Source organism: Candidatus Dactylopiibacterium carminicum (genome assembly GCF_014736495.1).
GTDB classification, from domain to species: Bacteria; Pseudomonadota; Gammaproteobacteria; order Burkholderiales; family Rhodocyclaceae; genus Uliginosibacterium; species Uliginosibacterium carminicum.
The window spans coordinates 1-48,539 of the sequence record NZ_MDUX01000026.1; the positions used below are offsets into that span (position 1 = coordinate 1).

The 48,539-nt window shown below is 64.2% G+C and carries 43 protein-coding genes and 1 tRNA gene; 22 read left to right on the forward strand and 22 right to left on the reverse strand.

Features of this window, described 5'->3' with window-relative positions:
• Nucleotides 1-107: 107 nt before the first annotated feature.
• Nucleotides 108-1,640, forward strand: coding sequence for a pilus (MSHA type) biogenesis protein MshL (gene mshL, locus BGI27_RS09310; protein ID WP_095524597.1), 1,533 nt, complete (start codon nucleotides 108-110; stop codon nucleotides 1,638-1,640).
• A gap of 91 nt (nucleotides 1,641-1,731) precedes the next feature.
• Here the strand turns inward: mshL and BGI27_RS09315 are convergent, their stop codons facing one another.
• Nucleotides 1,732-2,208 (reverse strand): FKBP-type peptidyl-prolyl cis-trans isomerase, encoded by a 477-nt coding sequence (locus BGI27_RS09315; RefSeq protein ID WP_095524598.1) that lies wholly within the window; start codon nucleotides 2,206-2,208, stop codon nucleotides 1,732-1,734.
• Nucleotides 2,209-2,452: 244 nt separating this feature from the next.
• Here BGI27_RS09315 and BGI27_RS09320 point away from each other — a divergent pair, with 244 nt between their 5' ends.
• Nucleotides 2,453-3,865, forward strand: coding sequence for an APC family permease (locus BGI27_RS09320; protein ID WP_095524599.1), 1,413 nt, complete (start codon nucleotides 2,453-2,455; stop codon nucleotides 3,863-3,865).
• Between the two features lie 49 nt (nucleotides 3,866-3,914).
• Nucleotides 3,915-4,520: an SAM-dependent methyltransferase gene (locus BGI27_RS09325; RefSeq protein ID WP_095524600.1), complete on the forward strand. Its 606-nt coding sequence runs from the start codon at nucleotides 3,915-3,917 to the stop codon at nucleotides 4,518-4,520.
• A 47-nt stretch (nucleotides 4,521-4,567) separates the two neighbouring features.
• Here the strand turns inward: BGI27_RS09325 and BGI27_RS09330 are convergent, their stop codons facing one another.
• The 4 genes from BGI27_RS09330 to BGI27_RS09345 all read right to left on the reverse strand — a co-directional run bounded on the left by BGI27_RS09330 (nucleotide 4,568) and on the right by BGI27_RS09345 (nucleotide 9,354).
• Nucleotides 4,568-6,436 carry a diguanylate cyclase domain-containing protein gene (locus BGI27_RS09330; RefSeq protein ID WP_095524601.1) on the reverse strand — a complete coding sequence of 623 codons (1,869 nt, stop codon included), beginning with the start codon at nucleotides 6,434-6,436 and terminating at the stop codon, nucleotides 4,568-4,570.
• 9 nt (nucleotides 6,437-6,445) lie between these two features.
• On the reverse strand, nucleotides 6,446-7,243 hold the full coding sequence (locus BGI27_RS09335) for an ABC transporter substrate-binding protein (RefSeq protein WP_095524602.1): 798 nt from the start codon (nucleotides 7,241-7,243) through the stop codon (nucleotides 6,446-6,448).
• A 110-nt stretch (nucleotides 7,244-7,353) separates the two neighbouring features.
• A complete protein-coding gene (locus tag BGI27_RS09340) occupies nucleotides 7,354-7,980 on the reverse strand; it encodes a response regulator (protein ID WP_095524603.1) in 627 nt (208 codons plus the stop codon).
• A 12-nt stretch (nucleotides 7,981-7,992) separates the two neighbouring features.
• On the reverse strand, nucleotides 7,993-9,354 hold the full coding sequence (locus tag BGI27_RS09345) for a cache domain-containing protein (RefSeq protein ID WP_095524604.1): 1,362 nt from the start codon (nucleotides 9,352-9,354) through the stop codon (nucleotides 7,993-7,995).
• A 286-nt stretch (nucleotides 9,355-9,640) separates the two neighbouring features.
• On the opposite strand from BGI27_RS09345, the gene BGI27_RS09350 reads away from it, so the two are divergent.
• From BGI27_RS09350 to BGI27_RS09360, 3 genes are all read left to right on the forward strand, one after another.
• The gene (locus tag BGI27_RS09350) at nucleotides 9,641-11,710 is read left to right on the forward strand and encodes a carbon starvation CstA family protein (RefSeq protein WP_095524605.1); all 2,070 of its coding nucleotides are present in this window, start codon (nucleotides 9,641-9,643) and stop codon (nucleotides 11,708-11,710) included.
• Between the two features lie 34 nt (nucleotides 11,711-11,744).
• Nucleotides 11,745-11,966, forward strand: coding sequence for a YbdD/YjiX family protein (locus BGI27_RS09355; protein ID WP_478210099.1), 222 nt, complete (start codon nucleotides 11,745-11,747; stop codon nucleotides 11,964-11,966).
• 107 nt (nucleotides 11,967-12,073) lie between these two features.
• Entirely contained in the window at nucleotides 12,074-13,075 is a 1,002-nt protein-coding gene (locus tag BGI27_RS09360) for a CobW family GTP-binding protein (RefSeq protein ID WP_095524606.1), read from the forward strand.
• Nucleotides 13,076-13,084: 9 nt separating this feature from the next.
• On the opposite strand, the gene holA is transcribed toward BGI27_RS09360, so the two are convergent.
• The 5 genes from holA to BGI27_RS18035 form a co-directional block, all read right to left on the reverse strand.
• Nucleotides 13,085-14,098 carry a DNA polymerase III subunit delta gene (gene holA, locus BGI27_RS09365; protein WP_095524607.1) on the reverse strand — a complete coding sequence of 338 codons (1,014 nt, stop codon included), beginning with the start codon at nucleotides 14,096-14,098 and terminating at the stop codon, nucleotides 13,085-13,087.
• A 30-nt stretch (nucleotides 14,099-14,128) separates the two neighbouring features.
• Nucleotides 14,129-14,203 (reverse strand) — tRNA-Arg (locus BGI27_RS09370).
• A 101-nt stretch (nucleotides 14,204-14,304) separates the two neighbouring features.
• Nucleotides 14,305-15,081, reverse strand: coding sequence for a hypothetical protein (locus tag BGI27_RS09375; RefSeq protein ID WP_095524608.1), 777 nt, complete (start codon nucleotides 15,079-15,081; stop codon nucleotides 14,305-14,307).
• Nucleotides 15,082-15,092: 11 nt separating this feature from the next.
• Complete coding sequence (locus tag BGI27_RS09380) at nucleotides 15,093-15,731, reverse strand: histidine phosphatase family protein (protein WP_223871715.1); 639 nt, start codon at nucleotides 15,729-15,731, stop codon at nucleotides 15,093-15,095.
• A gap of 625 nt (nucleotides 15,732-16,356) precedes the next feature.
• A complete protein-coding gene (locus tag BGI27_RS18035) occupies nucleotides 16,357-16,650 on the reverse strand; it encodes a hypothetical protein (protein WP_223871716.1) in 294 nt (97 codons plus the stop codon).
• On the opposite strand from BGI27_RS18035, the gene BGI27_RS09385 reads away from it, so the two are divergent.
• A complete protein-coding gene (locus tag BGI27_RS09385; protein WP_223871717.1) occupies nucleotides 16,631-17,320 on the forward strand; it encodes a pectate lyase in 690 nt (229 codons plus the stop codon). The genes BGI27_RS18035 and BGI27_RS09385 overlap by 20 nt on opposite strands.
• Before the next feature lie 160 nt (nucleotides 17,321-17,480).
• Here the strand turns inward: BGI27_RS09385 and BGI27_RS09390 are convergent, their stop codons facing one another.
• The 3 genes from BGI27_RS09390 to BGI27_RS09400 all read right to left on the reverse strand — a co-directional run bounded on the left by BGI27_RS09390 (nucleotide 17,481) and on the right by BGI27_RS09400 (nucleotide 20,953).
• Nucleotides 17,481-18,056 carry a hypothetical protein gene (locus BGI27_RS09390; protein WP_095524611.1) on the reverse strand — a complete coding sequence of 192 codons (576 nt, stop codon included), beginning with the start codon at nucleotides 18,054-18,056 and terminating at the stop codon, nucleotides 17,481-17,483.
• Between the two features lie 171 nt (nucleotides 18,057-18,227).
• Nucleotides 18,228-19,343 (reverse strand): methyltransferase, encoded by a 1,116-nt coding sequence (locus BGI27_RS09395; RefSeq protein ID WP_095524612.1) that lies wholly within the window; start codon nucleotides 19,341-19,343, stop codon nucleotides 18,228-18,230.
• Nucleotides 19,340-20,953 carry an NAD(P)/FAD-dependent oxidoreductase gene (locus tag BGI27_RS09400; RefSeq protein WP_095524613.1) on the reverse strand — a complete coding sequence of 538 codons (1,614 nt, stop codon included), beginning with the start codon at nucleotides 20,951-20,953 and terminating at the stop codon, nucleotides 19,340-19,342. The genes BGI27_RS09395 and BGI27_RS09400 overlap by 4 nt, the downstream gene beginning before the upstream one ends.
• Before the next feature lie 228 nt (nucleotides 20,954-21,181).
• On the opposite strand from BGI27_RS09400, the gene BGI27_RS18040 reads away from it, so the two are divergent.
• The 3 genes from BGI27_RS18040 to BGI27_RS09410 all read left to right on the forward strand — a co-directional run bounded on the left by BGI27_RS18040 (nucleotide 21,182) and on the right by BGI27_RS09410 (nucleotide 22,958).
• Nucleotides 21,182-21,634, forward strand: coding sequence for a hypothetical protein (locus tag BGI27_RS18040; RefSeq protein ID WP_223871718.1), 453 nt, complete (start codon nucleotides 21,182-21,184; stop codon nucleotides 21,632-21,634).
• 10 nt (nucleotides 21,635-21,644) lie between these two features.
• Nucleotides 21,645-21,899: an FxDxF family PEP-CTERM protein gene (locus BGI27_RS18045; RefSeq protein ID WP_223871719.1), complete on the forward strand. Its 255-nt coding sequence runs from the start codon at nucleotides 21,645-21,647 to the stop codon at nucleotides 21,897-21,899.
• Nucleotides 21,900-22,202: 303 nt separating this feature from the next.
• Complete coding sequence (locus BGI27_RS09410) at nucleotides 22,203-22,958, forward strand: sulfite exporter TauE/SafE family protein (protein ID WP_095524616.1); 756 nt, start codon at nucleotides 22,203-22,205, stop codon at nucleotides 22,956-22,958.
• A gap of 35 nt (nucleotides 22,959-22,993) precedes the next feature.
• Here the strand turns inward: BGI27_RS09410 and BGI27_RS09415 are convergent, their stop codons facing one another.
• The 6 genes from BGI27_RS09415 to tsaE form a co-directional block, all read right to left on the reverse strand.
• Nucleotides 22,994-23,971 carry a hypothetical protein gene (locus tag BGI27_RS09415; RefSeq protein ID WP_095524617.1) on the reverse strand — a complete coding sequence of 326 codons (978 nt, stop codon included), beginning with the start codon at nucleotides 23,969-23,971 and terminating at the stop codon, nucleotides 22,994-22,996.
• A gap of 24 nt (nucleotides 23,972-23,995) precedes the next feature.
• Nucleotides 23,996-24,565: a LemA family protein gene (locus BGI27_RS09420; RefSeq protein WP_095524618.1), complete on the reverse strand. Its 570-nt coding sequence runs from the start codon at nucleotides 24,563-24,565 to the stop codon at nucleotides 23,996-23,998.
• Between the two features lie 83 nt (nucleotides 24,566-24,648).
• On the reverse strand, nucleotides 24,649-25,350 hold the full coding sequence (locus BGI27_RS09425; protein WP_095524619.1) for a fumarylacetoacetate hydrolase family protein: 702 nt from the start codon (nucleotides 25,348-25,350) through the stop codon (nucleotides 24,649-24,651).
• Between the two features lie 81 nt (nucleotides 25,351-25,431).
• Nucleotides 25,432-26,931: a M48 family metallopeptidase gene (locus tag BGI27_RS09430; protein WP_095524620.1), complete on the reverse strand. Its 1,500-nt coding sequence runs from the start codon at nucleotides 26,929-26,931 to the stop codon at nucleotides 25,432-25,434.
• 328 nt (nucleotides 26,932-27,259) lie between these two features.
• Nucleotides 27,260-28,600, reverse strand: coding sequence for an N-acetylmuramoyl-L-alanine amidase (locus BGI27_RS09435; protein WP_095524621.1), 1,341 nt, complete (start codon nucleotides 28,598-28,600; stop codon nucleotides 27,260-27,262).
• Nucleotides 28,573-29,052 (reverse strand): tRNA (adenosine(37)-N6)-threonylcarbamoyltransferase complex ATPase subunit type 1 TsaE, encoded by a 480-nt coding sequence (gene tsaE, locus BGI27_RS09440; RefSeq protein WP_095524622.1) that lies wholly within the window; start codon nucleotides 29,050-29,052, stop codon nucleotides 28,573-28,575. Before tsaE ends, BGI27_RS09435 begins: the two co-directional genes overlap by 28 nt.
• Between tsaE and queG the strand changes: the two genes are divergently transcribed.
• Nucleotides 29,041-30,132: a tRNA epoxyqueuosine(34) reductase QueG gene (gene queG, locus BGI27_RS09445; protein ID WP_095524623.1), complete on the forward strand. Its 1,092-nt coding sequence runs from the start codon at nucleotides 29,041-29,043 to the stop codon at nucleotides 30,130-30,132. The two genes, tsaE and queG, sit on opposite strands and share 12 nt — an antisense overlap.
• Here queG and BGI27_RS09450 read toward each other — a convergent pair.
• Nucleotides 30,119-30,814 carry a helix-turn-helix transcriptional regulator gene (locus BGI27_RS09450; protein WP_095524624.1) on the reverse strand — a complete coding sequence of 232 codons (696 nt, stop codon included), beginning with the start codon at nucleotides 30,812-30,814 and terminating at the stop codon, nucleotides 30,119-30,121. The two genes, queG and BGI27_RS09450, sit on opposite strands and share 14 nt — an antisense overlap.
• A 360-nt stretch (nucleotides 30,815-31,174) precedes the next feature.
• Nucleotides 31,175-31,543: a VOC family protein gene (locus BGI27_RS09455; protein WP_095524625.1), complete on the reverse strand. Its 369-nt coding sequence runs from the start codon at nucleotides 31,541-31,543 to the stop codon at nucleotides 31,175-31,177.
• A 214-nt stretch (nucleotides 31,544-31,757) separates the two neighbouring features.
• Here BGI27_RS09455 and BGI27_RS09460 point away from each other — a divergent pair, with 214 nt between their 5' ends.
• The 8 genes from BGI27_RS09460 to pstB all read left to right on the forward strand — a co-directional run bounded on the left by BGI27_RS09460 (nucleotide 31,758) and on the right by pstB (nucleotide 43,371).
• Nucleotides 31,758-33,455: a PglL family O-oligosaccharyltransferase gene (locus BGI27_RS09460; RefSeq protein WP_095524626.1), complete on the forward strand. Its 1,698-nt coding sequence runs from the start codon at nucleotides 31,758-31,760 to the stop codon at nucleotides 33,453-33,455.
• A gap of 1 nt (nucleotide 33,456) precedes the next feature.
• Entirely contained in the window at nucleotides 33,457-34,557 is a 1,101-nt protein-coding gene (locus BGI27_RS09465; protein WP_170942992.1) for a glycosyltransferase, read from the forward strand.
• Nucleotides 34,554-37,160, forward strand: coding sequence for a glycosyltransferase (locus BGI27_RS09470; protein ID WP_095524628.1), 2,607 nt, complete (start codon nucleotides 34,554-34,556; stop codon nucleotides 37,158-37,160). The genes BGI27_RS09465 and BGI27_RS09470 overlap by 4 nt, the downstream gene beginning before the upstream one ends.
• On the forward strand, nucleotides 37,153-39,369 hold the full coding sequence (locus BGI27_RS09475) for a glycosyltransferase (protein ID WP_095524629.1): 2,217 nt from the start codon (nucleotides 37,153-37,155) through the stop codon (nucleotides 39,367-39,369). Before BGI27_RS09470 ends, BGI27_RS09475 begins: the two co-directional genes overlap by 8 nt.
• Nucleotides 39,370-39,557: 188 nt before the next feature.
• Entirely contained in the window at nucleotides 39,558-40,598 is a 1,041-nt protein-coding gene (pstS, locus tag BGI27_RS09480; protein WP_095524630.1) for a phosphate ABC transporter substrate-binding protein PstS, read from the forward strand.
• Nucleotides 40,599-40,629: 31 nt separating this feature from the next.
• Nucleotides 40,630-41,625, forward strand: coding sequence for a phosphate ABC transporter permease subunit PstC (pstC, locus tag BGI27_RS09485; protein WP_223871720.1), 996 nt, complete (start codon nucleotides 40,630-40,632; stop codon nucleotides 41,623-41,625).
• 12 nt (nucleotides 41,626-41,637) lie between these two features.
• Nucleotides 41,638-42,474: a phosphate ABC transporter permease PstA gene (gene pstA, locus BGI27_RS09490; protein WP_095524632.1), complete on the forward strand. Its 837-nt coding sequence runs from the start codon at nucleotides 41,638-41,640 to the stop codon at nucleotides 42,472-42,474.
• 129 nt (nucleotides 42,475-42,603) lie between these two features.
• Nucleotides 42,604-43,371: a phosphate ABC transporter ATP-binding protein PstB gene (pstB, locus tag BGI27_RS09495; protein ID WP_095524633.1), complete on the forward strand. Its 768-nt coding sequence runs from the start codon at nucleotides 42,604-42,606 to the stop codon at nucleotides 43,369-43,371.
• A gap of 215 nt (nucleotides 43,372-43,586) precedes the next feature.
• On the opposite strand, the gene BGI27_RS09500 is transcribed toward pstB, so the two are convergent.
• Entirely contained in the window at nucleotides 43,587-44,831 is a 1,245-nt protein-coding gene (locus tag BGI27_RS09500; RefSeq protein WP_095524634.1) for a nitronate monooxygenase, read from the reverse strand.
• Nucleotides 44,832-45,327: 496 nt separating this feature from the next.
• Between BGI27_RS09500 and purB the strand changes: the two genes are divergently transcribed.
• The 3 genes from purB to BGI27_RS09515 all read left to right on the forward strand — a co-directional run bounded on the left by purB (nucleotide 45,328) and on the right by BGI27_RS09515 (nucleotide 48,491).
• Nucleotides 45,328-46,701, forward strand: a complete 1,374-nt coding sequence (gene purB, locus BGI27_RS09505) for an adenylosuccinate lyase (RefSeq protein ID WP_095524635.1) — start codon at nucleotides 45,328-45,330, stop codon at nucleotides 46,699-46,701.
• 32 nt (nucleotides 46,702-46,733) lie between these two features.
• On the forward strand, nucleotides 46,734-47,558 hold the full coding sequence (gene murI / locus BGI27_RS09510; protein WP_095524636.1) for a glutamate racemase: 825 nt from the start codon (nucleotides 46,734-46,736) through the stop codon (nucleotides 47,556-47,558).
• Nucleotides 47,559-47,630: 72 nt separating this feature from the next.
• A complete protein-coding gene (locus BGI27_RS09515) occupies nucleotides 47,631-48,491 on the forward strand; it encodes an HDOD domain-containing protein (protein ID WP_170942991.1) in 861 nt (286 codons plus the stop codon).
• The last annotated feature ends 48 nt before the right edge of the window (nucleotides 48,492-48,539 follow it).

The following is a 48,539-nucleotide window of genomic DNA, read 5'->3' on the forward strand; positions in this document are numbered from 1 at the left end:
GAAAAACAGTATTTCATGAAGCTCGGGGCTGTCTAGGAAACCCGGGGCGATTCAGTCAGCCGGAGCCTGTGGCCAGTGTCCCGGCTCCGGCGCCTCTGGATGCGCCGATGTATCCATCTTTGCGCATCGATGAGCCGACGCCCATTCATCGCTTCGATCTGATTGTGAGCGATGCGCCAGCGCGGGAGGTCTATCTCGGTATGGTGGCGGATACGCCGTATTCCATCCTGTTGCCCAACGATCTGGATGGCAACATCACCGTGAGTCTCAAGCTGGTCAGCGTACCCGAGGCACTTGAAGCGCTACGGACGCTGTATGGCTATGAGTATCGTGTCGATGGCCGGCGCATCTTCATTCAGTCACGCAAGTTGCAGACACGCATCCTCAAGCTCGACTATCTCAATGCGGTGCGCAAGGGGGCTTCGGATATCCGGGTGATCTCCGGCTCCGTTAGTGACGTGAGTTCGGGCAGCAGCGGAACTTCCGGTACGACGAACAGCACCAGTACCAATCCGACCAGCTTTGTCACAAGCAAGATATCCACTACGGCGAACAACGATTTCTGGAGCGAATTGCGCGAAACGCTGGCGGCCCTGGTGGGCGAAGGTGAAGGGCGCGGCGTGATGCTCAATCCGCAGAGCGGCATCCTGGTGGTACGTGCCTTTCCTGCCGAACTCGCCCAGGTCGAGGAGTTCCTGCGTGTGTCTCAGCTAGCACTGACACGACAAGTGGTGATCGAGGCCAAGATCGTGGAGGTAGCCCTGAGCGACCAGTTCCAGGCGGGCATCAACTGGGGCGCCTTCGGCAGTGCGAGCAGTCCCGATGGGCGGCTGCGGTTTTCCGGTGGTCAGCTCACGCCAGGGAGCACCATCGTACGTGGCGGAATCTCTACCACCAGCCCGATCTCGGGCACGGCACAAGTCAATCTGGCCAATTCGGCCGATGCTGTGGGCAGCATGTTCGGTCTGGTGCTCAGCTCGGCAAACTTCACGGCCGTGCTCAATCTGCTCGAAGAGCAAGGGCAGGTGCATGTACTTTCCAGCCCGCGGGTGGCCACGCTCAACAATCAGAAGGCTGTGCTCAAAGTGGGGAGTGACGATTTCTTCGTCACCGGGGTCGATACCAACTCAAACACCAACGCCAATGGTTCGTCGGTCATCTCGCCCAAGCTCACGCTGCAGCCTTTCTTTTCAGGCATCTCGCTAGACGTGACACCGCAGATCGACGATCGTGGTGGTATCACCCTGCACATCCATCCGATGGTGAGCAAGGTCAGTAGCGTGACCCAGGAAATCGATCTGGGCGAGCTGGGGAATTTCAGATTGCCGCTCGCGTCCAGCGAGGTCAGTGAAATGGACAGCGTCGTGCGGGCACTGAATGGCCAGATGATCGTGCTGGGTGGCCTGATCCGTCAGGGGTCCAACGTGGCTGACTCTCAGGTGCCCGGCCTAGGTGACGTGCCCGTGCTGGGCAACCTCTTCAAGCAGAAAAGCCGCGATGCCGAGCGGCGCGAACTGGTCATCCTGTTGCGCCCCAGCGTCATCCAGTCGAATGCCGACTGGCGTTCCGAGATCGACCGGGCCAGCGATCGCGTCGGCGAAATCCTCGACGGACGCTGGCGCGGCGGTACGGAACGCTGATCCTTTGGATCTGGTTACGTCATTTCCTTGTCATTCGCGGTTCCCGCCGATTCCCGAGGCACATGTGTGCCCCGGGAACCCACTGAAGCATTCAGTGGTGATGGCCGTGCTCGCCATGCACATGCTGGTGGGTGATCTCTTCCTCGCTGGCTTCACGCACTGCGAGTACCTGCAATGTGAAACGCAGTGCCTGGCCGGCCAGCGGGTGGTTGCCGTCAAGCAGGACTACCGGTCCCTTGATCTTGGTGACGAAGAAGTGGCGGGGTTCTCCCTGTGTATCCAGCCGCTCGATCTGGCCGCCAACCTTGATGCCCGGCGGGAATTCGGCCTTGGGCATGGTCTGTAGCAGGCTCTCGTCGCGTTCGCCAAAAGCGTCCGCCGCACTTAGTGCGAGCGTGGTCTGGAAGCCGGGTTCCTGACCTTCAAGTGCCGCTTCCAGCACGGGGAACAGGTTGTCGTAACCACCATGTAGGTAGGCCACAGGACGCTTGCCATCGTCGATGAGGCGGCCATTGGCGTCGCTGACTCTCAGGCTCAGGGTGACGGCGGTGTTCTTGCTGATCTTCATGCGGATCTGCCGGGGAAAGTTGAAGAGCGCCCATTCTGACCGACTCAGGCGGCGTGAGGAATCCCCACGATCCGTGCTGCCAAGGGAGCGCGGTCCGCATCGGAGACCGGAACCCCCGGAAGGGCAGGGAACTTTTCCCGGACGCGGCGGCTCTGCCTGCGAGCGTGTCTTGCCCATTGGGGCTGTTTGAGCGGAGTTCCGCCAGCAGCCGTTTCCCGAGAGCATTTCTTCGTAGAGTACCTTCATGCCAGCTTTGCCTGACAGCAGTACCCCGGATCAGCATGCCGCGCATCCGCATGCAGTACTCGATCTTCACGTCGTGATCGCCATCATCGTCGGCATCGTGGTCGGTGCCGGCATCTTCAAGACACCAGGCATGGTGGCCGGATTGACTGGTGACAGCAGCTGGATGTTCTTTGCCTGGCTGTTCGGCGGGATCATCTCCCTGGTCGGAGCCCTGTGTTACGCCGAACTGGCCAGCGCCTATCCCAATGCCGGCGGCGATTACCATTTCCTCACCCGGGCGTTTGGCCGCTCGCTCGGCCTGTTGTTCGCCTGGGCACGCTTCACGGTGATCACCACCGGCTCGATCGCTTTGCTGGCCTTCGTGTTCGGCGATTACCTGGCGGCGATGCTTCCAGTCGATGCGCTGGGGCCGACGCTCACCAGCGCCCTGTATGCAGCGCTGGCCGTGCTTGTGCTGAGCGGTGTGCATCTGGCCGGCATCCGGTCGGTGGCACGGGCACAGGTCTGGCTGACCGTGGTGCAGATCGTGGGCCTGTTGCTGGTAGTGCTGGCGGCATTTTCCATCGCGACTCCGGTCAGCGTGCCGGAGGTTGTCGCCGAAAGTCCGGCCAGTGGGCCTTCCGCCTCGGCTTTCGGGCTGGCCATGGTCTTCGTACTGCTGACCTACGGCGGTTGGAATGAAGCGGCTTACGTCAGTGCAGAGATCAAGCAGCCGAAACGCAATATCGTGCGCGCGCTGATGTATTCCATCCTGCTGATCACGGCGCTTTACCTGCTGGTGAACTGGGCCTATTGGCGCGTGCTGGGCACGGCCGGCATGGCACAGAGCCAGGCAATCGCCGCCGACCTACTGGCGATGGCATTCGGGCCTGTCGGCGGCACGCTGATTTCGTTGCTGGTCATGGTGACGGCATTGACCACGGTGAATGCGACGATGATCGTGGGCGCCAGGACGGGCTATGCCGTGGGGCGCGACTGGCCTCAACTGGCAGGCCTTGGCCAATGGAGCCCCGATCGCCAGGTGCCGGCCAACGCCCTGTGGGTACAGTGTGTGGCCGCCTTGCTGCTGATCGCGGTCGGTGCCGTGACCGGCGGTGGTTTCCGCGCCATGGTGGAGTTCACCTCGCCGGTGTTCTGGTTGTTTTTCTTGCTCTCTGGCGTGGCATTGCTGGTGCTGCGCCAGCGCGATCCGGCGACCGAGCGTCCGTTCCGCGTTCCTCTGTATCCGGTGCTGCCGCTGCTGTTCTGTGCGGTCTGTGCCTACATGCTGTGGTCCAGCCTTTCGTTCGTCTACAGCCAATCCTTGGGCGGCTTCAATGCGGCCTGGATCGGCGTGGTCGTACTGCTCGTCGGTCTGTTGCTGGTGCTTTGCATGCGCCCATCCCTGCAGGCCTCGTATTCGCGCAGTTGAATGTCGTTTTCCTGTTTCCTCCCACCCCGACTCTTGCAGGAGAAAAGCCATGACTGACCGTTTGATCGTACCGGGCCAGCCCCACCTGAGCCGCCGTGGTTTCCTGACCGGAGCGCTCGCCGGAGCCTCCTTGCTCGGGTTGGGTGCACGCCCGGCACTGGCGCAGTTCGGGCCTGACAACCGGCTGGATGTGCCCTACGTGCCTACTCCGCAGGAAGTGGTCGACGAGATGCTGCGGATGGCCCAGGTGCGTACCGGAGATGTCGTGTATGACCTGGGCTGTGGCGATGGCCGCGTGGTGATCACGGTGGCGGCCAAGCTGGGGGCGACCGGCGTCGGGATCGATCTGGATCCCCAGCGGATCAGCGAGGCGAACGCCAATGCACGTTCGGCGAAGGTGACGGACAGGGTGAAGTTTGTCGAAGCGGACTTGTTCACTTCCGACTTTTCGGCTGCCACGGTGGTGACGCTCTATCTGCTGGATTCCGTGAACCGGCGTTTGCGCCCGCAGCTGTGGCGCCAGTTGAGCGTCGGCACACGCGTGGTATCTCATGACTTCAGCATGGGAGAGGAGTGGCCGCCAGAGGATGTCCGCCAGGTCGGGCGCAGCACGCTTTATCGCTGGACCATCACCGAGGCACACAAACGCACCTGAGTCAGAGGGCCGGCAGCCCCTTCCTGGCGGTTTCCGGTCCAGCGGGTTCAGAAGTGCGACGCATGCGCACGCCAGGTGTTCTTGCCGGCCTGTTTGGCCTGGTACATCGCCCGGTCAGCCAGCTGCAACAGGCATTCGGGTTCGGTGGCGTCCAGCGGGAAGAAGACTACGCCCAGGCTGGCTGAAACCTCGAGCACGGCACATCCATCGGCGACGGGGCTGGCTGCGGCGGTCAGCAGTCGTTGAAGTACCGGCTCGCTATCGCTGGGGTGGCGCAGGTCGACCAGTAGCGCCACGAATTCGTCGCCTCCCACCCGTGCCAGGGTGTCGCTGTCGCGCAGGGCGGCGCGCATGCGTTGCGCGAGCTCCACCAGCAGCGTGTCGCCCGAGTCGTGGCCGAAGCGGTCATTGATCTGCTTGAAGCCATCCAGATCGATGTAGACCAGTGCCAGACAGAGCTCTCGCCGCAGGCTCTGGCTGATGGCATGGGTCAGGCGATCCTGCAGCAGACTGCGGTTGGGCAGGCGGGTCAGCGTGTCGTAGTGGGCGATGTACTCCAGATGTTGCTGCTGTTCCTTCATCTGCGTGATGTCGGAGAACAGGGCTACGTAGTTTCGCGTCTGGCCCGCATGATCGCGTACTGTGCTGATGGTCAACAGGGCTGCGAACTGGCTGCCATCCCTGCGGCGGCTCCAAAGCTCTCCCAGCCAGGAGCCCTGACGCAGCAGATCGCGCCACATGTTTGTGTAGAAGCTTGCCGGTTGTTTCCTGGAGCTGAGCAGGCGCGGTGTGCGACCGATGACGTCATCGTGCGCATAGCCCGTGATGCGGCTGAAGGCTTCGTTGACTTCGACGATATGCCCCTTGGCGTCAGTGATGATGATGCCTTCGCGAGAGTGCGTGAATACCGTGGCTGCCAGGCGCTCACGGTCGCGTTGCTGGGCTTCGCTACGCTCCGTCTCGCGCCGGCGCAGGTGCAGATAGAGCCAGCTCATCAGGAACATCAGCCCGATCAGGGCCGGCAGCACGAGGGTGAGCAGGCGCCGGCTCTCCCGCGTCCAGCGGCTCAGGACGTATTCCCGTTCCAGATGCAGTTCGACGATCACCGGAAACAGGCGCGAGGCCCGGAATGCGCTGATGCTCGGTTGGGTGCCGTAGAGCGTTTCTTCGAAGGTGCCCGCCTCGACATCGTTGATCGACGCAAGATAGATGGCGTCGGCACGCAGAGCCCCCGGACGGAAGCGCTCGTCGGTGGAGAACAGCTGGATGCCGTCATAACGCAGCACATCGACAGAGCCTCGCTCCAGGGCCAGACGATTGCTGTAATGGTTGATGAAATAATCCGGATTGAGGGCTACGAGCAGCAGCACGGTGCGGCCATCGTCCAGCCGGACGTTGCGCAGCATCGGCAGGAAGCCTGTCTGCCTGCCATCGCCGGCCTGCGTCGGCAGGATGGGGGAACCATCGGAGAAGTCCCGGCCTCGCCAGGGGCGGCCGATGGCGACGTAGTCGCTGTCTGGCGTGCCTGGTGGCAGGAAATCCAGCAGGTTGACGTAGCGCCCCAGATTGGCCGGATTGGCGCTGGCCACGATGCCGCCGTTCTTGTCGACCACCGACAGCGAGCGCAGCGCCGGTGCATTGCGCAGCATGGCGACCAGCTCCCGGTTGGTCGGGGGCTGGGCGGTATTGATGAGCGAGAGGCTGAGCAGGTTCAGGTATTGGGTGAGGTGATCTTCCACCGCGCGCGCCTGCAGACCGGCGATGTCATGCTGTTGCTCGAGCTCCTCGGCATACATGCGATACAGGTTGAAGACCGTGCTGGCGGCGATACTGGCAGCGAAAACCGTGGCAAGGACCAGGAAACCGAGGTGACTGCCGATGTGCCGCACGACGTTACCCAGGCGGGGCGTATGCATGGTGGTTTCCTAGTCGAACACGGCGACGGGCGTCAATTGGTGTTGTGCGGCGGCCGTGCGCAGACGGCCATCCTGCTGGATGTCGGAGACGAAACGGTCGACACGTGCATGCCAGCGTTCGTCTCCTGATCTGACGGCGTAGCCGTAATCGGTCAGATGGAAGGGGGCAGGGGGCGCCACGAGGCGAGCCCAGTCGGCGTTGCGCAGCATGTGCTGGCTGTAGGGGTAGTCGGTCATGAAGACGTCCGCACGCCCGGAGAGCACTTCCTGTTCCCGTGCGAAGGGGGTTTCGAGCACTACCAGGCGCGCATGGCGGATTCGTTCCCGCATGACGGTTTCGTGATAAGTGCCGCGTGATACGGCAACCACCACGCCTGGCTGATCGATGTCCTTCCACGCCTGGATGCGGCGGTTGGCCACGGTGGTGATGGCGTAGATGTCGCTGCGCAGATAAGGGCGGGTGAAATGGATCTGCGCCGCGCGGGCCGGCGTGATGCCGATGGCGAACATGGCGATGTCGCAGCACTCGGTGCGAAGATCTTCGATCAGCGTCACGAAGTTGCTGTCGACGAAACGGATGCCAATCCCGGGGCCCAGATCCTGGGCAAATGCGCGGGCCAGATCGATATCCATGCCGCTGAGCTGCTGGGTGCGGGGATTCCGGTAGGTAATGCCGTGGTAATCCGGCCAGATACAGATGCGGAGTGTTCGCGTGGCCAGCACGCGGGAGAGCGTATCGGAGGCTTGTGCATGGGTGGGTGGCTGCCAGAGCAGGGTGAGAAACAGGCAGGCCATCAGGAAACGCATGAGCTACTCCCGGAGTCGCTGGCACAGGCAATGGATGCCGTGCACAACGGAGCTGCGTTGAGGAACATTAGCCTACGGTGTGAGCCTTGCCCGGAAGGCCCAGCGCTGGGTCAGAGCTGCTGCCAGCGGCGCTCCACGGCAAACTTGACGAGCGAGGAGCTGCCCTCGAGTTCGCACTTGCGTTTGATGTTCAATCGGTGGGTTTCGACAGTCCGTACGGAGAGCTGCAGACGATGCGCGATTTCCTTGCTGGCAAGGCCGTCTGCGAGCAGCGAGAGGATTTCCCGTTCGCGCTGGGTGAGCAGCGGCGGTGTGGTGGCCGCTGCCGCCAGGGCTGCGCTCACACCGCTGGAGTAGTAGCAGCGGCCGGCCATCACGGCCTGCACGGCGGCCACGATCTCCTGCGCGGGACTGTCCTTTAGTACATAGCCGCAGGCGCCCGCGCGGCAGGCCTCGATCACGTATTGTGGCTGATCGTGCATGGTCAGCATGATGATGCGCAGTTGGGGGTGCATGTCGTGCAATTGGCGGGCGAGGTCGATGCCGCTGGCCGCCTTGAGTGCGATGTCCAGCAGCACCACGTCGGGTAATTGCCGCTGCAGGCCGGCGAGGGCCTCCTCCGCGCTATTGGCCTCGGCGATCACTTCGAAGCCCGGCACGGTCTGCAGGCGGGAGCGCAGGCCATCGCGCACCAGCGGATGGTCGTCAATCAGCATCAGGCGGACTCGGGTTTCCATGATGGGCTCCTCTCAGGGTTTCAGTGCGCTGGCGGGCAGCACCACGTCGATGCTGGTGCCTTGCAGGCCGCTGTTGATCAGGCAGATGCCGCCCAGTGTCTCGATGCGTTCGCGCATGCTGGCCAGCCCGAGGCCGCCGCGCGGCTGGGCAGCCACGGTGTCGAGATCGAAACCGCGGCCGTTGTCGGAAATGCTCAGGCGCAGCGCCCGCGGGCGGGCCATCAGGCTCACGCTGACCTCGCTGGCCCCGGCGTGGCGTTCGATGTTTGTGAGCGCTTCCTGTACCACGCGAAACAGTGCCGTGGCGACAGGCGCGGGCAGGTCCGGCCGGTCCTCGGCCTTGAAGCTCACCTTCAGACCGGTGCGGATGCCGAATTCGTCGAGCGTCTGGGCCAGTGCGGCTTTCAGGCCAAGATCATCCAGTGCCGTCGGGCGCAGATCATGAGAGATGCGGCGCACTTCGCGCAGCACCTCGTTGAGCCGGGCCACGCCCTTGTCGGTCATGCTGGCCAGCGGATCGGAAGCCTGGAGGGCACATTGCTGGATGTGCTCGCGTACCGACTCGAAGATGTATTTCACCCCCACCAGCAACTGGCTGACGCCATCGTGCAGCTCACGTGCCACGCGGGCACGCTCGGTTTCCTGCGAGAGCACCACCTGGTGCGCCAGCGCACGCAGGCGTGCCTCGGCATGGCGCTGGGTGGAAAGATTCAGGGCGAGGCCACAGATGGCCACGATCAGCATGGCGGCGCCGGCGATCACGGCGATGATGTGCATGGTCGCGTCGATGGCATTGCTTGCAGCGGCATCGATGTGCAGGCGTGCTTCTTCCAGATCGTCCAGATAGATGCCGGTGCCCAGCATCCAGCCCCACTCCGGTACCAGCTCCACGTAGCCCAGCTTGCGCTCGATGCGTTGCGTGCTGGGGCGGTTCCACTGGAATTCGATGTAGCCGCCGCCTTCGCGTGCCTGGGCGATCAGGTGCTGGATGGTGGGTACCCCCTGCGGATCGCGCAGCTCCCACAGATCCTGGCCGACCAGCTGCGGCTGGCGCGGATGCATGAGATTGCGCCCCTGAGTGTCATAGACGAAGAAGTAGCCATCCTCGCCGAAATTCAGTTGTTGTAGCACGGCGAGCGCCTGCGCGCGTGCAGCGGGGGTATCCACCTTGCGCAGGCCGACGATGCCGCCCATGGCCAGGTCGACGTAGTGCTTGAGTTCTGCGCGCCGCATGCTTTCGAGCACCGGCAGCACTGCGCGGGTTTCTGCCTCTGCCAATGCCCTGGCCTCGATGCGAACCACGGCGGCGATGGCGATGGCCGCCAGCAGCAGAGGGGCGACGGCAAGCAGCAGGATCTTGAGGCGCAGACTCATGCGGCAATGCTAGTCGGCGGACGCGGCGCCAGCCATGCAGGAAACCCCTTGAGGATTGTCGTTCTCCGGGATTTCAGGCGTCAGCCGGCGCCGGGGTCAGGAGTTCTCTTTACGTAATGTCACGCAGGCGTTCTGCGTAGTCATCCCGATGTGCGGCGGCGTCTCGCTTTCTATACTCATCACAGTCTGGTCGCCATCAGGCCGGACACGCGCGGTGTCACACATCGTCGCGAACATACAAACCCGTGCCCGCAACCTGAAGGTTGCGATGACTCTGGAGGAAACAATGAAGAAAGTCCTGCCACATCTTGGCTGGGCCGCGTTCGGCATCATCGGCGCGATCTGCCTGGCCTTCGTCGCGCTCTCGCGTGGCGAAACCATCAATGCCCTGTGGGTGGTGACAGCTGCCGTGGGCATCTATATCGCGGCCTACCGCTTCTATGGTCTGTTCATCGCCCATAAGGTGCTGGCCGTCGACCCCACGCGCATGACGCCGGCCGTGAAGCACAACGACGGTCTGGATTATGTGCCCACCAATCGGCACGTACTGTTTGGCCATCATTTCGCGGCGATTGCCGGTGCAGGGCCGCTGGTTGGGCCGGTGCTGGCCGCGCAGATGGGCTACCTGCCCGGTTTGCTGTGGATCGTGGCCGGGGTGGTGCTGGCCGGCGCCGTGCAGGATTTCATGGTGCTGTTCGTTTCCAGCCGCCGGGATGGCCGCTCGCTGGGCGACCTGATCAAGTCCGAGCTGGGGCCGGTGCCCGGCATGATCGCGCTGTTCGGTACCTTCCTGATCATGGTGATCATCCTGGCCGTGCTGGCGATGATCGTGGTGAAGGCGCTGGCCGAATCGCCCTGGGGAACCTTCACGGTGGCCGCGACGATTCCGATCGCGATCTTCATGGGCATCTACATGCGCTATATCCGCCCGGGGCGCATCGGTGAGATTTCCATCGTGGGCTTCATCCTGCTGATCGGTTCCATCCTGCTCGGTGGCAAGGTTGCGGCCGATCCGTACTGGGCCGCGATGTTCACCTTCACGGGCGTGGAGCTCACCTGGCTGCTGATCGGCTACGGCTTCATCGCCGCCTCGCTGCCGGTCTGGCTGCTGCTGGCCCCGCGTGACTATCTTTCCACCTTCCTGAAGATCGGCACCATCATCGGTCTGGCCATCGGCATCGTGTTCGTGGCACCCGAGATGCACATGCCGCACATGACGCAATTTGTCGATGGCACCGGCCCGGTGTGGTCAGGCAACCTGTTCCCGTTCCTGTTCATCACCATCGCCTGTGGCGCGGTATCCGGCTTCCACGCGTTGATCTCCTCGGGCACCACGCCCAAGCTGCTGGATAACGAGAAGCACGCCGCTTTCATCGGTTACGGTGGCATGTTGATGGAATCCTTCGTCGCGGTGATGGCCCTGGTGGCCGCTTCGGTGATCGATCCCGGTGTGTATTTCGCGATGAACAGCCCGGCGGCATTGATCGGCAAGGATGCCGTGGAGGTGGCTGCGAAAATCTCGCAATGGGGTTTCGTGATCACGCCTGACGTGCTGTTGCAGACCGCGTCCGATGTCGGCGAGCACACCATCATCTCGCGGGCTGGCGGCGCGCCGACGCTGGCGGTCGGCATGGCCCACATCCTGCATCAGGTGATCGGCGGCAAGGCGATGATGGCTTTCTGGTATCACTTCGCCATCCTCTTCGAGGCGCTGTTCATCCTGACCGCCGTGGATGCCGGCACGCGCGCCGGGCGCTTCATGCTGCAGGATCTGCTGGGCGCTTTCGTGCCGGCTTTCAAGCGTACCGACCGCTTGGTGCCGAACATGATCGGTACCGGCCTGTGTGTGGCGGCCTGGGGCTACATTCTGTATCAGGGCGTGGTCGATCCGCTGGGCGGCATCAATACCTTGTGGCCGCTTTTCGGGGTCGCCAACCAGATGCTGGCAGCCGTGGCGCTGATCCTCTGCACTGTGGTGCTGTTCAAGATGAAGCGCGAGCGCTATGCCTGGGTCACCATCCTGCCCACGGTATGGTTGCTGGCCTGCACGCTGACCGCGGGCTGGCAGAAGATCTTCGACGCGAGTCCGAAGGTCGCCTTCCTGGCCAATGCCGCACGCTTCTCCGCGGCGGCTGAGCGCGGTGAAGTCCTGGCCCCGGCTACCAGCATGGCGCAGATGCAGCAGGTGATCTTCAATCAGTATCTGGATGCAGCCTTGTGCGGGCTGTTCATGATCGTCGTGCTGTCCGTGCTGGTATATGGCGCGAGGGCTTGCTGGATTGCCCGCGCATCCAGCAAACCGACGTCGCATGAGTCGGCTTATGAAGCCTTGCCGGAGGGCAGTGTGTCTGCCTGAGAACTTGTTCAGAGGCTGATGTTGCGGCCAGCCGATGGCTGGCCGCTTGATGGAGGAATCCGTGTTCAAGGATCTCGCCAAGCTGGGCAAGTATCTGGGTGACACCGCCCGCCTGATGGTGGGGCAGCCCGATTACGATGCCTATGTGCAACATACCCGGCTGAAGCATCCGGACCGTACGCCGATGACTTACGAGGAGTTTTTCCGCGATCGGCAGGAAGCGCGCTTCGGCGGCGCGGTGGGCAAGTGCTGCTAGAAGCTCTTCGAGGCATCCGCAGACACCGATGTTCAGCGGATTGAGTACAACAATCCGGGGAGGTGAGCAGTGTCCGCCTCCCCTTTCTTTTTTCTGGAGTCGCAAGCATGAACGCGCTCATCCCGGTCACGCTGCTCACCGGCTTTCTCGGTGCCGGCAAGACGACCTTGCTCAACCGTTTGCTGGCGGCGCATCCGGATCTGCGTTTCGCTATCGTGGAAAACGAATTCGGCGCCGCCGGCATCGATGGCTCCCTGATCGCAGCGCAGGCCGAGAACATCGTCGAACTTGCCAACGGCTGTATCTGCTGCAGCGTGCGCGGCGAGCTGACGAGTGCGCTGGTGGGTCTGTTGGCGCGCCGCCAGGCGGGCACACTGGCATTTGACCGCCTGATCATCGAAACCACCGGCTTGGCGGATCCTGGCCCGGTGATGCAGGGTTTTTTCTGGGAGCCTGAGCTGCGGGACCATTTCCAGCTCGATGCAGTGATCACCCTGGTGGATGTTTGCCATGCGGGTCGCCAACTGGATAGCGAAGCCGTGGCTGCCGCACAGGTGGCCTACGCTGACTGGCTGGTTTTGACCAAGACGGATCTGGCCGACGCAGGCAATCTGCCCGAGCGCCTGCGCGCCATCAACGCGCGTGCGCCCCAGCTGGACGTACGCGTACTGGATGCGCGCTGGCCGGCCTTGCTGGCCACGGGGGGCTTCTCGCTGGATGAACGGGGGTTGCCACCGGCGTCGCAAAACCTCTGGAAGCCCAGTGGCAGCGTTGCCGGGGGGCTGTCGAAAAAACCGCAACGCTCCTGGGATGACAGTATCGGCTCGCTACTGCTGGAGGCGGAAAACCAGGTCGATCTGGATGCCGTCTCCGGCTTCGTGGATCGGCTCATTGAAGCGCATGGCCACGATCTGCTGCGTTACAAAGGCATCCTGGCCGTGGCGGGCGAGCCTCGACGGCTGATCTTCCAGGGCGTGCACCGCATTGCCGGGTTCGACTACGGGCGAATCTGGGAAAACGGGGAAAACCGGAACAGCCGCATCGTGCTGATCGGGCGCGATTTGCCGGAGGCCGAGCTGCAGGAGGCGTTCAAGGCCTGTCTGGCCTGAAGACCGGATTCAGCGCAGCCGCAAACGCAGGCTCAACTGCAGGAATTCATCCCATACGTCGCCCCGCTCCAGGCCTTTGATTATGCGGTCGATACGGGCCGCATGCAGCAGGGCGGCGCGCAGGCCACCAGCCTTGAGCCGCTGTGCTGCGCGCTTGCAGGGGCCCTGGTGCGGGCCGAATACGCGCTCTGTTTTCAGCGCGGCGTCTACGCTCTGGCCACCATCCATGGCGCCGCGCACATTGGCGAGCGTGCGGATTTCGTTGCTCATGGCCCAGAGCACCAGTGGCGGCGCGGCACCTTCGCCCTTGAGGCCTTCGAGCAGGCGCGCGCAGCGCGGGGCGTCGCCTTCGAGCAGGGCCGCACGCAGTTTTTCGGTGTCGTAACGCGCCACATGCAATACGGCATCTTCCACCTGGGCGAGGCTGAGTTCGCCCGGCTCGTGGAGCAGGCCGAGCTTCTGGATCTCTTGGTGTGCGGCGAGCAGATTGCCTTCCACGTGGCCGGCGATGAATTCCAGCGCCTCGCGCGGTGCATGCTGCTGCTGGCGCGCCAGACGCTGGGCGATCCAGTCCGGCAGGCGGGCCAGCTCCGGCGCGTTGCATTCGATCACGAAGCCTGCTTCCGATAGCGCCGTGAACCAGGCGGTCTTGCGCGTAGCCCAGTCCAGCAGCGGCAACGTGATGAGCGTCAGGCTATCGCCTTGTGGGTCAAGCTCGCGTGCGAATCGTGTGAGGGCCTCGCCGCCTTGCTTGCCGGGTTTGCCGTTGGGAATGCGCAGGTCGACCAGGCTACGGTCGCCGAACAGAGAAAGGGCGCCCGAGGCGAGACCGAACTCATCCCAGCGGAAATACTGGTGGGTGACGAGCACTTCGCGTTCTGTCACGCCCTGGGCACGTGCCGCAGCGCGGATGGCATCCGCCGCTTCGAGCACCAGCAGGGGTTCGTCGCCATGCACCACGTACAGCGGTGAAAGTGGGCGGGAGAGATGTTCGGCGAGGGCTTCGGGGCGCAGGGCTGGCATGTGCAGGCGCTCGGGAGGATGCCGGGCGGCTGGTACCACCAACAGGAATCGAACCTGTATCTGCCGCTTAGGAGGCGGCCGTTCTATCCATTGAACTATGGCGGCCCGGCTCCCGCTCCAAGCCCGGCGGCAGGGCGGGAAAGGGGGCAGAGCCTATCACAAAATCCTTGCCCCGCGCGCCACGGCGAGCGGCGGCCGGGCGCGCGTCAATGCGTGTCCGTACTCCAGCCGATCTCGCGGGCGGTGGCCGGGCCGATCACGGTTTCCGCGAGGCTGGCGGGAATCCGCGCCGTATCGCCACGTAGTGGAATGCGGCCGGCCATGATCTCGGCCTGTGTTTGCGGCAGGCGGGGTTTGCGCCAGGGCTCGGCGTAGCCTTCCGGATGAAGGGCCAGGTTGGTGGCCGGATCGTATTTGTCGGTGGCGCCCAGCGTGTGGAGCAGTTCGTGCGTGGCAACGACCAGGTTGCTGCCGGCCATCTCCCGACCGGCGAAGACGTGAGCGAGTGCAATGCCTCCCTTGGCGAGGCCGGCAGAATCAGGCACGCGCGGATTGCGCTCAGGATCGTGATAGAGCAGATAGAGGCGCAGGTCTGGCCGGATGGAGGTTTCCGGCGTGTGGCGCCAAGCCCAGTAGCGTATCGCGAGCGACCAGCGGATGGCGGCGAGCATGCCGCCACTGGCCGGCTGCTCAGGAGGCAGCGTCGTGATCTCGGGGCCGGTTTCGATGCGTACCGGCAGCGTGAGGTCCATGCCGTGCGCGGCAGCCTGGGCTGCGATGTAATCGGCGATCGGCGCAAGCTGTGTTTTTTCCAGCCGGTGGACTTCATCTCTAGCGGCAGTGCTGCCGTCCGCGTTGAGCGCGAAGACTGCCACATGCAGCGTGCTGCGCCAGCTGCGCAAATGGCGCTCAGTGCGCCATGCCGTGGTAGCGACAGTCGCGAGGATCAGCAGCAGGATCAGGATGCGCAGGCGACGGAACATGATTCGCAGCGCTAGAGGGTGATCTCGTCGCGGCTGCCGCGAAGGTGGCTTCGTTCATCCCAGGAAAGCAGTTGCCAGCGGCCGGCTTCGTGCTCGATCCAGTTCAGCGTGGCATTGCCCAGGGGGAAGTCGCGCGGTTTGCTCAGAGGAATCCCCGTGACCATGCGGTAGATCGCGTCCAGGCAGCCACCATGGCTGACGACCAGAAGGGTCTGGCCGACATGCATCCTTGCCAGGGTTTCCAGCGCTTCCCGTACACGGGCGTGGAATACGAGCAGCGATTCGCCACCGCCTGCCGGCACGCTGTCCGGCTCCAGGTTGCGCAGCAGGGCATACAGGCCGGGATGGCGCTGTTCGGCCTCATCCCGCGTAAGACCCTGCATCAGGCCGAAATGGCGCTCGCGCAGACGGGGATCGAACCGTACGGCGGCGGACTGTCGGCTGGCGATGATGCTGGCGGTTTCATGAGCGCGATCCAGATCAGAACTGACGATGGCGTCGAACTGCCATTGCCTGAGTGCCTGTGCGGCAGCTTCGGCCTGCTGGCGGCCAGTGGCATTGAGGGGAATGTTTTCGTGCCCCTGGAGGCGACGCTCGGCGTTCCAGGGCGTCTCGCCGTGGCGGACGAGGCAGATGCGGGTTTGGGACATCGGCGGTGACTGCGTGGGAAACAGGCTGGATTCTAACGGCAAGCCCATCCATCTCAATACGCAGAAGGGGTTGAGGGCGTTTTTGCGTACACCAAAAGGTTAAGAAATCTCAAGAGAGATAAAAGTGCGGCTTATGCATTTATTGAATGTTTTTATTTGTATATGCCGGATTGCTTGTTGAGCCTGCCAGGCCGGATTCCGGCAAACCGCCTTTGCTGTGCGCCTCATGTTTTGTGCTGCGAGCCGGTCCGAATGCAAATGCTTGGCAATTCTGTGTTCCTGAAATCCCTTTGTCATTGATCTGAAATCTTTCGATCACAGTGCGCTCGCGACGCGCCGATTGTCCTTTTTTGTTGGGGGTAAACCCTTGTGTAAATCCGATCCATCTGTCTTATAGGGACGAAAAGGCGGCGGCTTGACCGTCTTCCGCCAATCGGGAGAATCCGCCCGCGCTGAATCGCGGCTTTCCAGGCCGCCAGCCCTCTGTGCCGGGACAGCCAAGGTTCCGCTCGGAGTGACCAATCATATGGCAGAGGAGAAGACAGATGCGCAGCAAAATCGTGATGGGCCTCCTGGCCCTGGCGATGTCGGCAGGCGTACATGCAGCGACCGACTATCCCAGTGGCTATACCAAGTGTGTCAAGGAAGGTGAGACTTGCAGCATGAGCGGAACCCGCTCGGTGGCTTTCGGCAAGTCAGGTACGTTTGTGTATGCGACGCTGACGGGCTCGTTTACATGCCAGGCCTCGTTGTTCCCGTCGAACTCGATCAGTGGTACCCGCTGGTGCTCGTATTCGGGTTCGAGCACCAGCAGCAGTGCTTCCTCCAGCAGTTCCAGCAGCCAATCGTCCTCTTCGTCGAGCAGCAGCTCGTCCTCCGGTTCGGGCAGCAGCAAGTGTGTGGCTGGGGCCAGTTTCACCAATGAGACCGTGGATTGCGGCGGCAAGACGGTGGGCCTGTCCTGCAAGGGGGACGATGAAGGCCAGCCTGCGGTGTTCACCCTGAACAACGCCACCGTGAAGAACATGCGCATCGCAGCCAACGGCGGATCGGATGGCATCCACTGCGTGGGCGGCAATTGCGTGCTGGAAAACGTGGTCTGGGAAGACATCTGCGAGGATGCAGCCTCAATCCCGTCGGTCAAGTACACCGACGTGACGATGCACATCAAGGGTGGTTCGGCCTATAACAGTGCCAGCAGTGGTGTCGGCGGCAAACCGGACAAGATCTTCCAGAACAACGGCGTGCGCGCCACGGTGAAGGTCACCAACGGTTTCACCGCCTTGGGCGAACACGGCAAGCTGTCGCGCTCCTGCGGTGACTGCACCAGCAATAGCGGGCCTCGCTACTTCGTGATCGACGGGGCGAAGATCGACGCCAAGATCGGTTCCATCTTGGGTGTGAACCGCAACTATGGCGACAAGGCGACCATCCGCAACCTGCAGATCAAGGGCTACAAGTCTGGCTCGCCGACGGTCTGCGAAGAGTGGAAGGGCATCCAGAAAGGATCGGGCTCTACCGAGAAATACGGTGAGTTCTGGAATACCCAGTACTGTGATGTGAGCAAGAGCGACGTCACGTCCTTCTGATCCGTCGTCCTGACAGCAAAAAGCCCGGCTCAATGAGCCGGGCTTTTTTTGCCGCCGGGCGGCCCACCCCCTCGGGGGCCGCGACCCCACACAGCGGGAGTGCAGGGGCCTTGCGTTGCCAGATCAGCGGTCCACCCTGCGGGCGGGCGCTGGCCCTGCCTTACTCCTGCTCGATGGTGATTGCTTCGATCTTTACCTCGGCGCCGGACTCGGTGCGGATTTGCACGAAGGAGGTGGCATCCCCCAGGCTACCAGTGAATACATTGTCTCCGGCCTTGAGTTCGCCCACGCCGACGCGTACGAGTTGCGAACCGCGACCCAGCGGGCTGTCCGCTTGGCGGGAGGTGCTGTTGTTCACATAGATGTAGAAGCTGTCCTTGCCGGCTGTCTTGGTGGTGGCTTCCGCGATGCGCACGGTGATTTTGTAGGGTTTGGAGAAATCCAGCACCCCGGCAGGTCGGCCACTGCCCGTACTCTCGGGGATCTTGCCATCAGCGCCTGGCACGGCCCCGATGGTGAAGCGCGCGCCGGGCAGCACGAGTGCGCCATCGGCAATGGCCGGCTTGCCGCCGGTCACGGTCAGCAGTGGTTTGGAGGCCTCTTCGGGTAGCGCCTTGAAAGCCGCAGAGAACGGGTCACCGTTCTTGAACTCCAGCTTCAGCGGTTCGGCCGCATGGGCCAGGCCGGCCACGGACATGGCCAGTGCAGTGCTCAGGGCGAGTTTGCGCAGATTCATCGAATCAGGGCGAGTTTGCGCAGATTCATCGAATGTCTCCTGTACTTGTTGAAAAAAGGCGATCTTGAAGCCAGCTCCTCCTGCATGAGTGCGCTCATGTCAAGTAAAACGGAAGTAGCTTTGTAGGATGCTGCCTGACAAGGACAGGAGCCAGCGGCTGGAGTTCCCGGATCAGCGGCAGGCGAGACGCCACAGCGAGGTGATTTCTGCCATGCGCGCAGCGTGCAGCGGATCGCTGGCATCCTGGACGCGCCGATGACGGGGGCGGATGCTGTGTCGCTCCAGCACCCGCAGGCCGGCGTCGCTGAAATGCTGCTGGAGTTCTCCGAGCGTGCGCAAGCCGAGATGCTCGGCCAGATCCGAGAGGATCAGCCAGCCCTCTCCATCGTTTTCCAGATGCGCCGGCAGGCCTTGCAGGAAACCGCGCAGCATGCGGCTTTCCGGATCGTATACGGCAGTTTCCACGCTGCTACCGGGTTGTGCCGGCAGCCAGGGCGGATTGCATACGATCAGCCCGGCCCTGCCAGCAGGAAAGAGATCCGTCTGTTGCAGCTCGACACGTGCATCCAGACCGAGCCGGCTGATATTGCTTGCTGCGCAGGCCAGCGCACGTGGCGCCAGATCGGTGGCGACCACCTTTTGAATGCCACGCCGGGCGAGCAGGGCCGCGATCACGCCAGTGCCGGTGCCGATATCGAAAGCGAGGCGGGCAGCGGGCAGTGGCGCCTGGGCCACGAGATCGAGATATTCACCGCGTACTGGCGAGAACACTCCGTAGTGCGGGTGGATCTGTGCGCCCAGTGCAGGCACGAAGACGCTTTTCTTGCGCCATTCATGCGCGCTGATCGCGCCCAGCAGTTCACGCAGGCTGACGATATAGGGCTCGCTGGCTTCGCCCCAGGCTTCCAGCCCCGCTTGTGCGAAATCCTGCGCACGGCGCAACGGGATCACATGGCCGGGGGCGACCTCGATCAGCAGGCGCCCCAATGTCTGTGCCCGCCTTGCTTGAGCCGCGCGATGCAGATTGAAGGCTTCTAGTGGCGTCTTCGCTTGTTTGCGGGGTTGGTGATCGGCACGGCGTGTCATGGCTTGCAGCAGGTTGCGCGCGTTCTGCCAGTCGCCTCGCCAGAGCAGGCCCGTGCCTTCGCTGGCGAGCTGCCAGGTGGTGCTGGCGCGCAGACTGTCGTCGGCAAGCTGTATGGCCTGCGCGGGGGGCTGCCCGGATTCGCTGAGCCAGCGTGCGCTGCGTGCCGCGCCGTGTTCTTCCCAATGGATCAGATCGTTCACCGGGATGATTCCGCCATGTTGAGTGCTACGGCTTCGGCCAGCTCGATGCCGTCGACGGCTGCCGACATGATGCCGCCGGCGTAGCCTGCACCTTCACCACCCGGATAGAGGCCGCGCGTGTTGAGGCTTTGATAGTCCGGCCCGCGCCTGATGCGGATCGGCGAGGAGGTGCGTGTTTCCACTCCGGTGAGCACGGCGTCCGGCAGATCGTAGCCACGGATCTGCTTGGCCATCTGAGGAATGGCTTCACGCATCGCCTTGATGACGTAGTCGGGCAGGGCGGTGGAAAGATCGGTCGGTGTCACCCCGGGCTTGTAGCTGGGTTCGACGGAGCCAAGGCGGGTCGAGGCTCGCCGGGCCAGGAAATCGCCGACACGCTGTGCCGGTGCGAAATAGTTGCGCCCGCCCAGCTCGAAGGCGCGGGATTCCCAGTGACGCTGGAAATCGATGCCGGCGAGCGGGTTGTCCGCCGTGGCGCCGAAATCCTCTGGATTGACGTTGACCACCAGGCCGGCATTGGCATTGCGTTCGTTGCGTGAGTACTGGCTCATGCCGTTGGTGACCACACGGCCCTCCTCGGAAGTGGCCGCCACCACGGTGCCACCCGGGCACATGCAGAAGGAATAGACAGCACGGCCATTCTTTGCGTGATAGACGAGCTTGTAGTCTGCCGCACCCAGCAATTCGTGGCCGGCAAAGGGGCCGTAGCGGCATTCATCGATCAGGCTCTGTGGGTGCTCGATGCGGAAGCCGATGGCGAAGGGTTTGGGTTCGACATAGATGCCGAGCGTGTGTACGAGCTGGAAGGTGTCGCGCGCGCTGTGGCCGACTGCGAGGATCACGTGGCGCGTGGCGATGGTTTCCTCCCCGACCTTGATGCCGACCACCTGGCCGTTGTCGATCAGGATGTCGTCCACCTTGCTCTGGAAGCGGATCTCGCCGCCCAGCGCGATGATTTCGGCACGCATCTTCTCCACCATGCCGACCAGCCGGAAGGTGCCGATGTGTGGCCGGTTGATCCACAAGATTTCCTCGGGAGCCCCCGCCTTGACGAATTCTTCCAGCACCTTGCGCGTGAGGAAGCGTGGATCCTTGATCTGGCTGAAGAGCTTGCCGTCGGAGAATGTGCCTGCGCCGCCCTCGCCGAACTGCACATTGGATTCCGGATTCAGCATCTGCTTGCGCCAAAGCCCCCAGGTATCCTGCGTGCGTTCGCGCACGGCCTTGCCGCGTTCCAGCACGATGGGGCGGAAGCCCATCTGCGCCAGCACCAGTGCGGCCAGTATCCCGCAGGGGCCGAAACCGACCACCACCGGCCGCTCGGCAAGCCCAAGCCGCGCGCGGGCGACAAGGCGATAGGCCATGTCCGGGCTGGGGCCGATGTGTGCCTGCCCCTGGCAGCGTGCAAGCAGCGAGGCCTCATCGCGTACCTCCACATCCACCGAGTAGATGAACTGGATCGCACTTTTGCGACGCGCATCCGGGCTGCGCTTGAAGACCGTGTAGCGCAGCAGTTCATCTCCGGCAATGCCGAGGCGTGCCAGGATTGCGGCATGCAGGGTTTCTTCGGGATGGTCGAGGGGGAGCTTGAGTTCGGTGAGGCGGAGCATGGCTGGGTGGCTACGGAGCAAGGCCGGCATTTTAGGGGAGTTTGCCGCTCAGGCACGGAATCCGGAGCTGGATCTGGGCCGTCTTTCCGTGCAGATGCATATCCACGCGGCCGTTCTGTGAAATTTATGGATTGATCAAAAAAATTATCGATTCAGTGCGAACTATTCCGCAGCGATTTTGACGGCATCTGAATAGACTGCGCTCACCCTGACAGTTGGAGCGAAATCATGTTCTTGAAGAAAGCAGCGCTCGCCTTGGTTTTCTTGGTCGGTTCGGTTGTCGCCCAGGCTAGCCAACTTACCCTTGCTGGCACCTGGAGCGATACGACGCTCACCGGTACCCAGAACTCCGTTGGAGTCACGAGCCTTACGGCGCCGTATTCCGGCGACAACCTGTTTGTCAGCCTGACCTTCACGGTGGCGGCCGGTAGCCAGCTGAGCGCCAACGATTTCGTCTCGTTGTGGTTTGACAGTGGCTCGAGCAATGCCGACCACACCAATGTGCCGAACTTCGGTATCAAATCCGATCTTTCCGGCAGCAACGATATCTTTGCCCGCCTCAGTGGTGTTGCCGGATCTGCGGTTTCCGGCAGCGACATCACTTCGGCCAGCAGCAGCAGCGACTACACCCTTCACCCTGGTAGCCCAGCTCTCCAAGACCGGCGGCAGCACCACCTATAACAGCCTGACCGTGTCCTTCTACGACGCAGCCAACAACCTGGTCGGCAGCACGACGGCCACGGGGAATTCCGGCTTGTCCTCGATCAGCACCCTGGGCCTGCGTTCGGCCAATCTGGATGCGGGTGATTCCGTGACCGTCAGCGGCCTGAAGCTGGGTACCACGCTGGCTGCCGTTAGCCCTGTGCCCGAAGCTTCCACCTACGCCATGATGCTTGCTGGTCTGGCCATGATGGGTTTCATCGCACGCCGCCGTATCCGCGACTGATACCTCTTCTGTTCCGCTCCGGAAGCCCCGCATGCTGTTGCTGCGGGGCTTTTTCTTTGTGGCCACCAGAACTGCCGGCATTCAACGGCAAGCGCTTCGCTGGTTGCTGGTTGCAACGCTCGCGCCACCCTGTCGATGCTTTGCGCGTCGGGTTTTCTGAGCCGTCCGGCCATCAGTTCGGGTCCATGCACTGGCTGCACGAAGCAAAATGCCAAGCTTGGCGGTTGTTTGTAACCCTGTGCCGGCTTAGGCCCGCATGGCGCTGGGAAAGCACACCTTCAAGCCAGCCCGGAGGATGTCATCGTGTCATCAGAACTGATCCTTGCCCTGTTGGCTGGCGCGATTGCCGGGGGCTTCATCAATGGACTCGCCGGGTTTGGTACGGCACTGCTGTCGCTCGGCATCTGGCTCCAGGTAATGCCTGCGAGTCAGGCAGTAGCCATCGCGGCAGTCATGTCTGTCGTGAGCGGTGTTCAGAGCCTGTGGCTGATTCGGCGTGATCTGGAGCGAGGAGTCCGGAATCTACCCCGCTTCCTGCTGCCTGCACTTGTCGGCATTCCGCTTGGGACGATGGTGCTGAGCCTTGTCAGCACGACGGTGCTGAAGCTCGCGATCGCGGGGCTCATGTTGCTCTACGGCGCTTTCTTCGCCTTGCGTCGGGCACTCCCGACAATCGAGCGTCCGATACCGGCAATGGATGCGTTCGTCGGTTTTCTGGGAGGCGTACTCGGGGGCGCCGCTTCGCTTTCCGGCGCATTTCCGATGATGTGGTGTGCGATGCAGCCCTGGAGCAAGCTCGAAATCAGTGCCGTGCTGCGCCCCTACAACGTGACGATCCTGGCGTTCGCGGTCGCCCTCTTTGCCTGGCGTGGGCACTATTCGCAGGAGACCCTCCTGTTGATCGCAATTGCTTTGCCGGCGACGCTGATCTCTTCACAGCTGGGCATGGCGGTCTTCCGGCGCCTGTCTGATGAGCAGTTCCGCAGGTTGCTCGTCTGGTTCCTGTTTTTCTCGGGCATTTTGCTGGCTCTGCGCGAGATCGTCTGGTCGGATACGTAGGTGCATGCCATGCCCCTGCGATGGCTCGTCTGTGCTTACCAGCTGGCGCCACCGGTATAAAGCCAGCCGGTGAACACCATCAGGATGAGGAAAATGATGCACCAGCCAGCTGCCTGCCCCTTCAGGCGCTTCACGAAACGGGCCGGTGGATGGTCCGCGATGAAGAAGGGGCGGCCGTCTCTGGGCGCACACAGGTGATGCTCGTCGGGCTGGCTGCTGGAGGCTGCACGCTCCCGATGGGTTTCGCGTAATGCTGCTGCTCGGGCCAGTTCCCATTCCTGCAGATCCAGCTCTCCGTTGCCGTCCAGATCGAAGCGCTGCGTATGGCCGCTGGCCTTCCATTCCGCCAACCGGTCGCGGACTTCCACACGTAGCGGCGGGCGATCCACGCCGGGGTTGCGGCTGCTGAAGTGACCGACGGCATGAATGGGGGTGCCGGGGATCAGCAACCACTGAGTCGTGCGCTTGTCGCCGTCGACGACCTCGTCGCAGAGCAGGGCCTCCACACGGGCGCCTTCCGGATCGATGCGGCAACGCTGTCCATCCACATCCTCCAGATAGAACGGCGCATCGCTGCATTCCTCGTGCTCCGTCTGCCAGTTGTTGCCGTCGTCCTTTTTCTCGTGTTTGACGCGATACCACAGGCAGGGGAGGTAATGCAGCGGTGAGCGTAGCGGCAGCTCTTCCGGTGGCACTCGGCCAATGCCACTGATGGCCGCGAAGCCCTGAGGCGTGGCTGCGATGGGGGCATGCGGGGTATCGGCGATCAGGCGATAGCGGCGATAGGCACGCACCCACAGCAACAGCACGCCAATGGCTGCCATCAGGCTGAACAGCCAGGGCGGTGGCGTCCGATCTCCGAATACTTGAACCAGCGTGATGCCCGAGATGCATGCCAGTGCGAAGAGCATGAGCGGCAGACGCAAGCGTGGCAGACGCAAGCGTGGCAGACGGCCGAGCAGTGCGAGCAGGAGCCAGTGCCCGTCGGCGAAGGTACGGATGGAAAAACGCATGAGGGAGGCGGGCGGGCGTCTCTTTCAGGCCTGGAACAGCTTGCGCATGTCCACGTCGCGTTTTTCGCTGTTGGCGAATTTCAGCAGAGGTTGCTCGTCGAAGCCGAATCCTCGCGCGATGAAGTTGTCCGGAAACTGCTCGACGCGCACGTTGTTGAGGTTTACGGCCTCGTTGTAAAGCTCGCGGCGGTCGGCAATGGCATTTTCCAGACCGGTGATGCGGCCCTGCAACTGCATGAAGTGCTCACTCGTGCGCAGTTCGGGGTAGGCCTCGGCCACGGCGAACAAGCGCCCCAGCCCGGCGCGCAGGGCATCCTCGGCTTCACCGAGTGCACCGATGTCATGTTGCTCGCGGGCGCTGGCCACGCCGGCCCGCGCGGCGATCACGCGTTCCAGTGTCGCTTGTTCGAACTGTTGATGCTGGCGGCAGACCTCGACGAGCTTGGGCAGCTCGTCGTGGCGTTGCTTGAGCAGTACGTCGATGTTCGCCCAAGCACGTGCCACGCCATGTTTGAGCGTGACCAGGCCGTTGTAGAGCATGACGATGTAGCAAGCGATGGCCAGCGCGATGGCGCCGAGAATCCAGAGCGTCATGGGCGTGTCTCCTTTCCGGTTCGGGCAGATGTTCGAGATGGCGTGAGCGGTAGGGCGTGTGCGCCAGCCGATCCTAACTGCTTTCAGACGATGTCGATGTACAAGGTTTCCAGACCGTCGATTCGGCCTTCCAGGCGGTCGCCGGCCTTCACCGGGCCAACGCCGGCCGGCGTGCCGGTGAGAATCAGGTCGCCGGCTGCCAGCGTGAAATAGCGCGAGAGGTAGGCGATGATGTTCGGTACGTCCCAGATCATCTGGGCGAGATCGGCTTTCTGGCGGATCTCGTCATTGACGCGCAGTTCGAGGTTGCCGGAGGACGGATGTCCGACCGTGCTGGCCGGGTGGATGGCGGCGCAGGGGCAGGAGTTGTCGAAGCCCTTGGCCACATCCCAGGGCGATCCCTTGGCCGAGAGTGCACGTTGCAGATCGCGGCGGGTCATGTCCAGCGCTACGGCATAGCCGAAGACGTGGGTCAGGGCGGTTTCGGGCGGGATGTCCTGGCCGCCTGAGTGCAGGCCCACGGCCAGCTCCAGTTCATAGTGCAAATCGCTGGTGGCTTGCGCGTAGGGGATGCGGCTGTGGTTGGCGGCCACGGCGTCGCGCGGCTTGCTGAAGAACACCGGCGGCTGGCGTTCGTCATTGCCCATCTCGCGGATGTGGTCGAGGTAGTTCCGGCCTACGCAGTAGACGCGGCGCACCGGAAAGCGGGCGTCACTGCCCGCGACCGGCAGACTGATGACGGCGGGCGCAGGGAATACGAGTTCGGCAGGGAAGGGCTGGCTCATCGGGATCTCCGGCTAGGCAAAATGGCGATTATGCCCGGCTGGCCCGCATTGCACTGCATGCCATGCCCGGGGAAGAGTCGCCTAGGCGGCGTGTCTGCGAGCCAGGCGATCCCAGTAGTAGCCAGCCCGTTCGCTATCACCGCGCGCTTCGTAGAAGTGCGCCGCTTCGATGGTGGCGTTTTCGATCAACTGCGCATCGCGATCCATGGCCAGTTCAAGGTAGCGGATCGCCGTCTCGTCATTCCGGGCTTGCAGCAGGCGGGCCGCCTGGAATGCCGCCCGGGCGCTGCCGTGAGGGTGGTCGGCGGCACGGCAGAGCAAGGGGGCGGCTTCGGCCTGCCGGCCCACAGTGATGAGCGCCTGGGCATAGTGCTCCAGTTCGTCAGGGCCGAGCAGGCTGTGATCACGCTCGTCCAGGCGGCGGGTGATTTCGTGCGCACTGCTGACTTCATGGAAGCGTGCGCGCCAGGCCAGTTCATTGTCCGCCAGCCATTGTTGGTCAAACCTGCGCTGCAGTGCGGGCAGATGTTCGCCGAACAAGGCTTGTGCCGCGCTGTGCGTGGCATCCAGCGGCAACTCGGGTGGGCAGTCCAGCGCCAGCAGACGGTCTTGCAAGCAGGGTGCTTCGGCCTCCAGATCGGTCTGCGTGCGCAGGGCTTCTTCCAGCCAGATCTGGGCTTCGGCGCGCGTGAGTCCGGCGTGCAGCGCAGTCCGCATGGACCCATGCGGCAGATAGGCTGGCGCAGGCTGCTGATCCGCGCGTGCCCACAGCTCCTTCCAGAAGCGCTGGCTGATGAAGCGACTGCGGACATGGTCGGCGATCAGGGCGTCGGCAACGGTCTGGGCGCCCACGATCTCGGTGGCTGCCCGGTCTGCGGCCAGGGCCAGCTGGCAAACGATCGGCAGGCCGGCTGAAGCGAAGCGTGGCACGTAAGCCCGCAGGAAGTACGCGTAGGGTAGATCCAGCAATGTTTTGCGTTGCGCGTACTGTGCGTGCAATGCCAGCCAGTGGCTGCGCAGGCGGTGGATCCAGACCGCGAACGCGTCTTCGGTATTGGCCAGGCGTGCATGCTCGTGAGCGAGCAGGGCGGCGAACTCCTTGCGCGAGAGCACCTGCATCAATGGCAGGCCGGCGCTCAGCTCCGCCCGTCCGAGGCCTGGGATGCCGAAACGCGGCAACTGATGGATGGACAGCGTGAGGCTGTCGTCGAGCAAGATGTTTGCGAACGCCGGCGTTTTCAGCCGGATCTGGATCTTGTCGATCATGGCGAACAGCTTGGGTGCCTGTGTGGCCGTGAGAGGCTGGCCCTGCCCAGGGGGAACCGCACGGGTCAGCAGTCTTGCCAGCAAGGCCAACGCCACGCCTGCGGGGGTCAGCAACATCAGGGCAGGAAGTGCGCCGCCATCAAGCAGGTATCCACTACCCCAGGAGGAGCCGACCAGTACGCACAGCACCAGTCCCAGCGGATAGACGTACCCCAGCAAGGCCAGCAGCGCCAGATGCAGGCGGTAGCGCTCCGGGGTGCGTTCGGCATCTTGTTCGAATTTTTCGAGTACGGCTTTGTGTGGCCTGAAATTCATGGTGGCTTCGGTCCTGTGACAGCAGCAGACGCCGCAAGCGCTATGCCAGTCCCTTCCCGCGATGGAAAGCCGCGCGCCAAGCCGGGTTGGCGCGAAACCGGCACGCAGCAGGTGACGCGACCTGCCAGTGCAGTGACGATGTGCGTCACTCCGGAGGTGCTGACCGGGATTCCGGTGTTCGTGCTGTGGGGCTGTCAGAGGGCAGGAAGCCTGGCAGGCTTCATGAAACCAGGGCGACCCTGGAGCGGGGCGGGTTAAGTGCCTACCCATCCCGCATGAGGATGGTCGGCCGCCGACGGAGGCGGTGCAGGTGGCCTCGTGGTAAGCGTCAGTTCAGCGCGATCACGCGGCCGCTCGAGAGCGGTGGATTCTTCGCGAAGTACAGCTTAATGCCGCGCAGCAAGGCTTCGGCCATTTCCTTCTGGAAGGCCGGATTGTTGAGACGTTTTTCTTCTTCCGGATTGGAAATGAAGGCGGTCTCGACCAGCAGCGAGGGAATGTCCGGCGCCTTCAGCACGGCGAAGCCGGCTTGTTCCACCTGTGTCTTGTGCAACTGGTTGATGTTGCCCAGCTCGCCGAGCACTGCCTGCGCGACCTTCAGGCTGTCGTTGAGGGTGGCGGTCTGCGAGAGATCGAGCAGGGTGCGCGCGAGATGGTTGTCTTTGACGTTGATGTTTACGCCGCCGATCAGGTCGGCTGCGTTTTCCTTTTGCGCCAGCAGGCGCGCGGCGGTACTGGTGGCGCCGCGCTCCGAGAGTACGAATACCGAGCTGCCTCGGGCCGAGGGACGCGTGAAGGCGTCGGCATGGATGGAGACAAAGAGGTCTGCCTGTACGCGGCGCGCCTTATCCACCCGCTGGGCCAGCGGGACGAAGAAATCCGCATCGCGCGTGAGCATCGCGCGCATGCCGGGTTCGGCATCGATGCGTGCCTTGAGCAGCTTGCCGATGGCCAGCGTGATGTTCTTCTCGTAGGTGCCACGTGGGCCGACCGCGCCGGGATCCTCGCCGCCGTGGCCAGGATCGATGGCGATGGTGATGAGACGTAGCGGGGTGGATTTGTCTCCACGCCCGGTCTTGCGGTTGGCCGGGTCGGCCTGGGCCGTGACTGTCTGGGTCTGGCCGCGTTCCTTCGCCAGGCGTGCCAGTTCATCCTCGCCGGATGCGCCCCGGGCGGCTTCCTCGGGGCTGCGTTTTTCGATCAAGGCCAGCAGCGGGTCGCGTTCCTCGGTGGGGTAGAGGTCCAGCACCAGGCGGTGGCCGTAATCACCGGCCGGTGGCAGCGAAAACACCTGGGGTTTGATCTCGCTCTTCAGTTCCACCACGATACGGATAATGCCCGGGCGGTTGCGGCCGGCGCGGATGAGCTTGATGTAGGGGTCCGACTCCGAGATCTTGCCCGGAATGCTCTGCAGTACGCTGTTGAATTCGACGCCTTCGAGGTCGACGACGAGGCGTTCCGGATCCTTCACGATCTGGTGGCTGTATTTCAGGTCGGCCGCGCCTTCGAGGGTGATCCGGGTATAGTCCTGCGCGGGCCATACGCGCACCGCAAGGATGCGCGTGGCAGCCTGGACCAGGCCTACCGGCGTGACCAGCAGACACATGACCGCGCCACCGGCCTGCAGCAGACGGCGGCGGTTCAGATCGGGCCGATGCTGCTCAGACATGCCTGCCCCCGTGGGCTGCGAGCCTCGATGCTGACGCTGCGGCCTTCACCTGCCACGGCGAGCCGCACCAGCAGGTCCGGCTGCGGCACATGCGGTGCAGCTTTGTCCGCCCATTCCACAAGGCAGACGGCCGGTGTGCCGAAATACTCTTCAAGGCCGGATTCGAGAAACTCATCTGGATGCGCGAACCGATAGAAATCAAAGTGATACAGCGACATTCTAGAAACTGCATAAACTTCGAGCAAGGTGTAGGTCGGGCTTTTTACGCTGCCCTGGTGCCCCAGCGCGCGCAGCAGACCGCGGGTGAGGGTGGTTTTGCCCGCGCCAAGGTCGCCTTCCAGCCAGATCACCAGCCCCGGCTGCAGGGCTGCGGCCAACGCCGCACCGCAGGCCTCGGTGGCGGCCTCGTTGCACAGATGGCTGGTGAGCGCTGAAGTTTCATGAGCGGGCATTCGACGGATTCTCTCGATACGCAGGAACTGGTCCGGCAGATCCGCGCCTGGGGCGGGGAACTGGGGCTGGGCGCCGTGGCGATCGCCGGCATCGAACTGCCGGGCGCTGAGGCGGGGCTGGCGGATTGGCTGACGGCCGGATTTCACGGCGACATGGATTATATGGCCCGCCATGGCATGAAGCGCGCCCGGCCGGCGGAACTCGTGCCCGGCACGCTCAGCGTGGTCTGCGCGCGTCTGGATTACTGGCCGGAGCCGGACATGACGGCTGCGCGTGCCGATTTCTCCCGCCCCGAGCGCGCCGTGGTGTCGCGCTACGCCTGGGGCCGCGATTACCACAAGGTGCTGCGTGCGCGGCTGCAGAAGCTGGCGGACCGCATCGCCGACGCCGTCGGCCCTCTCGGCCATCGTGTGTTCGTCGATTCCGCGCCGGTGATGGAAGGTGCGCTGGGGGCCGGTGCCGGTCTGGGCTGGCGCGGCAAGCACACCCTGCTGCTCAGCCGCGAGGCAGGCTCCACCTTCTTTCTGGGCGAGATCTACGTCGACCTCGCGTTGCCGCCGGATGCGCCGCAGATCGATCATTGCGGCCGCTGCAGCGCCTGTATCGAAGCCTGCCCCACGCGTGCCATCGTCGCGCCCTACCGGCTCGATGCCCGCCGCTGCATCTCTTATCTCACCATCGAGCACGCCGGTGCGATTCCCGAGGCGTTCCGCGCAGCCATCGGCAACCGTGTATATGGCTGCGACGACTGCCAGACGGTCTGCCCCTGGAATCGCTTCGCACGCCCCACGCGCGAGCTGGACTTCGCCGTGCGCAACGGGCTGGACCGCGCCACGCTGGTCGAACTCTTCGCCTGGAGTGAGGAAGATTTCAACGCGCGTCTGGCCGGTTCGCCGATCTACCGTATCGGTCACGAGCGCTGGCTACGCAATCTTGCCACCGGCCTGGGCAATGCGCCCACCACGCCAGCGGTGCTCGCCGCGCTGCGCAGCCGGGCCGACCACCCCTCGGCACTGGTGCGCGAGCATGTGGCCTGGGCGCTGGCGCAACATGCGGGCAAAGACCTCAATCCCGCGTGATGCGGATGCTTTCGCGGCGCTCGAGCTGATCGAAGAAGTCGTCCAGACGGCGGCCCGGCTGGTCGGGGAAGGATTCGTCGCCGACATCCAGCGTCAGCATACGGTCCAGACGGAAGTGGCGGAAATCGTCACGTAACTGGCACCAGCCGATCAGCGTCCAGGCCGCGCCCCAGAAGAACAGGCCCAGGGGCCAGACGCTGCGTTGGCTGCGCGCCCCGGCGGCGTCGCTGTAATCCAGATGAACGATGTGCCGCGCACGGATCGCTTCGCGCAGCGGGCCGAGCCAGGCCGGCGCGGTATTGGCTGGTGGCACGAAGATCCGTGCGAGCCGCGCTTCACGTTTGCGTGCCTCGGGCAAGGCGTTGTGGATCTTGGCCAGGGCACCGCTGGCCGCGCGTGCGAGGTCGGCATCCGCCCACGCCTGCACCATGCGCGTGCCGATCAGCAAGGCTTCGAGTTCCTCCGCGTCGAACATCAGCGGCGGCACATCCATGCGGTAGCGCAAACGGTAACCCACGCCCGCCTCGCCTTCGATCGGCACACCGGAGAGGCTGAGATCGCGGATGTCGCGGTACAGCGTGCGCAGCGAGACCTGCAACTGCTCAGCCAGCCAGGCACCGGTGGCGCAATGACGACTGCGCAGCAGTTCGACGAGGCGGAAAAGGCGGTCTGCACGGCGCATGTGGCGGTTCGGGGGCGGCGGGGGAGCGGTTGGCAGGGGGGGGCTGGATTATGGGCCAGGAACCGTTGCTTTCGGGGGGACGCGAACGGGGCCCGCATTGGCGTCATTCCGGCATTCGCCGGAATGACGGCGGTTTTCTACTTCCCCGTCTCCAGAATTCCTTGGCCGGAAAGGCGCCCGTTCATGCTTCGATCCCTCAGCACGAACGGGGTTGTGGCGGTGGGTGCGCTGGGAATCAAAAGCGGCGGATTGCGTGTTGGCGTCATCCCGACATACGCCGGAATCCAGAGCGAGTCCGTCCCCTGAATTCCGGCTCTGAGCCTGCCAAGGGGGCTGAATGACGGCACCCCATCGGGATGATCAGTGCATCGAGTGCAGCCCGAGCAAGTTGCCCTCGGTGTCGGCGAAGATCGCGAAATAGCCGATTTCGGCGTGGATCAGGGTTTTGGGCACGATCACCTTGCCGCCCGCCGGGACCACACGCTCGAGAATCGTTGCCAGATCGTCACCGCCATTCAGATAGACACGCACGCCGTCCGCATGCGGGCGGGCCTCGTCCATCTTGACCAGGCAGCCGCCTACACCGGGTTCCACATAGGGCAGCATGGCCATGGGCATGCCGGGGAAATCGTTGTTGCGCTGCAATTCGGTGGCATAGAGGCGGCCATAGAAGACGCTGGCGCGTTCCAGGTCGGCCACGGGGATTTCGAACCAGTTGACTGCGTTCATGCGTCGGACTCCTTGCGTGAAGAATGGTGAGGAAACGGGGCGGCTCCACCAGAGGGGCGGACCGGTCAGCGATTGACGGGTGCAAGGATGCGCGGGGGGTGCTGACAGCATGGTGTCAGCAGGGATGCCGGGTGCGCCGTGGGCGGGCGCGCCAGCGTAGAATCCCGCAGCTTGAAAGCCGGCCGCGGGGGACGTGGCCTCATTCGGGGGAGACATGGGTTCGCGAGTTGCTGGCGCCGGAGTGGCGCTGTTGGGACTGGGCCTGGCCGGGGCGACATTGATCAATGTGCATCAGGCTCCGCAGACGGTGTTCTATGCGGAATTCGCCGCGGCACTGGGTGTGGTGCTGGCCTTCATGGCAGCCATGCTGGCACGCCCCGAGGGGCTGGAGCTGCGCCTCGGCGTGGCGCCCTGGCTGGCGCTGCTGCTCGGGCTGGCCTGTCTGGCCTGGGGCCTGGGCAGCCGTGGGCTTGGCTATCCGGCCTATCTGAGCTTCTTCGTGCTGGCCTATCTGCTGGGGGCGCAGTTGCGCGGCGAATCCTGGATGCTGACGGTGGCACTGGGCCTGTTCGGCTGTGCGCTGCTGCAGTCGCTGGCCGGTCTGGCGCAGTTGCTGGGCTGGGATCTTGGCGGGCTGGTGATGCAGAAGATTTACCGGCAGGCCTTCGGCAATGTCGGCCAGGCCAATCATTACGCCAATCTGCTGTTCCTCGGTCTGGCTTCGCTGGCCTGGTTGCATGCGCGGCGTCTGGTCGGCTGGTTCTTCCTGTTGCTGCTCGCGGCCTGGCTGGCGCTGGCCGCTGCTGCGTCGGCCTCGCGCGGTGCCTGGCTGTATACCGCCGCGTTTCTGGTGCTGGGGCTGGTGAGCCTGCGCGGCGACGAGGGCGCGCGCCGGCTGGGGCGTGCGTTGCTGCTCGCTGCGTTGTGTTCGGTGGTGGCACAGCTGCTGGTGACTTACGGCGATCTGCTCGATGTCTTCGGTGTGACCACGGCCATCGAGCGCGCGGGGGATGCCGGCTCCAACGGGCAGCGTCTCTACAACTGGCTGGCCGCGTGGCAATCGATCCAGGCGCACCCCTGGCTGGGGACCGGACCGGGCAGCTTCTATCAGGCCTCCATCGAGGCGATGTTCCATACCCCGCCCGCGGCATTCCCGAAATTCGCCGAGCATGCGCACAACCTGCCGCTGCAACTGGCGGCCGAATTTGGCCTGCCACTGGCAGTCCTGCTGATCCTGGGGCTGTTGTGGTGGTACGTGCACCAACTGTTCCGCGCCCGCGAGGCCGAATCCCTGTGGGCACTGGCCTGCGTGGCGGTGATCGGCCTGCACAGTCTGGTCGAATACCCGCTGTGGTATGTGTATTTCATCGTGCCGCTGGGGCTGGCGATGGGTGTGGCCGACGCGACGGATCGCGCGCTGCCGGTGCTGCATCTGCCACGCTGGCCGGGTTTTCTGCTCGGTCTGGTGGCTCTGCTGGGCTGCCTGTGGGCACTGCACGACTGGCATGCGGTACGCCAGGCCAATCGCCTGCTGACCGTGGCGGAGGACAGCGCCTCGCGCGTGAAGGCAGCGAAGCTGCTGGATCGTGTGCTGCCATGGTCGGTGCTGGCCGCACACGCCGAAGGGCTGCGCTTGCAGGCCTGGGCCCCCGAGGATGGTGGCGCGGCAGCCCAGGCGGCACGTTGTGATGCCTTCTGGCAGCGCAAACCCTCGTGGTTCATGATGCAGCGCTGTGCCCAGGCCTACGCGCTGACAGGGCAGGCCGCTTCACTGGAGCGCATCGCCGTGGCCTTCTGCGATGGCTTCCGCTTCCATCGCCCGGCCGTGCTGGCCTGGGGCGAGGAGCACGATGCCGCGGCCACCGGCTTGCGTCTGGCGGGCCTGGCCTGCTTCCCGCCGAAGGGGCGTTGAGATGCGCATTCTGGTGGTGACGCCGCTGGTGTACGGCGGCGGCGCGGAGCAGGTCGCGGCGGTGCTGTCGCGCGAATGGGCGCGGGAGCATGAAGTGCGCGTGCTGGCCTTCAATGCCGAGGGGCCACAACTGGATTTCGGCGTGCCCGTCGAAGACATGCAGTTGCCGGCACGCAAAGGGCTGTTCGCACGTGCAAGCGTCGCCCGGCAGCGTGTGCGCCGCCTGACCGGGGTGGCGGGCGAATTCCGGCCTGACGTGGTGATGGCCTTCATGGACGAGGCCGGCATGGTGTGCTGCCTCGCCGGGCTGCGCGGCGGCTGGCTGAAACGGCTGGTGGTCAGCGTGCATCACAATCCGCGCTGGCTTTCGGCGGGGCGCCGGCTGGCGCTGACGCTGCTCTACCGCCTGCCGGCGCGCGTGGTGGCCGTGTCGCGCGGCGTGGCGGGCGAGCTGATGCTAGGCATGGGCCTTTCCTTGCGCACCTTGCGCCACATCCCCAACCCGTTGGCTACCGCAGAGGCGCCGGATGCGGCGAGCCTCGCGCAGGCCGAGGCACTGGCGCCGGGCTTCATCCTTTTCGTGGGGCGGCTGGATCGGCATACCAAGGGGCTCGATACCTTGCTGGAGGCCTATGCCGGATTGCCGGCGGGGCGCCCCGCACTGGTGATCGTCGGCGACGGGCCGGACCGCACCTGGCTAGCCGGGGAGATCGCGCAGCAGGCATTGGAAAACGTGCATTGCCTGGGCTGGCAGCGCGATCCGGCGCCGTTCTACGCGCGTGCCGGCGTGCTGGTGATGAGTTCGCGTTACGAGGGCTGGTCCAACGTGCTGATGGAAGCCATCGGCGCCGGTTGCCCGGTGGCTGCCACGCATTGTCCGTATGGCCCGGCGGAAATTCTCGGCGAAGAGTTTGCAGACTGGCTGGTCGAGGTGAATGATGCCCCGGCGCTGGCGGAGGGTATTCAGGCCCGGCTGGCGCTGCAGGGCGAAGCGCGTGCGGCAGTGAGCGAACGTCTGCGTGCGCGGGCCGCGCGTTTTGCCGCACCCGAGGTGGCGCAGACCTGGATCGCGCTGGCGCATGAGCTGGGGGCGCCCGCGTGAGTCTGCGCGCTTCGGCGGCCTACATCGCGGTGCGTATCGCAGCCGGCGTGCTGGCCATGCTTACGCTGGCGCTGGTGGTGCGCGGGCTGGGGCCGGAAGGTTATGGCCAGCTCACGCTGGGGTTGGCCGTGGCTGCCGCGATCTGTCTGGTGCTGTTCAATCCCTTGAATGCCAGCCTGGCGCGTTTCCATGGTGAGACGCGGCACCGGCCGGCCCTGGTCGGGCTGCTGCGCGGGCTGCTGCTCGGCCTGGGCCTCGCGCTCGCGCTGCTTGCCTGGGGGCTGGAGGCGAGCGGCCTGGTGCGTCTGTCGGGGCAGGTGCTGTTTGCTGCGGCCTGCCTGGCGCTGGCGCAGGGGATGTTCGATTTCTCCGGCCAATATCTGGCGGCCTTGCAGCGCAGCCGTCGTTATTCCTGGCAATTTCTTGGCAAGGCCGTGCTGAACCTGTTGCTCTGCGTGCTGGTGCTGCAGACCGGCGGCGGTGCGCCCTGGGTGCTGGCAGCGATGGCGGCTGCTTTCGCGGTGGCCGCGCTGGCGGCTGGCGAAGTGTGGCGTCCGGGCCTGCGGGCAACGCCGGCCGAACCGGCCTTGCGTGGCGACCTGCTGCGTTTCGGCGGCCCCTTGCTGCTGACTTCCTTGCTTGCCTATCTGGCCTACTGGGGCGATCGCTTCCTGCTCGAACGCCTGCTGCCACTGGCCGAACTGGGGAGCTACAGCGCCGTGATGGATCTGGCCACGCAGACGCTGGGCCTGATGTTCGCCGGGCTGGCCACGGCCTGGTATCCGCGCCTGGTGCTGGCCTGGGGGCAGGAGGATGCAGTCGAGGCGCAGCGTCTCTACACGCGCCATGGTGCGTTGGTACTGGCTTTGATGCTGCCGGCCGGACTCGGCTTCGCGCTGCTGCTGCCGGAGCTGCTGCCCCGCTTGTATGGGGCCGATTTCGCCACCGTGCCGGCGGCGCTGTGTCATACGGTGGCTGCCCTGGCGGTGCTGGCCGGCGTCAAGATGTATTACCTGGATCAGCCCCTGCTGCTGGGCAAACGGGTCTGGTGGCACGCGGCCAGCATTGCCCTGGCTGCGGGGCTGGGCCTGCTGCTGGCCTGGTGGCTGGTGCCCGTGCTGGGCAGCGCGGGAGCCGCGCTGGGCTTGCTGCTGGGGCAGGGAGCCGGTGCCGGCGTGAGCCTGTGGGGTGCGCGTGGTCTGCCGCGCCCGAGCCTGCCGGCAAGCCTGCTCTGGCCGCCGCTGCTGTCCGCCGCCGCGATGGGGGCGCTGTTGTGCCTGTTGCCGGCGGTGGCCGGTTGGGGCGGGCTGCTGCTGAAGATCATCCTGGCTGCGGGGCTGTATGGCCTGCTGATGCTGGCGCTGGATTTCGATGGCGCGCGCGCACGGCTCTTCGGTGGTGGCAGCTTGCCACGGCAGGCCAGTGGGCGGCGCATCGTGCTCTTCGCCAATACCGACTGGTTTCTCTACAATTTCAAGCGCTCGCTGGCCGAGGCGTTGCGCGTGCGTGGCGATGAGGTGATCCTGCTCTCGCCGCCCGGGGAATACGGCCCGCGCCTGCAGGCGCTGGGCTTTCACTGGCAGGCGCTGCCGGTCTCGCGCAGCGGCGTGAATCCGCTGGCCGAGCTGGCCGTGATCTGGCGGCTGTGCTGGCTGTATCGCCAATGGCGGCCGGATCTGGTGCACCACTTCACCATCAAGTGCGTGATCTACGGTTCGCTGGCCGCGCGGCTGGGCGGCGTGCGCGCCGTCGTCAATTCGGTGACCGGGCTGGGTTTCGCGTTGCTGGCCGATTCCCCCAAGGCCCGCCTGATCCGGCCGGTGGTGCTGGCCTTGTACCGCGTGGCCTTGCGTGGCAGTGAGGTGATCTTCCAGAACCCGGACAACCGCGACACGCTGGCCGCGCATGGCGTGCTGGCGAAAAGCCGGGTCTGGGTGATCGCGGGCGATGGTATCGATACGGAGGTGTTCCGGCCGGCGAAGGGGGCGTGTGGTACGCATGGCGTACCCTACGGGGCTGACGCCGCTGAAATGGCAAGCCCTCTGGTGGTCTTGATGTGCGCCCGCCTGCTGCACTCCAAGGGGGTGGCCGGATTCGTCGAGGCGGCCCGGCGGGTGCGTGCGCAATTGCCGGAGGTGCGTTTCCTGCTGGCCGGTGCGCCCGATCCAGGCAACCCGGAAAGCGTGTCTGAGACCGAGCTGGCGGCCTGGCGTGCGTCAGGCGAGGTGGAGTTTCTTGGCCAGCGTAGCGATATGCTGGCGTTGAATCAGTCGGCGAGCGTGGTGGTGCTGGCCAGCACGCAAGGCGAGGGCATTCCGCGCGCACTGCTGGAGGGGGCTGCCTGTGCCGTGCCGATGGTGGCGACCGATGTGCCGGGTTGCCGTGAGGTGGTGCTGGAGGGCAAAACCGGCTTGCGGGTGCCGCCGGGTGACGCTGGGGCTTTGGCGCAGGCGCTGCTGCGACTGCTGTGCGATGCGCGCTTGCGCGCGCGCATGGGGCAGGCTGCGCGTGCTCATGTGCTGACGCACTTTGCCGACGGCGTGGTGATCGCGCAGACCCGTGCGGCGTACGCCCGGGCGCTGGGAGAGCACACCGATGAATGAGTGGGGCGGCGGGCTGTGGCTTGCCTTGTTGCTGGCATTTGTCGTGAGCGCGCTGGCCTGCCGGGTTCTGGCACGGCATGCGGCGCGGCTGCGGCTGGTCGACCTGCCGGATGCGCGCAAGCAGCACGGCGCACCGATTCCGCTGGTGGGCGGGCTGGCGGTGCTGGCGGGCTTCGTCGTTGCGGTGGCTGTGGCCGGCGAGTTGGCGCTGCTGGGCACGGTGGTCGGGCCGGCCTTGCTGATGCTGGCGGTCGGGCTGGTCGACGATGCGCAGGAGCTCGGCGCCGGCACCAAGCTGATGTGCCAGCTTGTCGCTGCGGGCTGGCTGGTGTGGGCCAGCGGCGCGGCCCTGCATTCGCTGCCGCTGCCTTTTTTGAGCGGTCATCTGGTACTGGACTGGCTGGCTGCACCCCTGACCGTGCTGATGATCGTGGCGCTGCTCAATGCGATCAACATGATCGACGGGCTGGATGGGCTGGCCGGGGGCTGTCTGCTGATCGCCACGGCGGCGCTGGGTGCGGCGGCGGCACTTTCCGCACGGCTGGATCTGGCCCTTCTGGCTGCGCTGCTGGCTGCCGCGCTGGCGGGTTTCCTGCTGTGGAACGCGCGTTGGCCCTGGCAGGCGCGGGCGCGCGTCTTTCTCGGCGATGCCGGTGCGCTGGCCGTGGGTATGATCCTGTGCTGGATGATCCTGCGCCTGTCTCTGAGCTGGCGGGGCGCGGACGTGATCCGCGTGCCGCTCACCGTGGCGCTGGCGCCCTTGGCCGTGCCGGTGATCGATCTGTTCGTGGTGGCTTTCTGGCGTGCGGCCGAGGGGCGTAATCCGATGCAGGCGGATCGCGGTCATTCGCATCACCTGCTGCTGGAGATGGGCCTGAGCACGGCAGGGGCGGTGCGTCTGTTGTGGCTGGCCGCCGCCGCGATTGCCGCCGCGACCTTCGTGGCCTGGCGTGCCGGTGTGCAGGAAGGCCGCCTGCTGGGCGTGCTGCTGGCCGCTTCGCTGGCGTATCTGGTGTGGTTCCGGTTGAGCTGGTTGCGGGTGCGCCGCCAGCGCCGGGGCGATCCGGCCACGCGCGTGCTGTTCGTGAGCACGGGATTGGGCGTGGGCGGGGCCGAGCGGGCGCTGGAGCAGTTGCTGCCGCGCCTGGCGGCACAGGGATTGAGCGTGGCCGTGGTGTCGCTGCGCGAGCCGCAGCCCGTGGGGGCCCGCCTGCGCGCGCTGGGTATCGCGGTGCATGAGCTGGGCATGGCGCCGTCGCAGCCGTCGCCTGCCGGCCTGTGGCGGCTGTGGCGCGTGGTGCGCGATTTCCGGCCGGATCTGATCCAGGGCTGGATGTATCACGGCAATGTCGCCGCGCATCTGGCGCGGCTGGCTACACCTCGGGCGCGGGTCTTGCCGGGCATTCATCAGACCCTGGCGCGGCTGGAGCTGGAAAGCCTCGCCACGCGTGCGGTGATCCGCCTGGATGCATGGTTTTCGTCGCTGGCAGCACGGGTGCTGTACGTGGCCGAGACGGCACGTATCGATCATGAAGCGGCCGGTTACGCCCGGCGCGGCGTGGTGCTGCCGAATGGCGTCGATGCCGCCCGCTTCCGGCCGGATGCCGAGGCGCGGCAGCAACTGAGGGCCACGCTGGGTATCGATGGATCGGTCTTTCTTGTGGCGCTGGTCGGTCGTTTCCATCCGGCCAAGAATCACGCCGGCTTCCTGCGTGCGGCAGCCATCGTGGCGGGCGAGGCCGGCAAGGTGCATTTCCTGCTGGCGGGAAGCGGCATCAGTGCAGACAACCCGGAGCTGGCCCCGCTGCTGCAGGATGAACGCCTGCGCGGGCGCTTGCATGTGCTGGGGCCGCGTGAGGATGTGCCGCGGCTTTTCGCGGCGAGTGACCTCTTCGTGCTCTCCTCAATCCAGGAGGCCCTGCCGAACGTGGTGATGGAGGCCATGAGCTGTGGCCTGCCGGGGGTGGTGACCGATGTCGGCGACGCTGCACGGATGATCGGCGACAGCGGCTGGTGCGTGGCACCCGGTGACGATGAGGCGCTGGCCGATGCGATCCTGCTGGCGTACGGGGAGGATGCGGCGGCCTTTGCCGCGCGTGGCCGGGCCGCACGTGGCCGTGTGCTCGCACAGTTCGATGCGGACGCCGTGGCAGCCCGATATGTGGCGCTGTATTGCGGGTTGCTTACAGGGCGCGTGCAAGCTTCCTGAAATAGGCTGCGTACTAGGGAGTGCCGTGCCCGGCGCGTTGCCGACCGTGTGCGCATGGGGCCTGGAGCGGCGCGGCAGCCTGGATGGCGGCGGCGGCGGAGGTTGGGCGGGATATTGCTGTCACATGCGTGTCACATTCGCGCAATACATTGGCGGCTCCCGATCCACGATCTTCCGAAAGGTTCGCAATGAGCAAGTTCGCACTGTTTTCCGGGCTGTTTGGCGTGATGCTGGCGGTTTCCCCCGTGTCGCACGCCGCTTCGGTCACGGGCGCTGGCGCATCCTTCCCCGCTCCGGTGTATTCGAAGTGGGCCGATGCCTATCAGAAGGCCACCGGCAATCGCGTGAATTACCAGTCGATCGGTTCCGGTGCCGGTATCCGCCAGATCACGGCCAAGACCGTCGATTTCGGCGCTTCCGATGCCCCGTTGAAGCCCGAAGAACTGGAAAAGGCCGGTTTCGTGCAATTCCCGACCGTGGTCGGCGGTGTGGTCGCCGTGGTCAATCTGCCGGGCGTGAAGCCGGGTGAACTGAAGCTGACTGGCGCGCTGCTGGCTGATATCTACCTGGGCAAGATCACCAAGTGGAACGACAAGGCTGTTGCCGAGCTGAACCCCGGCGTGAAGCTGCCGGATCAGGACATCGCCGTGGTGCGCCGTGCTGACGGTTCGGGCACTTCCTTCGTCTTTACCAACTACCTGTCGAAGGTTTCCGAAGAGTGGAAGACCAAGGTTGGTGAAGGTACGGCACCGCAATGGCCAGTGGGTCTGGGTGGCAAGGGCAATGAAGGCGTTTCCGCCTTCGTGCAACGCATCTCGGCTTCGATCGGTTACGTCGAATTCGCCTACGCCAAGCAGAACAAGCTGGCCTGGACGCAGCTGCAGAACAAGGAAAAGGCTTTCGTGCAGCCGGTTGACTCAGCCTTCGCCGCCGCAGCCGCCAGCGCCAACTGGAGCAACGGCTTCTACGAAATCCTGACTGATGAGCCGGGTGCCAAGTCCTGGCCGATCACCAGCGCCACTTTCATCATGATGCACAAGACCCAGGACAAGCCCGAGCAAGGCACCGAAGTGCTGAAGTTCTTCGAATGGGCCTTCAAGAACGGTGCCCAGATGGCTTCCGATCTGGACTACGTGCCGCTGCCCGAGGCCACCATCAAGGAAATCCACAGCAAGGCGTGGGGTCAGATCAAGGACGCTTCCGGCAAGCCGGTTTCGCCCGTCAAGTAATAAAGAGTGATCAATGGACGCTTCGCTTGCCGTGAGCAAAGATGATGCGCAAACCGGGGGCCAGTGGCCCCCGGTTGTCGAGGGTTCCGGGGAGGCCACGCGCAAGCGTGTCTCCAGCTGGCAGGATGCCGGCTTCGCCTGGCTGGTAAGGCTGGTCGCGGTCTTCGTGCTGGTCGCGATGAGCGGCATCGTGATCGCACTGGTGTATGACGCCTGGCCGGTGCTGAACGCCTTCGGTTTGGACTTCCTCATCAGTTCCGAGTGGAATCCGCCGATGGACCGCTACGGCGCCCTGGTACTGATCTACGGCACCCTGGTGACTTCGGCCATTGCCCTTTTCATCGCCGTGCCGGTGAGTTTCGGCATCGCGATTTTCCTCACCGAGTTGTCTCCCGCCTGGTTGCGTCGTCCGCTGGGCACCGCCATCGAGTTGCTGGCAGCCATTCCCAGCATCGTTTATGGCATGTGGGGCCTGCTGGTGTTTGCACCGGTGTTCGCCACCCATGTGCAGCCGCTGCTGGCTTCCACCCTGGGCAAGATTCCTTTCCTGGGGGTGCTGTTTTCCGGCCCGCCGCTGGGTATCGGTCTGCTGACTGCCGGCATCGTGCTGGCGATCATGATCATCCCCTTCATCGCTTCGGTGATGCGTGACGTGTTCGAGATCACGCCGCCGATGATCCGCGAATCTGCCTATGGTCTGGGCTGCACCACCTGGGAGGTGGTCTGGCGCATCGTGCTGCCGTATTCGAAGACCGGCGTGGTAGGCGGTGTGATGCTGGGATTGGGGCGCGCGCTGGGAGAAACTATGGCCGTCACCTTCGTGATCGGCAACACCAGTTTCCTCACTTCGCCGTCGTTGTTCATGCCGGGCAACAGTGCCACCTCGGCGATCGCCAATGAGTTTGCCGAAGCCGCCCCCGGCCTGCACACCTCTGCCCTGATCGGACTGGCACTGATGCTGTTCTTGATCACGCTGGTGGTGCTGATGATCTCCCGCTTCATGCTTTCGCGCATGAAGAAACACTGATCGAGAGGGATCATGACCCTGATTCAGAGAAGAAAACTGACCAACCTGATGGCGCTCGGCCTGTCCTTGCTGGCCATGGGCTTCGGGCTGTTCTGGCTCGGCTGGATCCTGCTCACGGTGTTGCAGCAGGGGCTGGCTGGCCTGTCCATCAATCTCTTCACGCAGATGACACCGCCGCCGGGTGCTGCCGATGGCGGCCTGCTCAACGCGCTGGTGGGCAGCGTGCTGATGGTGAGCCTGGCCACGATGGTGGGCACGCCGATCGGTATCCTGGCGGGTATCTATCTGGCCGAATACGGCCAGAAGAGCTGGCTGGGAAGCGCCACGCGCTATGTGAACGATCTGCTGCTCTCCGCGCCGTCGATCGTGATCGGCCTTTTCGTGTGGACGCTGGTGGTTTCGCGCATGCAGACCTATTCGGGCTGGGCGGGCATCGCCGCGCTGAGTCTGATCGTGGTGCCCGTGGTGGTTCGCACGACGGAAAACATGCTGCTACTGGTGCCCGATTCGCTGCGTGAGGCGGCCTTCGCGCTGGGGGCGCCGAAATACAAGGTGACCACCAGTGTGGTGCTGCGCGCGGCCCGCTCGGGCGTGATCACCGGCATCCTGCTCGCCGTGGCGCGTATCGGTGGCGAGACCGCACCGTTGCTCTTCACCTCGCTGTCCAGCCAGTTCTGGAGCATGGACCTGGGGCAGCCGATCGCCAGCCTGCCGGTGATGATCTCGCAATTTGCGATGAGTCCCTTCCCCGAGTGGCAACAGATTGCCTGGGCAGGCGTGCTGATCACCACACTGGGGGTGTTGATGCTCAACATCCTGGCGCGGACCTATTTTCGCCAGAAGAACTGAGGAGCTGCTCATGATCTACTGCGAGGCCGTGATCGGGGCTCATGCGCTGCTCTTCGTCCCGCTGACGGCCTCTCGCTACAGATCCTGAACAGCTCCTATAACGAACAGACTGCGCAAGGTAATCAATCCATGTCCGACTCCAAAGACGTCCACATCGAATTCCGCGATTTCAACTTCTACTACGGCCGTTCGCGCGCCCTGCACAACATCAATCTGCCGATCGCCCGGCGCAAGGTCACGGCCTTCATCGGGCCCTCCGGCTGCGGTAAATCCACATTACTGCGCTCGATCAACCGCATGTTCGATCTCTATCCGGAGCAGCGCGCCGAAGGGCGGCTGCTTGTCGATGGCGTGAATGTGCTGGATCCGGGCACGGACCCCACTACACTGCGCGCCCGTGTCGGCATGGTGTTCCAGAAGCCCACGCCGTTCCCGATGTCGATCTACGAGAACATCGCCTTCGGTGTGCGCTTGCACGAGAGCCTGACGCGTGCCGAGATGGACGAGCGCGTGGAATGGGCGCTGAACAAGGCTGCGCTGTGGGATGAGGTGAAGGATAAGTTGCATGCTTCCGGCAGCAGCCTGTCTGGCGGCCAGCAGCAGCGCCTGTGCATTGCGCGTGGCGTGGCGGTGAAGCCCGAGGTGCTGTTGCTCGACGAGCCGACTTCCGCGCTGGACCCGATCTCGACGATGCGCATCGAGGAACTGATCGATGAGCTGAAGAACGAGTTCACCATCGTCATCGTGACCCACAACATGCAGCAGGCTGCCCGCATCTCGGACAACACCGCGTACATGTACTTGGGCGAACTGGTCGAGTACGGCATCACCGACCAGATCTTCATCAAACCGCAGAAAAAGGCGACCGAGGATTACATCACCGGACGTTTCGGCTGATTGCCGTCATTCCGGCGAAGGCCGAAATCCGGCGTTCCGGGCATCCTCCCTGGATCCCGGCCTTTGCCGGGATGATGCCAATAGCGGGGTTTGATGTTTAACTTGATGGTGTCGGGATAAGGGGGCTTGGGGGCACATCCCGCTCCATGGACCTGACAGCAAAAAGCCGCCGGATCAGATCCGGCGGCTTTTCTTTTTTCCGTAGCCTGAGCCGATCAGGCCGGCAGCGCGATCTGGCCGCCGGTGCTGAACTGATAATCCTTGAACACGTGCTCGGTGGTCAGCTGGCGATAGCTGCCGTCCTCGTTCTTCGTCGTGGTGTCCTTGAGGCGGTACACGTAGTGGCCGCAAGTCCAGCAGTCGAAGTTGCGCATGTGGGTGCACAGGCAGGTCTTTTCATATACCGAGACCTTCCTGGAGCCAGGGTTGGCCTCCAGTGCGCGGTTGTAGGCATCGATGTAGGCGCAGCGGCCGTTGGCATCCAGCAGGTAGCCATAGGCCTCGCAGTTCGGACGCGTACCTGCGCCGATCGAGGGGCTGTGCTTGAGCATGCGCATCGGATAGCCGGTGGGCGAGGTCTCGTTGACTTCCACGTCTTCCTCGCTGGCCTTGAAGTATTCCTGCTTGACCGTATCAGGCAGGCCGCATTCCTCGGTGACCGTGAAACGTGTGGCAACCTGCACGCCGGCCGCGCCCATTTCCATATAACGCACGGCGTCCGAGCCGGTGAAGATGCCGCCGGCGGGAATCACCGGGATGTTCAGTTTCTGTTCGCGCAGCCAGGCGAGCACTTCCTGCACGATGGTGGAGAGCTCGTACTTGGCCCAGTCCAGCCCGAAGCCAAGGTGACCACCGGCCAGCGGGCCTTCGACCACGACATAGTCAGGCAGGCGGTTGGTACGCATGTTCTTGCGGATGAAGAGTTGCAATGCGCGTGCAGAGGACACGATGATGCCCAGCTTGGCATGGCGGAAGCGCGGATGGTCTTCGATCAGCGAGAAGCTGTTCAGGTGAAGGCCGGCCGCCAGCGTGATGCCGTCGATGCCTGCGTCCAGCGCAGAGCGCAGGCGCACGGCCAGCGTTTCCTTGGGCGCATTCATTGTCAGCTTTTCCATGCAGTTGATGAAGACCATGCCGGCGCCGCGCACGGCTTCCATGGTCTTGCCAACGTGCAGCCGGGTGGCTTCGGCCAGTTCGGCCAGGCGGAAGTGGACGGCGGATTTGTCCATGTTCGCCACGTTGAACTTGTAGCGCTGCAGTTTTTCCTTCACGAAGGTGGTGTTGAATTTCGTGTCGGAGACCGCCTTGATCATCGCATCGGAGATATGACCGATGCCACCCAGGCGCGCAGCTTCGAGCGCCAGGCGGGAGGTCGAGATGTCGACGCCCATGCCGCCGATCATGATGGGCACCAGTTCGCGCTGGCCGAACATGAGGCGGAAATCGTCGAGTTTGCTCATTGGGGGGAAGATCCTGGGAGAGTTTGTCAGAAGCAGTTCGTGATCTGGTACTGCGATGCTGTGATCGGGGCGCATGCGCCCTCGGTTGCCTACGGCTGGTTTCGCACAGCCCGCCGACAGTAGCGGCGCGCAGCTTGCTGCGCGAAACTCCGCCTGTGCCATCGTGTATCCAAGTACACACCGGCTCCTGCGCTGCGCTTCACTCCGCTGACAGCCTCTCGCTACAGATCGTGAACAACTTTTCGGTGCGGATCACGGACTGCGGGCAGAGAATGAACAGCTAGGACAAACAAGTCTGCATCAAGGTTTAAACTGCCCGATTGTACCGGTGTGGCGGGGCTCAGTGTATATATTTCCCATGCGTGCCCGTGTGTAACCGTCATGCGGCGTGCTGACGCGGTCGGGCGCGCGGGCAGGCCGGCCGGGCGGGTATAATCCCGCCCTCGCCACGGGCGTTGCCTGTCGTCCAGTCCGCTTTGCTCCTACCGGAATCGTCATGTCTTCCCAGCTCAATACCCTGCTTGCCCTGTCACCGCTCGATGGCCGTTATGCCGCCAAGCTCGATCCGCTGCGCCCGCATTTTTCCGAATACGGTCTGATCCGTAACCGTGTGCGGGTGGAGATCGAGTGGCTCAAGGCACTGGCCGCCAACCCGGCGGTGCCGGAGGTTGCGCCGTTCTCGGCGGTGACGCTAGCCGAGCTGGATGCCGTGGCAGCCGGGTTCTCGGAGACCGATGGAGAGGCGATCAAGGCCATCGAGGCGCGCACCAATCACGATGTGAAGGCCATGGAATACTGGCTGCGCGACCGTTTTGCGAACAATGCCGAGGTCAGCCACGCGGCCGAGTTCATCCACTTCGCCTGTACCTCGGAAGACATCAACAACACCTCGCACGCGCTGATGCTCAAGGAGTCGCGCGACGCGGCCTATCTGCCGGTGTTCGACCGCGTGGTCGCGCGCTTCGTCGAACTGGCCCATCTGCTCGCCGACCTGCCGATGCTTTCGCGCACCCATGGCCAGCCGGCCAGCCCGACCACGCTGGGCAAGGAGATGGCCAATATTGCCTATCGCCTGAAGCGCGCCCGCAAGGCCATCGCGGCCGTCGAAATGACCGCCAAGTTCAATGGCGCCGTCGGCAACTACAACGCCCACCTGTCGGCTTACCCGGAGATCGACTGGGCCGCCCACAACCAGGCTTTCATCGAGTCGCTGGGTCTGGTGTTCAACCCCTACACCATCCAGATCGAGCCGCATGATTCGATGGCCGAGCTGTTCGACGCCATCGCCCGCGCCAACACCATGCTGATCGACGCCTGCCGTGATATCTGGATGTACATCTCGCTGGGTTTCTTCAAGCAGAAGCTGAAGGAAGGTGAAGTCGGCTCTTCGACCATGCCGCACAAGGTCAACCCGATCGACTTCGAGAACGCTGAAGGCAATTTTGGGGTGTCGAATGCCGTGTTGCGCCACTTCTCCGAAAAACTGCCGATTTCGCGTATGCAGCGCGACCTGACCGATTCCACGGTGCTGCGCAATATGGGTGTTGCCATCGGTCACAGTCTGCTGGGCCTGGAATCCTGCCTGCGTGGCCTGGGCAAGCTCGAAGCCAATCCGGGCGCGCTGGCGGGCGACATCGACGAGGCCTGGGAGGTTCTGGCCGAACCGATCCAGACCGTGATGCGCCGCTACGGCTTCGACAATCCCTACGATCAGCTCAAGAAGATGACGCGTGGTGCCGGCATCAGCAAGGAAGCGCTGCAGGAATTCGTCGCCTCGCTCGACATTCCGGCTGCCGACAAGGCCCGCCTGCTGGCGATGACGCCAGCGAGCTACATCGGCGCTGCTGCGGAGCTGGCGCGCAAGATCTGAACGGATAAAGGCGGATCGGCGGGGATTTCCGCATGAGCGATTCCAGACCTGTTGGTGTGTTCGATTCCGGCGTGGGCGGCTTGTCCGTGCTGCGGGAGATCCGGGCCTTGCTGCCGGGCGAGAATCTGCTCTATTGCGCGGATTCCGGGCATGCACCCTACGGTGAAAAGCCGCAGGCACTGATCGAGGCGCGTTCGCTGGAAATCTGTGATTTCCTGCTCGACCAGGGCGCCAAGGCGCTGGTGATCGCCTGCAACACAGCCACCGCCGCCGCGGCCAATGCCATCCGGGCACGCTGGCCGTGGTTGCCGGTGATCGGCGTGGAGCCCGCCGTGAAGCCTGCTACGGCTGCGACGCACAAAGGCGTGGTCGGCGTGCTGGCGACTACGGGCACGCTGGAGAGCGCGCGCTTTGCTGCTCTGCTGGATCGCTTCGGTCACGGGGTACAGGTGATCACGCAGCCGGGCACCGGGCTGGTGGATCTGATCGAGCAGGGAGAGTTTGACGGACCGCGCCTGCGCGGGCTGCTGACGCAGCATCTTGCGCCCATGCGCGAGGCTGGCGCCGATACCGTGGTGCTGGGCTGCACGCATTACATCTTTCTGCGCCCGCTGATCGCCGAGCTGCTGGGGCCGGCAGTCGCCCTCATCGATACCGGCGCGGCCGTGGCGCGACAATTGCAGCGCCAGCTTGAAGCGGCCGACCTGACCGCAGCGGTGGAGCAGGGGGGCGAACGTTTCTTCTGCAGTGGTGACGTTGGCCGCGTGGCTGCTGCCATCCGTGTGCTGTGGGGGCCTGCGGCAGCGCCTGAACCCTTGCCGCCCTCGTGTTGTTTTGCGACCTCGAAACAGCCATGACAGACCTGGCCCGTGAACTGCGGAATGCCGTGCGAGGCTTCAGTTTCCCGTGTCACTGACGATATGGTCCAGATGAAATCGAAACCCTTGCAGACACTCGCCGACGTCGACGCCGAGGTTGCCGCGCTGGCTTCCTCGGGGATCCGCATTCCCCCTCAGCCACGTATCGTGATGGAGATCGTGGAGATGTTGCAGGCCGGACAGCTCGACATGAGCAAGATGGCCGACGTGATCGCCCAGGATGCCGGGCTGACGGCCATGCTCTACAAGACCACACGTTCGGTGGCCTATGCCCGCCGGCGCCCGCCGCAGTCGCTGGAACAGATTCTGGTACTGCTGGGGCTGCGCCAGACCGCACTGCTGGTGCAGTCCTACGGCGTCACCGTAGCGCTCTCAGGCAACAATCCGTTACTTGAGCAGTTCTGGGCACGTTCGCTGGATATCGCGCAGCTGGCTTCGGTGATCGCTCATGAGCGGGTTTCCGTCTGCAACGTGTTTCCCGAGCAGGCGTACATGGTCGGTATCTTCCATGATTGTGGCGTGCCGGTGCTGATGCAGCGCTTTCCCGACTACTGCCACGCCACTGGCGTGGATGGGCGTGCGCGCAAGTGGGCCGACGTGCGCGAGGAAGACCGCGCTTTCAACGTCGACCATTGCTCTATCGGCTATCTGCTGGCGCGCCACTGGCGCCTGCCGGATTTCGTTGCCGGCACCATCCTCAATCACCATGAATTCGCCTACATCAGCCATGCGGCACGCACCATGGTGGCCATCCTGCAGCTGGCCATACAGTTGCATTCGGAAGACCAGGGGCTGCCCAATCCGGATTGGCACAAGGCACGCGAACTGGTGCTCGACGAACTGGGCGTACACCCCGACGATCTGGACGAATTCTGCGATACCGTGACCGATCGTCGTCGTGAACTGGACTGAGCAACCGTCTTGGCCGTCAAGCGCTATGCATAGTCGAATCCCACATCG

Coding starts and splice junctions, on each gene's coding strand:
- BGI27_RS09360 (WP_095524606.1), top strand. CDS start 12,074: ATGAACGCGCTCATCCCGGTCACGCTGCTCACCGGCTTTCTCGGTGCC.
- mshL (WP_095524597.1), top strand. CDS start 108: ATGTATCCATCTTTGCGCATCGATGAGCCGACGCCCATTCATCGCTTC.
- queG (WP_095524623.1), top strand. CDS start 29,041: ATGAGCGGGCATTCGACGGATTCTCTCGATACGCAGGAACTGGTCCGG.
- BGI27_RS09455 (WP_095524625.1), bottom strand. CDS start 31,543: ATGAACGCAGTCAACTGGTTCGAAATCCCCGTGGCCGACCTGGAACGC.
- pstA (WP_095524632.1), top strand. CDS start 41,638: ATGACCCTGATTCAGAGAAGAAAACTGACCAACCTGATGGCGCTCGGC.
- purB (WP_095524635.1), top strand. CDS start 45,328: ATGTCTTCCCAGCTCAATACCCTGCTTGCCCTGTCACCGCTCGATGGC.
- BGI27_RS09450 (WP_095524624.1), bottom strand. CDS start 30,814: ATGCGCCGTGCAGACCGCCTTTTCCGCCTCGTCGAACTGCTGCGCAGT.
- BGI27_RS09335 (WP_095524602.1), bottom strand. CDS start 7,243: ATGCGTTTCCTGATGGCCTGCCTGTTTCTCACCCTGCTCTGGCAGCCA.
- BGI27_RS09340 (WP_095524603.1), bottom strand. CDS start 7,980: ATGGAAACCCGAGTCCGCCTGATGCTGATTGACGACCATCCGCTGGTG.
- BGI27_RS09375 (WP_095524608.1), bottom strand. CDS start 15,081: ATGTTCCGTCGCCTGCGCATCCTGATCCTGCTGCTGATCCTCGCGACT.
- BGI27_RS09420 (WP_095524618.1), bottom strand. CDS start 24,565: ATGACGCTCTGGATTCTCGGCGCCATCGCGCTGGCCATCGCTTGCTAC.
- BGI27_RS09500 (WP_095524634.1), bottom strand. CDS start 44,831: ATGAGCAAACTCGACGATTTCCGCCTCATGTTCGGCCAGCGCGAACTG.
- BGI27_RS09415 (WP_095524617.1), bottom strand. CDS start 23,971: ATGCGTTTTTCCATCCGTACCTTCGCCGACGGGCACTGGCTCCTGCTC.
- holA (WP_095524607.1), bottom strand. CDS start 14,098: ATGCCAGCCCTGCGCCCCGAAGCCCTCGCCGAACATCTCTCCCGCCCA.
- BGI27_RS09475 (WP_095524629.1), top strand. CDS start 37,153: ATGAATGAGTGGGGCGGCGGGCTGTGGCTTGCCTTGTTGCTGGCATTT.
- pstB (WP_095524633.1), top strand. CDS start 42,604: ATGTCCGACTCCAAAGACGTCCACATCGAATTCCGCGATTTCAACTTC.
- BGI27_RS09330 (WP_095524601.1), bottom strand. CDS start 6,436: ATGCATACGCCCCGCCTGGGTAACGTCGTGCGGCACATCGGCAGTCAC.
- BGI27_RS09430 (WP_095524620.1), bottom strand. CDS start 26,931: ATGAATTTCAGGCCACACAAAGCCGTACTCGAAAAATTCGAACAAGAT.
- BGI27_RS09380 (WP_223871715.1), bottom strand. CDS start 15,731: ATGTCCCAAACCCGCATCTGCCTCGTCCGCCACGGCGAGACGCCCTGG.
- BGI27_RS09315 (WP_095524598.1), bottom strand. CDS start 2,208: ATGAAGATCAGCAAGAACACCGCCGTCACCCTGAGCCTGAGAGTCAGC.
- BGI27_RS09350 (WP_095524605.1), top strand. CDS start 9,641: ATGAAGAAAGTCCTGCCACATCTTGGCTGGGCCGCGTTCGGCATCATC.
- BGI27_RS09435 (WP_095524621.1), bottom strand. CDS start 28,600: ATGTCTGAGCAGCATCGGCCCGATCTGAACCGCCGCCGTCTGCTGCAG.
- BGI27_RS09400 (WP_095524613.1), bottom strand. CDS start 20,953: ATGCTCCGCCTCACCGAACTCAAGCTCCCCCTCGACCATCCCGAAGAA.
- BGI27_RS18040 (WP_223871718.1), top strand. CDS start 21,182: ATGTTCTTGAAGAAAGCAGCGCTCGCCTTGGTTTTCTTGGTCGGTTCG.
- BGI27_RS09320 (WP_095524599.1), top strand. CDS start 2,453: ATGCCAGCTTTGCCTGACAGCAGTACCCCGGATCAGCATGCCGCGCAT.
- pstS (WP_095524630.1), top strand. CDS start 39,558: ATGAGCAAGTTCGCACTGTTTTCCGGGCTGTTTGGCGTGATGCTGGCG.
- tsaE (WP_095524622.1), bottom strand. CDS start 29,052: ATGCCCGCTCATGAAACTTCAGCGCTCACCAGCCATCTGTGCAACGAG.
- BGI27_RS09460 (WP_095524626.1), top strand. CDS start 31,758: ATGGGTTCGCGAGTTGCTGGCGCCGGAGTGGCGCTGTTGGGACTGGGC.
- BGI27_RS09355 (WP_478210099.1), top strand. CDS start 11,745: ATGGCTGGCCGCTTGATGGAGGAATCCGTGTTCAAGGATCTCGCCAAG.
- BGI27_RS09390 (WP_095524611.1), bottom strand. CDS start 18,056: ATGAATCTGCGCAAACTCGCCCTGAGCACTGCACTGGCCATGTCCGTG.
- BGI27_RS09465 (WP_170942992.1), top strand. CDS start 33,457: ATGCGCATTCTGGTGGTGACGCCGCTGGTGTACGGCGGCGGCGCGGAG.
- BGI27_RS09425 (WP_095524619.1), bottom strand. CDS start 25,350: ATGAGCCAGCCCTTCCCTGCCGAACTCGTATTCCCTGCGCCCGCCGTC.
- BGI27_RS09325 (WP_095524600.1), top strand. CDS start 3,915: ATGACTGACCGTTTGATCGTACCGGGCCAGCCCCACCTGAGCCGCCGT.
- BGI27_RS09345 (WP_095524604.1), bottom strand. CDS start 9,354: ATGAGTCTGCGCCTCAAGATCCTGCTGCTTGCCGTCGCCCCTCTGCTG.
- murI (WP_095524636.1), top strand. CDS start 46,734: ATGAGCGATTCCAGACCTGTTGGTGTGTTCGATTCCGGCGTGGGCGGC.
- BGI27_RS09515 (WP_170942991.1), top strand. CDS start 47,631: ATGAAATCGAAACCCTTGCAGACACTCGCCGACGTCGACGCCGAGGTT.